At 43.9% G+C, this 44,354-nt stretch carries 45 protein-coding genes; 21 read left to right on the top strand and 24 right to left on the bottom strand.

Going from position 1 to position 44,354, the window contains the following annotated elements:
- Positions 1-91: 91 nt before the first annotated feature.
- Both bcp and AB4507_RS16600 read right to left on the bottom strand, forming a co-directional pair.
- Positions 92-562 carry a thioredoxin-dependent thiol peroxidase gene (gene bcp / locus AB4507_RS16605; RefSeq protein ID WP_372137938.1) on the bottom strand — a complete coding sequence of 157 codons (471 nt, stop codon included), beginning with the start codon at positions 560-562 and terminating at the stop codon, positions 92-94.
- 12 nt (positions 563-574) lie between these two features.
- Complete coding sequence (locus AB4507_RS16600) at positions 575-1,117, bottom strand: glycine cleavage system protein R (RefSeq protein WP_017060705.1); 543 nt, start codon at positions 1,115-1,117, stop codon at positions 575-577.
- 374 nt (positions 1,118-1,491) lie between these two features.
- Here AB4507_RS16600 and dapA point away from each other — a divergent pair, with 374 nt between their 5' ends.
- Both dapA and bamC read left to right on the top strand, forming a co-directional pair.
- On the top strand, positions 1,492-2,370 hold the full coding sequence (gene dapA, locus AB4507_RS16595) for a 4-hydroxy-tetrahydrodipicolinate synthase (RefSeq protein WP_017060704.1): 879 nt from the start codon (positions 1,492-1,494) through the stop codon (positions 2,368-2,370).
- 48 nt (positions 2,371-2,418) lie between these two features.
- Complete coding sequence (gene bamC, locus AB4507_RS16590; RefSeq protein ID WP_017060703.1) at positions 2,419-3,465, top strand: outer membrane protein assembly factor BamC; 1,047 nt, start codon at positions 2,419-2,421, stop codon at positions 3,463-3,465.
- Positions 3,466-3,626: 161 nt separating this feature from the next.
- Here bamC and AB4507_RS16585 read toward each other — a convergent pair whose 3' ends face one another.
- The 4 genes from AB4507_RS16585 to AB4507_RS16570 form a co-directional block, all read right to left on the bottom strand.
- Positions 3,627-3,836: a DUF2897 family protein gene (locus tag AB4507_RS16585; protein ID WP_017060702.1), complete on the bottom strand. Its 210-nt coding sequence runs from the start codon at positions 3,834-3,836 to the stop codon at positions 3,627-3,629.
- Positions 3,837-3,844: 8 nt separating this feature from the next.
- Positions 3,845-4,519 (bottom strand): M15 family metallopeptidase, encoded by a 675-nt coding sequence (locus AB4507_RS16580; RefSeq protein ID WP_017063385.1) that lies wholly within the window; start codon positions 4,517-4,519, stop codon positions 3,845-3,847.
- Positions 4,520-4,564: 45 nt separating this feature from the next.
- On the bottom strand, positions 4,565-5,701 hold the full coding sequence (dapE, locus tag AB4507_RS16575) for a succinyl-diaminopimelate desuccinylase (protein WP_017060700.1): 1,137 nt from the start codon (positions 5,699-5,701) through the stop codon (positions 4,565-4,567).
- A 98-nt stretch (positions 5,702-5,799) separates the two neighbouring features.
- Positions 5,800-6,147, bottom strand: a complete 348-nt coding sequence (locus tag AB4507_RS16570; protein WP_017060699.1) for an ArsC family reductase — start codon at positions 6,145-6,147, stop codon at positions 5,800-5,802.
- Positions 6,148-6,352: 205 nt separating this feature from the next.
- Here AB4507_RS16570 and AB4507_RS16565 point away from each other — a divergent pair, with 205 nt between their 5' ends.
- Positions 6,353-6,640 (top strand): helix-turn-helix domain-containing protein, encoded by a 288-nt coding sequence (locus AB4507_RS16565; protein WP_004734273.1) that lies wholly within the window; start codon positions 6,353-6,355, stop codon positions 6,638-6,640.
- Positions 6,641-6,708: 68 nt separating this feature from the next.
- Here AB4507_RS16565 and AB4507_RS16560 read toward each other — a convergent pair whose 3' ends face one another.
- Together AB4507_RS16560 and AB4507_RS16555 are read right to left on the bottom strand one after the other, a co-directional pair.
- On the bottom strand, positions 6,709-7,041 hold the full coding sequence (locus AB4507_RS16560; protein WP_017063387.1) for a DUF4156 domain-containing protein: 333 nt from the start codon (positions 7,039-7,041) through the stop codon (positions 6,709-6,711).
- 12 nt (positions 7,042-7,053) lie between these two features.
- On the bottom strand, positions 7,054-7,398 hold the full coding sequence (locus AB4507_RS16555; protein WP_017060697.1) for a DUF2956 domain-containing protein: 345 nt from the start codon (positions 7,396-7,398) through the stop codon (positions 7,054-7,056).
- Between the two features lie 109 nt (positions 7,399-7,507).
- On the opposite strand from AB4507_RS16555, the gene AB4507_RS16550 reads away from it, so the two are divergent.
- The 4 genes from AB4507_RS16550 (at position 7,508) to AB4507_RS16535 (ending at position 11,644) form a co-directional block, all read left to right on the top strand.
- Complete coding sequence (locus AB4507_RS16550) at positions 7,508-7,969, top strand: DUF2919 domain-containing protein (RefSeq protein ID WP_017060696.1); 462 nt, start codon at positions 7,508-7,510, stop codon at positions 7,967-7,969.
- Between the two features lie 65 nt (positions 7,970-8,034).
- Positions 8,035-8,958: a Dyp-type peroxidase gene (locus tag AB4507_RS16545; RefSeq protein WP_102394434.1), complete on the top strand. Its 924-nt coding sequence runs from the start codon at positions 8,035-8,037 to the stop codon at positions 8,956-8,958.
- A 121-nt stretch (positions 8,959-9,079) separates the two neighbouring features.
- The gene (locus tag AB4507_RS16540) at positions 9,080-10,213 is read left to right on the top strand and encodes a flagellin (RefSeq protein ID WP_372148835.1); all 1,134 of its coding nucleotides are present in this window, start codon (positions 9,080-9,082) and stop codon (positions 10,211-10,213) included.
- A 297-nt stretch (positions 10,214-10,510) separates the two neighbouring features.
- Positions 10,511-11,644, top strand: a complete 1,134-nt coding sequence (locus AB4507_RS16535) for a flagellin (RefSeq protein WP_372129876.1) — start codon at positions 10,511-10,513, stop codon at positions 11,642-11,644.
- 485 nt (positions 11,645-12,129) lie between these two features.
- Here the strand turns inward: AB4507_RS16535 and crr are convergent, their stop codons facing one another.
- From crr to cysZ, 5 genes are all read right to left on the bottom strand, one after another.
- A complete protein-coding gene (gene crr / locus AB4507_RS16530) occupies positions 12,130-12,639 on the bottom strand; it encodes a PTS glucose transporter subunit IIA (RefSeq protein WP_004737851.1) in 510 nt (169 codons plus the stop codon).
- 106 nt (positions 12,640-12,745) lie between these two features.
- A complete protein-coding gene (ptsI, locus tag AB4507_RS16525; RefSeq protein WP_048660880.1) occupies positions 12,746-14,470 on the bottom strand; it encodes a phosphoenolpyruvate-protein phosphotransferase PtsI in 1,725 nt (574 codons plus the stop codon).
- A 136-nt stretch (positions 14,471-14,606) separates the two neighbouring features.
- Positions 14,607-14,864, bottom strand: coding sequence for an HPr family phosphocarrier protein (locus AB4507_RS16520; RefSeq protein WP_004734263.1), 258 nt, complete (start codon positions 14,862-14,864; stop codon positions 14,607-14,609).
- Positions 14,865-15,166: 302 nt separating this feature from the next.
- The gene (gene cysK / locus AB4507_RS16515; protein WP_017061934.1) at positions 15,167-16,135 is read right to left on the bottom strand and encodes a cysteine synthase A; all 969 of its coding nucleotides are present in this window, start codon (positions 16,133-16,135) and stop codon (positions 15,167-15,169) included.
- Between the two features lie 237 nt (positions 16,136-16,372).
- A complete protein-coding gene (gene cysZ / locus AB4507_RS16510; protein WP_372083391.1) occupies positions 16,373-17,131 on the bottom strand; it encodes a sulfate transporter CysZ in 759 nt (252 codons plus the stop codon).
- 229 nt (positions 17,132-17,360) lie between these two features.
- On the opposite strand from cysZ, the gene zipA reads away from it, so the two are divergent.
- The 5 genes from zipA (at position 17,361) to cueR (ending at position 23,560) form a co-directional block, all read left to right on the top strand.
- Positions 17,361-18,404, top strand: coding sequence for a cell division protein ZipA (gene zipA / locus AB4507_RS16505; RefSeq protein WP_017061932.1), 1,044 nt, complete (start codon positions 17,361-17,363; stop codon positions 18,402-18,404).
- A 92-nt stretch (positions 18,405-18,496) separates the two neighbouring features.
- Positions 18,497-20,509, top strand: coding sequence for an NAD-dependent DNA ligase LigA (gene ligA, locus AB4507_RS16500; RefSeq protein ID WP_372182973.1), 2,013 nt, complete (start codon positions 18,497-18,499; stop codon positions 20,507-20,509).
- A 525-nt stretch (positions 20,510-21,034) separates the two neighbouring features.
- The gene (locus tag AB4507_RS16495; RefSeq protein ID WP_048660875.1) at positions 21,035-22,174 is read left to right on the top strand and encodes a porin; all 1,140 of its coding nucleotides are present in this window, start codon (positions 21,035-21,037) and stop codon (positions 22,172-22,174) included.
- Between the two features lie 96 nt (positions 22,175-22,270).
- Positions 22,271-23,074, top strand: a complete 804-nt coding sequence (locus tag AB4507_RS16490; protein WP_137001208.1) for a DUF2057 domain-containing protein — start codon at positions 22,271-22,273, stop codon at positions 23,072-23,074.
- Positions 23,075-23,167: 93 nt separating this feature from the next.
- On the top strand, positions 23,168-23,560 hold the full coding sequence (gene cueR, locus AB4507_RS16485) for a Cu(I)-responsive transcriptional regulator (RefSeq protein ID WP_017061928.1): 393 nt from the start codon (positions 23,168-23,170) through the stop codon (positions 23,558-23,560).
- Between the two features lie 575 nt (positions 23,561-24,135).
- Here cueR and AB4507_RS16480 read toward each other — a convergent pair.
- The 5 genes from AB4507_RS16480 to AB4507_RS16460 all read right to left on the bottom strand — a co-directional run bounded on the left by AB4507_RS16480 (position 24,136) and on the right by AB4507_RS16460 (position 28,752).
- The gene (locus AB4507_RS16480) at positions 24,136-24,585 is read right to left on the bottom strand and encodes an NfeD family protein (RefSeq protein ID WP_048660872.1); all 450 of its coding nucleotides are present in this window, start codon (positions 24,583-24,585) and stop codon (positions 24,136-24,138) included.
- A gap of 3 nt (positions 24,586-24,588) precedes the next feature.
- Positions 24,589-25,518, bottom strand: coding sequence for an SPFH domain-containing protein (locus AB4507_RS16475; protein WP_017063395.1), 930 nt, complete (start codon positions 25,516-25,518; stop codon positions 24,589-24,591).
- Positions 25,519-25,715: 197 nt separating this feature from the next.
- The gene (locus AB4507_RS16470) at positions 25,716-26,570 is read right to left on the bottom strand and encodes a co-chaperone YbbN (RefSeq protein WP_372182972.1); all 855 of its coding nucleotides are present in this window, start codon (positions 26,568-26,570) and stop codon (positions 25,716-25,718) included.
- Between the two features lie 396 nt (positions 26,571-26,966).
- Entirely contained in the window at positions 26,967-27,794 is an 828-nt protein-coding gene (locus AB4507_RS16465) for an SDR family oxidoreductase (RefSeq protein WP_017061923.1), read from the bottom strand.
- 43 nt (positions 27,795-27,837) lie between these two features.
- Positions 27,838-28,752, bottom strand: coding sequence for a TIGR01777 family oxidoreductase (locus AB4507_RS16460; protein ID WP_372182971.1), 915 nt, complete (start codon positions 28,750-28,752; stop codon positions 27,838-27,840).
- A gap of 289 nt (positions 28,753-29,041) precedes the next feature.
- On the opposite strand from AB4507_RS16460, the gene AB4507_RS16455 reads away from it, so the two are divergent.
- From AB4507_RS16455 to yfcE, 5 genes are read left to right on the top strand one after another with little or no spacing between them, the layout of a single operon-like run.
- A complete protein-coding gene (locus AB4507_RS16455) occupies positions 29,042-29,776 on the top strand; it encodes a DUF1538 domain-containing protein (RefSeq protein ID WP_017072437.1) in 735 nt (244 codons plus the stop codon).
- Complete coding sequence (locus AB4507_RS16450; protein WP_017062208.1) at positions 29,773-30,567, top strand: DUF1538 domain-containing protein; 795 nt, start codon at positions 29,773-29,775, stop codon at positions 30,565-30,567. The genes AB4507_RS16455 and AB4507_RS16450 overlap by 4 nt, the downstream gene beginning before the upstream one ends.
- Complete coding sequence (locus tag AB4507_RS16445) at positions 30,557-30,907, top strand: P-II family nitrogen regulator (protein ID WP_017062207.1); 351 nt, start codon at positions 30,557-30,559, stop codon at positions 30,905-30,907. Before AB4507_RS16450 ends, AB4507_RS16445 begins: the two co-directional genes overlap by 11 nt.
- Entirely contained in the window at positions 30,904-31,311 is a 408-nt protein-coding gene (locus AB4507_RS16440; protein ID WP_017062206.1) for a CBS domain-containing protein, read from the top strand. Before AB4507_RS16445 ends, AB4507_RS16440 begins: the two co-directional genes overlap by 4 nt.
- Positions 31,312-31,358: 47 nt before the next feature.
- Positions 31,359-31,904, top strand: coding sequence for a phosphodiesterase (gene yfcE, locus AB4507_RS16435; RefSeq protein ID WP_017068995.1), 546 nt, complete (start codon positions 31,359-31,361; stop codon positions 31,902-31,904).
- A 24-nt stretch (positions 31,905-31,928) separates the two neighbouring features.
- On the opposite strand, the gene AB4507_RS16430 is transcribed toward yfcE, so the two are convergent.
- The 3 genes from AB4507_RS16430 to AB4507_RS16420 all read right to left on the bottom strand — a co-directional run bounded on the left by AB4507_RS16430 (position 31,929) and on the right by AB4507_RS16420 (position 33,810).
- Complete coding sequence (locus AB4507_RS16430; RefSeq protein WP_372182970.1) at positions 31,929-32,249, bottom strand: SelT/SelW/SelH family protein; 321 nt, start codon at positions 32,247-32,249, stop codon at positions 31,929-31,931.
- 132 nt (positions 32,250-32,381) lie between these two features.
- Complete coding sequence (locus tag AB4507_RS16425) at positions 32,382-32,897, bottom strand: regulatory protein ToxS (protein WP_137001205.1); 516 nt, start codon at positions 32,895-32,897, stop codon at positions 32,382-32,384.
- A 1-nt stretch (position 32,898) separates the two neighbouring features.
- Complete coding sequence (locus AB4507_RS16420; protein WP_372182969.1) at positions 32,899-33,810, bottom strand: transcriptional regulator; 912 nt, start codon at positions 33,808-33,810, stop codon at positions 32,899-32,901.
- A 271-nt stretch (positions 33,811-34,081) separates the two neighbouring features.
- On the opposite strand from AB4507_RS16420, the gene htpG reads away from it, so the two are divergent.
- The 3 genes from htpG (at position 34,082) to hemH (ending at position 38,259) form a co-directional block, all read left to right on the top strand.
- Positions 34,082-35,986 (top strand): molecular chaperone HtpG, encoded by a 1,905-nt coding sequence (gene htpG / locus AB4507_RS16415; RefSeq protein ID WP_017062201.1) that lies wholly within the window; start codon positions 34,082-34,084, stop codon positions 35,984-35,986.
- 388 nt (positions 35,987-36,374) lie between these two features.
- Positions 36,375-37,019, top strand: coding sequence for an adenylate kinase (gene adk / locus AB4507_RS16410; RefSeq protein ID WP_017062200.1), 645 nt, complete (start codon positions 36,375-36,377; stop codon positions 37,017-37,019).
- Between the two features lie 277 nt (positions 37,020-37,296).
- The gene (gene hemH, locus AB4507_RS16405; protein WP_372051541.1) at positions 37,297-38,259 is read left to right on the top strand and encodes a ferrochelatase; all 963 of its coding nucleotides are present in this window, start codon (positions 37,297-37,299) and stop codon (positions 38,257-38,259) included.
- A 90-nt stretch (positions 38,260-38,349) separates the two neighbouring features.
- Here hemH and AB4507_RS16400 read toward each other — a convergent pair whose 3' ends face one another.
- Entirely contained in the window at positions 38,350-39,735 is a 1,386-nt protein-coding gene (locus tag AB4507_RS16400; protein ID WP_102393253.1) for a peptide MFS transporter, read from the bottom strand.
- A gap of 501 nt (positions 39,736-40,236) precedes the next feature.
- Here AB4507_RS16400 and rfaH point away from each other — a divergent pair.
- Positions 40,237-40,743: a transcription/translation regulatory transformer protein RfaH gene (rfaH, locus tag AB4507_RS16395; RefSeq protein WP_017068990.1), complete on the top strand. Its 507-nt coding sequence runs from the start codon at positions 40,237-40,239 to the stop codon at positions 40,741-40,743.
- 78 nt (positions 40,744-40,821) lie between these two features.
- Here the strand turns inward: rfaH and asnB are convergent, their stop codons facing one another.
- Positions 40,822-42,492, bottom strand: coding sequence for an asparagine synthase B (asnB, locus tag AB4507_RS16390; RefSeq protein WP_102320162.1), 1,671 nt, complete (start codon positions 42,490-42,492; stop codon positions 40,822-40,824).
- Between the two features lie 235 nt (positions 42,493-42,727).
- Positions 42,728-44,314: a cation:proton antiporter family protein gene (locus AB4507_RS16385; RefSeq protein WP_017062195.1), complete on the bottom strand. Its 1,587-nt coding sequence runs from the start codon at positions 44,312-44,314 to the stop codon at positions 42,728-42,730.
- Between the last annotated feature and the right edge of the window lie 40 nt (positions 44,315-44,354).

Below are 44,354 nucleotides of genomic sequence, written 5' to 3'. Positions count from 1 at the left end.
GCTTAATAATTAGCTTAATCATTAGCTTAATGAGTGTTGCTATTGCCTTAGAGAGTGGTGAATCTAAGTCATTAACTCACTCAAATCGCCCTTAAGCTTCTTGATTGAAGTAATCTAGAACCACTTCGTGGTGAGTCTTAGTCTTGAACTTGTTGAAGACATGTTCAATCTGACCTTCTTCATCAATTAGGAAGCTAATACGGTGCAGACCATCGTATACCTTACCCATGAATTTCTTCTCGCCCCAAACGCCAAACTGTTCAGCAACGCTGTGGTCTTCATCTGATAGCAGAGTGAAGTTTAGAGATTTCTTCTCAACGAAGTTTGGTAGACGTTTTACTGGGTCAACACTCACACCTAGAACAACCACGTTTAGGTCATCAAGCTGTGTTTTGATATCACGCAGGCCTTCCGCTTGCACAATACAACCTGGAGTCATTGCTTTAGGGTAAAAATAGAAAAGTACTTTTTTACCTTTGAAGTCACCAAGAGATACGATATTGCCATCTTGATCTGGAAGAGAAAAAGCAGGTGCTGGAACACCAGCCGTTAGCGTATTCATGACATTTCCTTTTTAAAGACTGTTTTTGATAAAGTTGAGCGAGCCTTGGACTGATAGGCTCTGACACAGCGAATCGAATTCTTCTTGTAGCTGCATCAAGTTACATTCTGATTGCACAGAAGCGGTAATAGAGATATGGAATTGGTCGTTGTCGAGTTGAACCTTAGATTTATTGATGGTTCGTGCACTTAACGAATCGAGGCCGATGTTTCGGTCTGCGAAGAACTGGGTAAACTGCTCAGTAAGTCCGATTTTATCGTCTGACTCAACGAACACCTCTACTGTGTAAGAGTTCTCAATAACATCATGAGTTGAGGTTCGCTTCATAATCGTAATCAAGTCGTGCTCTTGTCCAAGCAAGGGCAAGGTGGTTTCAACGCGGGTAATGTTGTTTGCCTTTCCAGACAGCAGCATGATAAGCGTAAATTCTTCGCCAAACAGGGCGATACGGCTATCAATAATGTTACAGCCTGATTGGGTGACTAAATGAACCACTTGGTTGCATACACCTGGGCGATCAGTGCCCACAGCTGTGATTACTAGATGTTGAGTCATAAAATCACGTCTCTTTATATTCCATTGATTCATGCATGTTAGCACAGTTAGCTCGTGGAATAAGCGTGCGTGCGGGGCTTTTTATGTGCGACCTTGCTTCGAACATGCAACCAATGATAAGAATATCGAGCGCGTTAAAAAATGAGATAGAGCGATGAGAGCACAGCTTACTTGTTACTGACATCCAGTGATGTGCTATCCGCTAGATTGAGTGCAGGTTACCCAAATTCTAGGTAGAACGCCGTTAGAAGTCGTTTTACCTCAAACATACGACAATATTTAATGCAGATGTTGCCGGTAAGCCACTTTAATGTCTTGTGTTTATTGATTGGCTTACAGTAACATGCAAAAAGAATAAATTAAGGGAGATAGACATGTTTTCAGGAAGTATCGTTGCGCTAGTTACGCCATTTAATACAGATGGTGAAGTGGATTTCGACAGCCTTAAAAAGTTAGTTGAGCACCATATTGCTGCAGGTAGTGATGGTCTGGTTGCGGTTGGCACAACAGGTGAGTCTTCAACACTCACTATTGAAGAGCATGTCAAAGTCGTCAACAAGATCGTTGAATTTGCTGATGGTCGTATTCCCGTTATCGCTGGTACAGGTGCAAATGCAACTCATGAATCTGTTCTATTCAGCCGTTTGTTGAATGGTTCTGGTATTGCTGGTTGCCTGAGCGTAACGCCTTACTACAACAAACCGACTCAAGAAGGTTTGTACCAACACTACAAAGCGATTGCTGAAGTCAGTGACGTTCCACAAATTCTATACAATGTTCCAGGTCGTACTGCGGTAGACTTGTTGCCAGAAACGGTTGCTCGTCTTGCTGAGATCGAAAATATCGTTGCACTGAAAGATGCGACGGGTGATCTCGACAGAATTGCAATTCACCGTGAACTTTGTGGCGAAGACTTTATCTTACTAAGTGGTGATGATTTAACAGGCCTAGAATTTGTTAAGCGTGGTGGCGATGGCGTGATCTCTGTAACGAACAATGTTGCAGCCGCTGATATGGCAACCATGTTCAAGCTAGCAAAAGAAGGTAAGTTTGAAGAAGCGGAAGCGATCAATGAGCGTTTGATGCCTCTACATAAGAATTTGTTCGTTGAGTCTAACCCTATTCCCGTAAAATGGGCGGTTCATAAAATGGGTCTGATTGCTGAAGGTGGCTTACGTCTACCGCTGACTGAACTGTCAGAGCCAGCTCAACCTGTTGTTGCTCAAGCAATGACTGAAGCGTGCATTTACTAAAACGTATGAAGTGATGCCGAAGCGAACCTTCGGCATTTAGGAGTATAAATGAAGTATTCTCACCAGCTAGTGATTGGGTCACTGGCTGTTTTCGTTCTTACAGCATGTTCTGGCAACCCGACTCAACGTCGCCAAGCCAAAGATGATTTCGAATACTTAGAAACACCTGAGTTTTCACAATGGCAATTGCCTGTAGATGCTCAGCCTCAGTTCTACCCAAATTTTGACATCCCAAGCGGTGAATTCAGTGGTGGTACTGGTCGTGAAGTGGATATTCGTCCACCGCAACAGGTTCTTGAACTGATCCCGGGTGCTCGTGCTGAGCGTCAAAACGGTGAAGTGACACTATGGCTTCTTCGCGCAGAAGAGGCAGACCGCGTGTGGCAAACGGCTGTAGATATGCTGGCTCAACGTGGTATTGGTATTCGTGAGCAATCAGAGAATGAGATTGAGACCGATTGGGTAACTTGGGTTTCTGAAGATGAAGACGTAGAGATTGGTAGTCGTTACTCTATCTCTCGCTTCCAAGCAAACAACCGTCATGGCTTCAAGATTAATCTGATTGATTGGCGTGAAGGTACTGAAGAGAAAACAGTAACGGCAACCAATAAAGAGCGTTACAACGCGTTCCTGACCAACCTAGTTATGGCTAAGTACGATGAAAACCTTCGTGCTGAAGCGGCGCTGAAAGCGCAAGAGTTGGTGAAGCGTATTCCAATTTCAATGGGTGCTGACCGTAGTGGTTTCCCTGTGATTATTGCTCGTACGCCATACAATGTATTCTGGCAGCGTCTGCCTAACTTGTTGCCTGAAATGGGCTTTGAGCTTGAAGAACGCAATCAATCTCAGGGTACGGTGAAGGCGAAGTACGCAGCACCAGATGATGAGTTCTGGGAAGAAATTGGCCTACAGCCTATCGACTTAGCGCCAGGCACTTACAACTTCCTATTTGGTGACCTTGGCAACCGTACGTCAATCAACGTAACGGATGCATCAGGTAAGCCAGTAGAAGAAGAGCTGCTTAAGTCTATGGTTCCGGTATTAGCGCATATTGCTGACCAAACCAAAGATGACAAAGAAGCGAAAGCTGAGTAGTCATTCAAGCCGTCACAAGCTGAGTTAAATCAGCCTTGTGATTAGCAAAAGCAAATAAAAAAGAGGACACACTGTGTCCTCTTTTTTATTGTATTCGTTGTCATCAGGCTACATTGGTCAATCAAAATTGGTCAATCAAGCTGATTAGCCAAAGCAAAAGGCTATGCGTCTTTATTGTCTTTGGATTCTTCTTTTTCAGCTTTCTCTTGGTTAAGTTTATCCGAGCGATTGAGCTTATCTAAATCTCGCTCAGTTTTACCACGCCCCGTCAGATCCATATTGGCTGTCTGTTTGAGCGCTGCGATGTTACCCACAACAACGCTAACTACGATGATGATGATAACCCAAGGGTTTGTAAGCCACTCCAACATAAGCGCTCCTAATGACTGATATTCGCTACGAAGCGTGCATAGATCTCGTCTAGCTGCTCCATAATAATCTCATACCCTAATACTGGCTTAGATTGGAGTTGCTTGCCAAGTAAAGTCGGAGATAACTGTGATAAACACGACTCCGATACTTTGCGATGGCTGATATGCCATGGTTCGATCGCCACACCACCCAAATCTTGGCTGTAAGGAAAGAAGAAACCAAATTGTGCAGCATGAACTGATAGCCATTGGTAAAACGATTGCTGGTGGCCAGTAAGGTATTCCCATGGTTCTAATTGCAGATGTATGCCTTCAGGTAAGTGGTTACGAGCAAAGACATCGAAGTCACAACCCCAATGATGACGACTCGCGCCGGGAAGCGCAGACCATCTCAGGATAGCCGATAGCTTTTGTTGTTCGGTCAGTTTTGAAGCATCAAGAGGTTGGCTTTCTGAATCTAATATCGGAGCTTCGCCAGAAAACTTACGGTTCCAAATCAGAGATTGCCTTTCATAGTCGCGAAAGCCACTGGCAATCTCCATTTTAAAACCAGCGAGCTGAGCAGCTTCAATCAAATTATTCAGGTCATTCTTAACCTCACTGTGGACCAAGAAGGTCTTGGTGCCGATCAGGCTAGGCTCTAGATGAGAATCTGATTGTCCGGTAAGCTGCTCTGGTGTCATAACGAGTCTCTCAATAATTGGATGCTATGAATCGCTGATGAAAGACTATTTAGCGAATAGGTTCACTAATGTTCTTTCGTACATGTCAGTTAGCTTTTCTAAATCGGCTACCTTCACGCATTCGTTAACCTTGTGAATCGTTGCATTCACAGGGCCTAGTTCAACCACTTGTCCGCCCATACGTGCAATAAAGCGACCATCAGATGTACCGCCAGTCGTTAGCAGTGCTGGTTTCACATCATTGACGTGACCCACTGCATCAACAATAGCATCAAGCAGTGAACCTGCGTCTGTTAAGAACGGGTCGCCATTGAATGTCCATCTTAGGTCGTATTCGAAATCATACTTGTCGAGTGTCGTTGTGATGCGCTCAACGATGATGTCGTTGCTTAACTCTGTACTAAAGCGTAGGTTAAACTGAACATTAAACTCACCAGGGATCACGTTTGAAGCACCAGTACCCGCACTCACATTTGGAATTTGGAAACTGGTTGGCGGGAAGTAATCATTACCTTTATCCCACTCAGTTGTTGCTAGCTCATTAATAGCAAGCAGAGAGCTGTGTACTGGGTTGTTTGCTAGGTGAGGGTAGGCAACATGACCTTGTGTGCCTTTAATCGTTAGGTCGCCAGTGATAGAGCCACGACGGCCGTTCTTCACGACATCACCCACGAACTCAGTGCTCGATGGTTCACCAACGATACACATATCGATGTTTTCACCGCGCGCCATTAATGCTTCAACAACACGTACAGTACCGTTGATGAAAGGACCTTCCTCATCTGAAGTGATCAGGAAACCAATTGAGCCTGTGTGGTCTGGGTGTTTGGCAATGAACTGCTCGACGGCAACAATCATTGAAGCCAGAGAGCCTTTCATATCAGCAGCGCCACGGCCATGTAGGAAACCGTCTACGATAGTCGGTTCGAATGGCTTAGTGTTCCACTGTTCGATTGGGCCTGCAGGTACCACATCAGTGTGACCAGCAAAAGCAAACAGAGGCGCTTCAGTACCACGACGAGCCCAGAAGTTGGTCGTATCTTCAAATACCATCACTTCGATTTCAAAACCGAGTGCTTTTAAGCGTTCAATCATCAGGTCTTGGCAGCCTGCATCTTCTGGTGTTACCGATTGACGGCTGATTAGGTCTTTTGCCAGAGCCAAAGTTGGGCTATCTGTCATCCTTGAATTCCTTGTTTAAATAAAACGTCTAGTCATTAATTTTTAGGCGCTGATTCACTGATCAACGTCCTGTTGTCTGTCTATGTAAATACAACGATCTAAGCAAAAATAGCCGCGTATTGGTCGGCTTTAAATCCGATGTGAAGCTTACCCTCAACTTTTAAGATTGGGCGCTTGATCATGGCAGGTTGTTCAACAAGCAAAGTCACCGCTTTTTCTTCTGTTAGGGTGTCTTTCTGTTCTTGAGAAAGTTGGCGATAAGTCGTACCACGTTTGTTTAGCACAAGCTCCCAACCTAGCTCAGAGCAGAAGCTTGTTACTAGCTCTTCTGTGATGCCTTGTTTGCGATAATCGTGAAATTCGAACTCGATACCTTCAGCTTCGAGCCATTTCTTTGCTTTTTTAATGGTGTCGCAATTTGGGATACCAAACATGGTGATAGTCATTATTCTTCCTTTGAGTGATTTTATTTCATTGTTATGAGTTGAATCCTATCAGGAAGCAGCAACTCAGACAAAATAGAGTGATGAATATTTCATAGAGTGAAAAAAAAGCGTAAGAAAATGTCACTATTGGAGACTTATTGATCAGCCTCAACATGTTGTCAGCGAAAAAAGAAATAATTGAGCTGCACATATATAGGAGGTGTCAATGGAGTTGAGTCCTGTTTTTGCAAGGCGGCTATATTTAGCATTGTTAGTGGAAAGCCTTGATAGGCCAAATGTGCCTAAACTCATCGAAAAAACGGGGTGGCCTCGTCGTACTATTCAAGATGTACTCAAGGCGTTACCGGGGATCGGTATCGAACTTATGTTTGTTCAAGATGGGCGACGTCATAATGATGGCTATTACCAGTTATCCGACTGGGGGCCATTTGACAGTCAATGGGTTATCCAGCGTAAAGGCGATATAGCAACAAGCCTTGGATTTAGTGCATAAGCCAGCGAAAGCTGGCTTTCTTTTGGGTGTCATAAAATCAAAGCATATCGATATGCCGCTTTAGTTGCTTACTCGCACAGGTAGGCGGTACCAAGCATAGTCACGGAAGTGCTGAAATCTTGGGGTAGGGTAAAGATGACGGTGTCTGCGCCTAGCTCAATGGCATTCGATTTAAGCTCATTCATCGCACCTTGAATCAGGGCGTCATTGGGAAAGAACAAGTAGCTGTACCAATGACCTTCGCTGCCAGTGATTTCCCCTTTATACTCACACTGCTCGATGTTAATCAGGCCGTGGTAATCCATTTGTACCTTGTCCGCTTTACTATGAGGCGTTGATGTGGGTTTGGTACACCCGAGTAACATGCCACTCATAGCCAAAGCGACTAATTCCTTTTTCATACGTTTACCCTGCTATTGCATCAAATAAATCGCGAAGCCTACCCAGCTTGCGAACAGTAGTAACCACGGCAGTTTAGTGGCGTGATTTGATGGTGTTTCAACACTTGTTTCGATCGTGTCTTCTTGGTGTTGATTAGCTTGTTGAGTCTGTTTTTCTTTCTGTACGCGCTTCTTCGCTTTATCGGCTTGGCGGCTGCGTTCTTTTTGCTGTTTCTTGTACAGTGCGATGCCTTTCTCGATACCCTGAGCAATCAGTTTAGTTTGTTCTTTGGTTTGAGCTGGCTTTTGAGTCGCTTTGGCTATCTTCAGTGCTTCCTGTTGAGATTCAACAGAGGGCGTATTAGTTTTGTTTTTCATACTGAGTTCGACAATTAAAACGGATTGGCTACTAAGATAACGCAAAGCTAGTTAAGTATGAATGATTTGCGTTAAAGTGTTGGTTTGAAAATAAGTGAAAGTGAGATTTGTGCGGTACTCCATAGAACAATACGACAAGCACGGCTTTTTGAAAGCTCCAATCTTGCTCTGGCTAGGTTGGTTGTTTCTTGCGAAAGCCTTGGTCGTTTTCATTGTTGCAGGCGCAAGCCGAGAATCGGGAACCGATATTCTTGAGATAATCTACCCAGACCATCAGATGTTTTATGTCGGGATCGCGTTGAGTGTGCCTAGTTTGCTGCTGATGTGGTTATTTGGGCTAAGATCGCCAGATAGAAAGCGCCTTAACAAAGTCGTGTCATGGGGACGTTGGGTTACCATGATGGCTATCTTGGCACAGGGCTCCCATACGATTTATTTAATCTATTTGGATAACGGATGGTTCCGTTGGTCAAATGGCATCACCCTATTGTTGCTGCTGTGGTTAGCGCTTTATCTAACCAATAGCCATGCTGCAAGGGATTGCTTTAAAGTGGTTGAGCTCGAAGACTGATTCTCATCAAAACATTTGTCCCATTCACAATTATACTTAGAAGCTAAAACTGGAAGGAATAATCTATGCTTAATGTTTCAAATGAGCAGCCTAACGTTCAAAGTGCTATTTTGCCTGAAGCTGGGCCTTTCGCGCTTTACGTTCAACTTAAAGTGAACGCTAATACTGCTAATGTACTAGCAGAAATTCAAAAGCTTCCGACTCTAATCGACGAACTAAACCAAACTCAGCCTGATGCGAACTTAACGGCATCGGTTGCGTTCTCAAAAGCTTTTTGGGATAGGTTCGAGCAAGCAGCGCCCGCTGATTTGATCGACTTCCCTGTGCTGGGTGAAGGTGATATCACAGCACCGAGCACACTGTCTGACGTTCTGATTCACTGTCATTCAAACCGACATGATCTGCACTTCTTTATCTTGCGTAAATTGCTATCTGAAGTAGCAGCTGATGTTGAAGTGGTTGATGAAACTTATGGTTATCGCTTCCTAGACTCTCGTGACATGACAGACTTTGTTGATGGCACTGAAAACCCGAAAGACGCACAACGTGCTGAAGTCGCTATTGTGCCTGAGGGTGAATTCGCTGGTGGTAGTTATGTAATGGTGCAGCGTTTTGTGCACAATCTGCCAGCTTGGAATCGCTTGAATGTGTCGGCACAAGAGAAAGTGATTGGCCGAACTAAACCTGATTCAATTGAGTTAGATGATGTTCCTGCGGCGTCTCACGTTGGCCGTGTGGATATCAAAGAAGAAGGCAAGGGGCTTAAGATTGTTCGCCACAGTCTACCTTACGGTACTGCTACGGGCGACCACGGCTTATTGTTCATTGCTTACTGTAACGTTCGTCATAACTTCGATGCGATGTTAGAGAGCATGTACGGCGCAACAGATGGCAAAACAGACCAACTGCTTCGCTTTACCAAAGCAGTGACTGGCGCTTACTACTTTGCACCTTCAACTGACATGTTGAGTGTATTAACGATTAAGTAAATCACCTCATCTGCAGCAAAGAAAGGGAGCCTCAGGGCTCCTTTTTTATTAAAGCTTTATATGAACTGGTCGATATAAGAGCAATCGTGAGTTTTATTCATCTTTTTGTAAGCGAAGGTCTATGGCTATAACTGTTAATACCAATGTCTCAGCGCTGGTGGCCCAGAGAAACCTCTCTAATGCCAATAACATGCTGAACCAATCTTTGGAGCGCTTGGCTTCAGGGAGTCGTATTAACAGCGCTAAAGACGATGCTGCAGGGCTACAAATTTCGAACCGCTTGGAAGCGCAGATGAGTGGCATTGATGTCGCTGTGCGTAATGCGAATGATGGTATATCTATCATGCAAACCGCTGAAGGCGCGATGAATGAAACCACCAATATCATGCAGCGCATGCGCGACTTGTCTCTACAAGCAAGCAACGGTTCAAATAGCCAGTCGGAAAGAACGGCGATTCAAGAAGAGATTACCGCCTTAAACGATGAGCTGAATCGTATTGCAGAGACCACTTCTTTTGGTGGCAAAAAACTTCTCAATGGTAATTTTGGTAGTACGTCATTTCAGATTGGTGGCAGTTCGGGCGAAGCCGTGCAGATTGGTTTGAAAAGTATGCGTACTGATGACATCAACATGGGAGGCTTTAGCTACGTTGCTAATGGCATGGCCAGTGATTCATGGGCAGTGAAATCAAACCAGAATGATATGACGATGTCGTTTACCGATCGTTTTGGCCAGCCTCAAGAGATCATCATTAATGCGAAAGTCGGCGATGACATTGAAGAGTTGGCGACCTACATCAATGGTCAAACGGATCTGGTCTCAGCTTCGGTTAATGATGATGGGCAGCTTCAAATCTACATGTCTGGTGAAGATACCTCTGGCACTACCTCTTTCTCTGGTTCACTCGCGAGTGAACTGTCGATGTCAGCGGGTTACTATGAGTCGGTGAATGACATCAATGTGACGGATGTAGGTGGCGCGCAGCGTGCTGTTTCTATTTTAGATACCGCGATGAAGTACGTGGATAGCCATCGCTCTGAATTAGGCGCAATGCAAAACCGCTTCGACCACGCCATTAACAACCTTGAAAATGTTCATGAAAACTTGGCGACCTCAAACAGTCGAATCAAAGATACCGACTACGCCAAAGAAACCACTCAAATGCTCAAGCAACAAATACTGCAGCAAGTGAGCACAACGATACTCGCTCAAGCCAAGCAAGCGCCGAATCTAGCTTTAACGTTATTAGGTTAATGAATTACCTACAATCTTATAAAAGCATTTCAGCTTGGCCGGTGCTTTTTGGCGAATAAAAATACAATTTCTCACTCGACTGACTTCCCGGCAACTTTAGCGATTTTCTCATCTTTTTTCGATAATTTTACGACCAGTCACGCTTTCTTCTGTTTTACCGCTATTTCTTTAAATTTGTTGTTTTTTTCCTAAAGGTTTCGCCAATCACGCCGTTATTAAAAGTAACTTAGAGATAACTACTTGGTTTTCCGAGACGTCGGAAACCGCTATACCGGAAAATCAATTGGAGAAGTCACCATGGCAGTGAATGTAAATACAAACGTTTCAGCGATGACAGCGCAACGTTACCTAAACAATGCAAACAGCGCACAACAAACATCAATGGAGCGTCTAGCTTCTGGCTCAAAAATCAACAGCGCAAAAGATGACGCTGCGGGTCTACAAATCTCGAACCGTTTGAACGTTCAAAGTCGTGGCCTTGATGTTGCTGTACGTAACGCGAACGACGGTATCTCAATTGCACAAACTGCTGAAGGTGCAATGAACGAGACGACTAACATCCTGCAACGTATGCGTGATTTGTCTCTACAATCTTCAAACGGCTCAAACTCAAAATCTGAGCGTGTAGCGATTCAAGAAGAAGTAACTGCGCTTAACAATGAACTTAACCGTATCGCAGAAACCACATCTTTCGGTGGTAACAAACTCATTAATGGCACTTACGGAACTCAGTCATTCCAAATCGGTGCGGATAACGGTGAAGCTGTAATGCTTCAACTGAAAGACATGCGCTCTGATAACGCTCAGATGGGTGGTAAGAGCTACCAAACTGAGAACGCGAAAGACAAAGACTGGAACGTTCAAGCGGGCTCTAACGACCTAAAACTGTCGTTCACTGACAACTTCGGCCAAGCACAAGAAATCGACATCAGCGCAAAAGCGGGTGATGACATCGAAGAGCTAGCGACTTACATCAACGGTCAACAAGATTCTGTTAAAGCGTCTGTTACTGAAGACGGCAAGCTACAAATGTTCACAGGCAACAACAAAGTGAGCGGCGATGTGTCTTTCTCTGGCGGTCTTGCGGGCGAGCTAGGTATTCAAGCAGCTAAAGACGTAACGGTTGATACTATCGACGTAACATCTGTTGGCGGCGCACAAGAGTCTGTAGCAGTAATCGATGCGGCCCTTAAGTATGTAGACAGTCACCGTGCTGAGCTAGGTGCTTTCCAAAACCGTTTCGACCACGCTATCAGCAACTTAGACAACATTAACGAGAACGTTAACGCATCTAAGAGCCGTATTAAAGATACCGACTTCGCGAAAGAAACGACTCAGATGACTAAGTCTCAGATCCTTTCTCAAGCTTCAAGCTCGATTCTTGCTCAAGCGAAGCAAGCACCGAACTCGGCACTTAGCCTACTAGGTTAATCGATTGAAAAGCCACGTTGACCGATAGTGTTGACGTTAGGCTTCCACAAATTAGCTCGTGGTGAGAGATGAGCGCTAAACAGACCCAGCTTCGGCTGGGTTTTTTATTGCCTGAAATTTGGAGAAGAGAGGGGAGTTGTGGTGTTGGTAGTTGATTGGAAAGCGAGATTCCCTATCACGTTCGTGCCTCACTGTAGGGAATGACGGGAGTTGGGTATTGGTGACTCTATAGCTAACTGTATAGAAGAGGTCGGTTTGAGTAACAATCACTCAGGCTTAAACCATAGTGTTTAATCGTCATCCCAGAATCGAACCGAGCGAGATGTCAGGGATCTCTGTTCGTGAGAGGCCCAAAGAAGAAGGGGATTTGTAGTTGTTAGGTATAAGGCCAAAGCGGCTGGTAATCTGGCATTAGAACTATATAGCAGGCACAAAAAACGCCACCCTTAGGTAGCGTTTTAATTAAAGCAGATAAGTAATCGAGATTACTTAGTTACTTTAAGAACTGGAGTTTCGCCAACAGTTACAGAACCAGAAAGCTTGTTCAGCTCTTTGATTTCGTCCATGTTAGAGATAACAACTGGAGTAAGCGTAGATTTTGCTTTCTCTTCTAGAAGCGCTAGGTCGAAAGTGATGATAGTGTCACCAGCTTTAACAGATTGACCTTCTTCAGCTACACGAGTGAAGCCTTCGCCTTTAAGTTCAACAGTATCGATACCGAAGTGAACGAAAAGCTCAACACCGTCGTCAGACTCGATAGAGAATGCGTGGTTAGTTTCGAAGATCTTACCGATAGTACCGTTAACTGGAGCTACCATTTTGTCGCCAGCTGGTTTGATCGCGATGCCGTCACCAACGATTTTTTCAGCGAAAACTACATCTGGCACATCTTCGATGTTTACGATTTCACCAGAAAGAGGTGCGATGATTTCGATTGCACCAGCATCAGCGCTGTCATCAGATACAAGCTTTTTCAGTTTGTCAAACAGACCCATTGTGTCATGCTCCTAACGTTTAGTTTTATTCTGTAGAATATACTATACCAATCTAACAAATTAGACGACTATTTTTAGCCGTCTAACGTTATTAAGCGATTGGCGATTACTGAGTTTTCTCAGCGATGAACTTTTCTACGCAAGCTTCAATTTCAGCAGCTGTTGGTAGAGATAGTGCTTCGTCAGCCATAGCTTTAACTTCAGCGAAGTTAGAGTTACGGATTACTTTCTTAACTTTAGGGATAGAGATACCGCTCATAGAGAACTCATCTAGACCCATACCAAGAAGAAGTAGCGTTGCACGCTCATCACCAGCAAGCTCACCACACATACCAGTCCACTTACCTTCAGCGTGTGATGCGTCGATCACTTGCTTGATTACTGTAAGAACAGCAGGAGATAGTGGGTTGTATAGGTGAGAAATCATTTCGTTACCACGGTCTACCGCAAGAGTGTATTGCGTTAGGTCGTTAGTACCGATAGAGAAGAAAGATACTTCTTTCGCTAGGTGGTGTGCGATTGCAGCAGCTGCTGGAGTCTCAACCATTACGCCGATTTCGATTTCTTCATCGAAAGCTAGGCCTTCAGCGCGAAGTTCAACTTTGTACTCTTCGATTGCTTTTTTCAGTTCACGGATCTCTTCAACAGAAATGATCATTGGGAACATGATACGTAGTTTACCGTGTGCAGATGCACGTAGGATGCCACGTAGTTGGTCACGTAGGATTTCACGACGATCCAAGCTGATACGTACTGCACGCCAGCCTAGGAACGGGTTCATCTCTTGTGGAAGGTCCATGTATGGTAGGTCTTTGTCGCCACCGATATCCATAGTACGGATAATCACTGATTCGCCTTCCATTGCTTCTGCTACTTCTTTGTAAGCAACGTATTGCTCTTCTTCAGTAGGAAGCGCGTCACGGTCCATAAATAGGAATTCAGTACGGTACAGACCAACGCCTTCACCGCCGTTACGCAGGATACCGTCACAGTCTTTTACTGTACCGATGTTGCCACAAACTTCTACACGGTGACCGTCTAGAGTTTCAGCGTGTAAATCTTTTAGTTTTGCTAGTTCAGCCGCTTCTGCTTCGAAATCTGCTTTGATTTTCTTAGCTTCTGCTAGTTCAGCTTCAGAAGGGTTGATGATGATCTTGTTGTTCATCGCGTCTAGCACAAGCATGTCGCCGTTCTTAACTTGCTTAGTGATATCGTTAGTACCAACGATAGCTGGAAGCTCAAGAGAACGTGCCATGATTGAAGTATGAGATGTACGACCGCCGATGTCACAAGCGAAACCAAGAACGTAGTCTAGGTTGATTTGTGCAGTTTCAGATGGCGTTAGGTCGTAAGCTACTAGGATAACTTCTTCATTGATATCTGCTAGAGATACAATGTTGATGCCTAGAGCATTTTTAACGAAACGAGTACCGATATCACGGATATCAGTTGCACGTTCTTTTAGGTACTCATCATCAAGAGACTCTAGTGCAACAGCTTGCTCTTCGATCACAGTGTGGATCGCGTTGTCTGCGTGCATCTTGTCTTTCTTGATGAGTGCTAAAATCTCTTCTTCTAGCTCTTCATCTTCAAGCAGCATGATGTGGCCTTCAAAGATTGCTTCTTTTTCTTCGCCAAAAGTTTCAAGTGCTTTTTGCTTAACAACTTCAAGCTGTTGAGAAGATTTGTTACGAGCGTCAAAGAAACGCTGTACTTCTGCTTCAACTTGGTCGTCAGAGATAGATTGAGTGTTTAGGACAATTTCATCTTCTTGAAGTAGTAGTGCTTTACCGAAAGCAATACCGGGAGATGCTAGGATGCCTGAAATCATAGCCTTACCTTAGTTGTTCAACTGTAAACGGGAGAGTGTGTGACTTTAAGTCGTCGACTAATGTCGCGCTTATTCCTATCTATTTCGAACAAAGCCACTTTGCTATGCAAAATGGCTTTGAAAGAAGGAGACCGTATTAGTGTAGTTGATCCATAAGAGCAACTAGGTGGTCTACTGCTTGCTGAGCTTGAGGACCTTCAGCTGAAATAGTAACGTTAGTACCTTTTACTAGGCCTAAAGTTTGTAGTTTGAACAGGCTTTTCGCGCTAGCGCTTTTGCCGTTAGAAGTCACTGTGATGTCAGCGTCGAAAGATTTTGCTTCTTTAACGAACTGTGCAGCTGGACGAGTGTGAAGACCGTTTTCTGCTGTGATTTCTACTTGCTTCTCGTACATTTTATATACCCCAATTAATTTATTTTTTGTAAGTTTGTAACCAGATTAGCTTAACTGCTTTAGCCCAAATGCGCTAGAGGCTAGTACGCCATGTTCGTGTTAGAACTTAGACTGGTTATAAATTTTTATCCAGCCATGGTCGTCTTTTGCTGAGTACTCATGACTTTCAGAATTTGTTTATTGCTTCTTTTATTTTGAAGCGAAAAATAAAACAGACCTGATATTACCAAAGGTGGGGCAGGGATCAACAAAAAAGCCCCTAAACGGGGCTTTTTTGGACGAAAAATTGATTTGACCACATATTATTGTTGGTTCTCTTTTTCCGTAAAGATGCCAGCAAATAGGGCTGTGCTTAGGTAACGCTCACCAGAGCTTGGTAGTACAGTAACGATAGTTTTTCCTGCAAATTCAGGTAGTTCGGCGATTCTGTTTGCTGCTACAACTGCCGCGCCAGATGAGATGCCTGCAAGAATACCTTCTTCTTTCATTAGGCGTTGAGCCATCTCAATCGCTTCTTCAGAAGTTACCGATTCAACACGGTCAATAATCTCTAAATCTAGGTTTCCAGGGATGAAACCTGCACCGATACCTTGAATTTTGTGTGGAGCTGGTTTGATTTCTTCACCTGCAAGTGCCTGTGCAATCACTGGAGACTCTGCTGGTTCAACCGCTACTGAAGTGATCGCTTTGCCTTTTTCACCTTTAATGTAACGACTTGTACCTGTGATAGTACCGCCCGTACCAACACCCGCTACAAACACGTCGATTTCGCCGTCTGTTGCTTCCCAAATTTCAGGACCAGTCGTTTGCTCGTGAATTTGTGGGTTGGCTGGGTTATTGAACTGTTGAAGTAGTAGGTACTTGTCTGGGTCTGAAGCAACAATCTCTTCTGCTTTAGCAATCGCACCGTTCATACCTTTTGGTGCTTCAGTCAGCACTAGGTTTGCGCCAAGCGCTTTAAGCAGCTTACGACGTTCTAGGCTCATTGATTCAGGCATAGTTAGCGTTAGTTTGTAACCGCGTGCTGCTGCTACGAATGCAAGTGCAACACCTGTGTTACCACTGGTAGGTTCAACAAGCTCGATACCTGGCTTAAGCGTACCCGCTTTTTCTGCTTCCCAGATCATGTTTGAACCGATACGACATTTAACACTGAAGCTTGGGTTACGAGCTTCGATCTTAGCTAGGACGTTACCTTTGCTTACTTTGTTAAGGCGGACTAGAGGTGTGTTACCAATCGTTAGGGTGTTGTCTTCGTAGATCTTGCTCATGCGATATTCCTTCATTTAATGACAGAACTAAACGTAGTATATCAATCACTTTACCGTCTAGTGTCTTACGATGTTTATTCAGCTTGAATTTAGATTAAACAAGTTGAAAAAAAGGTAAAAGGATTAAAAAGTTATATCATATAGATATGTAGCAGAATTCACGCCTATCTTTATTGAAATCAGAACTTCAAAAAGATAGGCGAAACTAGGAAGTATAGGCGGGGTAATAGACGAGAATTATAGACGAGAACGCAGAGCTTGGTCTTTAAACTCAGCAACCCACATTGCCGTCGCGCCGCAAACGGCAACGGGCATTACGATCAGGTTTAGAATTGGAATTGTGGTGAACAAAGAAACAAGCGCGCCAAAGCTGTAGCTCTTGCCTTGTTTTTGTTTCAAATTGTTTCTCATGTCATCAAATTTGATTTTATGGTTATCGAACGGGTAGTCGGCGTATTGAATCGCTAACATCCATGCTGTGAAAATGAACCATAAAAACGGAGCAACGGTTTGCCCTAGTGCTGGAATTAACAAAAGTAGGAATAAACCGATCGCTTTTGGCAGAATGTAGACAAGCTTGCGCCATTCTCTCGCTAATATACGTGGGGTATCTTTGAGGACATCAAGTAAACCATCGTCATTAACTTTTTTACCGCTCAACAACTCTTCAACTTTTTCCGCGAGTAAACCGTTGAACGGTGCGGCAATGAAGTTAGCGAGCGTGCTAAAGAAATACGAGAATGTGGCCAAGACGGTTAACACAAGTAATGGCCATAAAATGTATGACAACCACGACAAGAAACTTGGCAATGCACCAATCCAACCTTCAATCCAAGTGTTTAGGTTGGAGAAGATATAAAACAAGGCACCACCAACGAGTAACACGTTCGCGATAAGTGGCATTAGTACAAACTTACGAATGCTCGGTGATAAAGCGATTTTTATTCCGAAAATAAAATAGCCAAAGCCGGAGCGGGGAACAGATTCAATAGTCATATTTAAATTAGGTCACATGTGAATTTGGTTAAATAGCAAACATGTCTAGTGTACTCGACCGAAATTAAGAAAAAAAGCGTGGTGAAAATCACACCATGTAAGGAACTAATTGTATTAAGTTGTTCTAAAACAGTGGCTACTTTTGATAGAGTAGTGAGATTAGCCAAATTAACCCAACTTAGTGACAGCGTGTTTATAGCTAGTTGACTAAGAAAGCTGAGAGCGAAAAATGCAGGAATTGCGATTTGTACTCATTATTGTTGGCGCATTAGCTATCGCCGCATTATTGTTCCATGGTCTATGGACGAGTAAAAAAGAAGGGAAAGCAAAGTTTGGAGATAAGCCTCTCGGTAAGCTTGATAACGACAGCTTAGATGAAGCAGAAACTATTCCAAACCGTTCATTCGCCCCAGAAGATGATTTTGAGATAATCCGAAAAGAACGTAAAGAGCCGGATTTTGCTGTTTCACCCTCTGATACTGATCCGCTGATCGACTCAGATCCGCTAACAGCGCCACAAGCGAAAGAAGCTTACGAAGATGATATCGAATTAAATGATCTTCCTTCTTTCAGCGTAGAAGACCCAATTAAGGTTGAAAGTGAACCTGAAGTGATTGAGGAAGAGAAGGACGTTGAGCCTGAAGTTCCAAGCTTTGAGTTGACTGACGAGCAAAAAGAAAACCATGCCGGCTTTAAAGTGCAGTACGGTTCGTTTGAAGAGCCTTCTGAAACAGTTGATGAGCCAGTCGTTCCAAACGAAACGCTTACTCAAAGAGAGCCCGTTGTTGCGAAAGAAGTCGTGACTCCGCAAAGTGCGACTGTTGAAGAAGCAAAACCAGATGAAGAACTTGGTTTAGAAGTGATCGTTCTTAATGTTCACTGTGCTGGAGAGATCCCATTCGTTGGGACTGAACTTTTCCGCAGCATGGAGAACAACGGTTTAACTTATGGTGAGATGTCTATTTACCACTGCTTTGCACAATCTACAGATGCACCAAAGGTTATTTTCAGCGTTGCAAACATGATGCAGCCAGGAACGCTAGAACATGATGATCCTGCTGACTTCACGACTAAAGGTATTTCGTTCTTTATGACGTTGCCTTGTTATGGTCAAGCTGATCAAAACTTCAATGTGATGCTGAGTGCGGCGCAGAAAATTGCTGACGATATGGGCGGAAACGTGTTGGATGAGTCACGCAACTTAATGACACCAAACCGTTTATCTGACTACCGCAAGCAAATCAGAGACTTTATGACGGCATCGAATGCCTAGCCGTATTGTTTAGCCTTGTAAATAATCTATATTTATAGAAAAGGGCTCCTAAGGGAGCCCTTTTTGATATTTCAATCACGATAGAGAATGATATGAAAGAATCGATTCAAGTTACCTTAGAGCAGTTAAGAGAAACTCTGCATTATCACGCCGTTCGTTATTACGTAGAAGATAGCCCTGAGATCCCTGATGTCGAGTACGATCGATTAATGCAGCAATTGCTAAAGATCGAAGAAGAGAACCCGGAATTAGTGACGGTAGATTCTCCGAGCCAACGTGTTGGTGGTCAGCCTCTCGATGGTTTCACTCAAGTGACTCATGAGATCCCAATGCTTTCTCTGGACAATGCTTTCTCTGATGAAGATTTGGATGCGTTCAATAAGCGAATGTCTGATAGAGCGCCAACCGCTAACCTCAAGACTTTCTGTTGTGAACCTAAGCTTGATGGCCTTGCAGTTAGCCTACTCTATGTGAATGGTATTTTAGTTCAGGCTGCGACACGTGGTGACGGTGCGACGGGTGAAAACATCACTGAAAACGTGCGTACGATCAGCTCTATCCCACTTAAGTTACAAGGTGAAGGCTGGCCGCAGCGTATTGAAGTTCGTGGCGAAGTGTTTATGCCAAAAGCGGGTTTCGATAAGTTGAATGAGATGGCGTTGAAGAAAGGCGAGAAAGTATTTGTTAACCCACGTAATGCCGCCGCAGGTAGCCTGCGTCAGCTTGATTCTCGTATTACTGCGAAACGTCCGCTAGCTTTCTACGCATACAGTGTCGGTGTTGTACAAGGCGCTGAGCTATCAAATAGTCACTACCAACGCTTTTTACAGCTTAAAGGTTGGGGCTTACCTATGTGCCCCGAGACTAAGCAACTGAGCTCTCTCGAAGACGTGAAAGCCTATTACCAAGATATTATGACTCGTCGTGATGCTCTGGCTTACGAGATTGATGGCGTTGTTATCAAAGTCGACGATATCGCGGCTCAAGAAGTACTTGGCTTTGTTGCACGAGCGCCACGTTGGGCAATTGCTTATAAGTTCCCAGCTCAAGAAGAGATTACCCTGCTCAATGACGTTGAGTTTCAGGTGGGCCGTACTGGCGCGATTACGCCGGTTGCTAAACTAGAACCTATCTTCGTAGGCGGCGTGACGGTGAGTAATGCCACCCTTCACAATGCCGATGAGATTGCGCGTTTAGGCGTGAAGGTAGGCGACAGCGTTATTATTCGCCGTGCAGGTGATGTTATTCCGCAAATTGTGGCTGTTGTACTAGATCGTCGCCCTGAAACGGCTAGAGACATTGTTTTCCCTGATGCTTGCCCTGTATGTAGCTCTACGGTTGAGCGTGTCGAGGGGGAAGCTGTAGCGCGTTGTACTGGCGGTCTAGTGTGTCAGGCACAGCGTAAAGAAGCGCTTAAGCACTTTGTGTCGAGAAAGGCGTTGGATGTCGACGGCCTTGGCGTAAAAGTGATAGAGCAGCTTGTGGACCGTGAAATGGTAGAAACGCCTGCTGACTTATTTAAGCTTAGTGCTGGCGTGATTACTGTTCTTGATCGTATGGGGCCTAAATCAGCACAAAACGTGGTGAGTGCGCTGAATAAAGCTAAAGACACGACATTAGCGCGTTTCCTCTATTCACTCGGTATTCGTGAAGTCGGTGAAGCGACAGCGATGAACCTAGCGCAACACTTTAAGACGTTGGAACTGGTTCAGGCAGCCACTCATGAACAATTAGTTGAAGTGTCAGATATTGGTGACATCGTTGCTAGCCATATCACCAGTTTCTTCTCACAAGAGAAAAACAGAGCGGTCGTCGATCAGCTGATAGAGCTAGGTGTGAATTGGCCAATCATCGAAGAAGCTGCCGATGACCAAGAATTACCATTAGAAGGTAAAGTCGTTGTGTTAACAGGTTCATTGTCGCAATTAGGTCGAAGTGAAGCGAAAGCGGCGTTACAAGCATTAGGTGCGAAAGTGACGGGTAGCGTATCGAAGAAAACTGATATCTTATTTGCTGGTGAAGCTGCGGGTTCTAAACTAACTAAAGCACAAGATTTAGGAATCGAAATAAGAACCGAAGAAGATCTAATTGCCCTTATATCGTAAGTAAATTCAGATAAAAAAAGCTCAAAGGCACTCCTTTCAAGGGAGTGCCTTTTTTGTTTCTGATATAAAAATGAGGGCTTTTTAATTGTTGAGAATTTTGTTCCTATACGAACTCTAAAATCAGGACAGTGACGCTGCTCAACATTAATGAAATACCATTGTAGTTGTATCAAAAATGCGAGTCACTTCTATTTTTATAAGAGCGCGCTCCATTCAAGTGTTTGATATTTATTATTTTTATTGTTTTTGGTTGTGAGCTTTACGATTTATCGATCTGGATCACTAAGTGCCTACTAAATTTGCACCAACTCATATTTTTTTAGATGAAAATTAAGTTCTCATTGATCTTTTTGAGGGCGAAGTTAGTCTTAATGCCATGGATGCACACGATGTGTATAACCAGAAAGGAAATAGAGAATTCAGAGTTTAGGGTTCTCAAACAAGAAAAGGTATTTCTCTCTACGGCGGCCAACTTTAGGCGGGGAATATTCAAACAGCTATATCCATTTTTAGGAGTTTTATTCCATGGAAAACAAAATTTTCAAACGTACTCTACTAGGTGCATCTGTTGCACTTTTATCGACAGGCGTAATGGCGAAAGAAGTTGGTATCAACTCTGACTTCAACGTTGACGTTTACGGTGTTGCAGCTATCTCTCTAGTGAACTACAACACAACTGACAACAATGACTCTAGCTCTGGTTACGCAGTAGAGAACGAATCTCGTATCGGCTTCCGTGCTCACAAAGATATGTTTGAAGACGTTACTATCACAATGCAGATCGAATCTGGCTACGTAGATAGCACAGACTGGTCTCACGGTGGCGTTTCAGGTGGTGTTCTAGGTTTCCGTGATACGTTCGTTGGTGCTTCTGGCTCTTGGGGTAACCTTCGTGTGGGTCGTGTTCTTACACCACTATACGAAATCGTCGACTGGCCATTCTCTAACCCTGGTTTAGGTTCTGTATTCGATTGGGGCGGCATCAACGGTCACTACGATCGTCAATCTAACCAAGTACGTTACGATTCAGCTAAATTTGGTGGTTTCTCTTTTGCAGCTTCTGTTGGTCGTGATGATAACGACAACGGTGGCGGTGCAGCGACTCGTGATGCAAACTTTGTTGGTGCAAGTGCTAAGTACAGCTTCGAAAAAGTAACATTCATGGGTGCGGTTGAATCTGGTACTCGTGTAGTAGCGGAGACTGGTGGTGAGTATGTTGTAGCTCAAGAAGACATTAAAGATGCAAACGGCAACGTAACTACGCCTAAAGGTGAAATTTACCTAACTGATACTGTAGCTGGTTACGATGACGATACATTCGCATACATCGTAGGTTTTGAAGCTAGTCTACCAGCTGGTTTCGGTATCGCAGCAGCATATAAAGGCGAAGAGCTAGATAACGGAATCCGTAAAGTGACTCAAGATTCTTACTCAATCATTGGTCAATACTGGAATGGTCCAATCGGTTTCAAACTAGGTTACGCAGCTAACCTTGAGTCTGAAACAAATGGTTCTAAAGATGCTAACTCAGACAGCAACACTATTTCTGGTCAGCTAATGGCTGTTCATAACGGTTTCGTACCTTACCTACGTGTAGCGGGTCGTACTGTTGGTGACGCTGATACAGATATCGTAACTCGCGTTGGTCTTGAGTACGGTTTCTAAGCTAGAATTATCAGCTTAAACAGTTAGATAAAATCAAAACGCTGGTAAATTTTTTTGCCAGCGTTTTTCCATAGTGAACATAAGGAATTAGTCATAATGAATAAAGTTAGTGTAGTTGTATTATCATTATTTTTGGGAGCTTGTAGTTCACTCGATTCACAAAGTAATTTTGCAGACTCAGTTGCAGATGTACAGCCAAAAGGTGGTTACATTCAAGTGACTGGACAATCTTATGTAGCGGAAAGTAAAGCGAACGTCGGTGCTGATATCCTGAAATCGTCACTTTACTTTACATACAACAAAGAAGTAACACAGAACTCGGCTCCAGAATCTTCAATTATCATGGATGTGAGTTACTTCCAGAGCTATAAAGAATACGAAACCGTAAGCTTTTTTGGAAAGACGATAGACCTTGAAGAGAGACAGGTTCCAAGAGAGAGCTGCAGCGAACACTGCACAAAGACTCAATATATTGAATTTCCATTGAGCGAAGCTGACATTCAGCAAGCAAGAGAAAAGAACTTAGAATTTACACTTGATGGACAAAACTCAGTAATGAGTACAACTTTCATTGTGCCGAAAGCGTATATCGACACAATCTATAATGGCGCAAATAATCATACAGCTATCGCTGTTGCTCCAGTAGCGGTGCCTGTTGCGGCTGTAGTTGCTGAAGAACCAAAAGCATCACAAGCACAAGAGATGGTGAATTACTGGTATGGTGAAGCAACCAAAGAAGAGCAATCTGCAGTAACAGATTGGGCATTCAAGAACCGTAAGAACGCTAACCCAGCATTACTAGAAGGCTCAAAAGAGATCGAAATGGTTTCATACTGGTTCAATAAGCTAGACAGTGAAGAAAAATCTCAAACTATGATTTGGTTGTTAGAACAAGAGTAAGTTTCTAACGTTACACCCTAGCTATGTTTTTCAGCCGCAGTATTGTATAACAGCAGTACTGCGGTTTTTCATTTTAGGCTTACAGGTAAGATTGTGAATATTGGTGAAGTAGCGAAGCGTGTTGGTACAACAGCGAAATCCATTCGTTTTTACGAAAGTAAAGGCATGATGAGCCCACCGCACCGATCAGAAAATGGTTACAGGCAATATGGCGAGATTCATATCGAACAGTTAGAGTTCGTTTTGAGAGCTAAAATGGTTGGTTTCACTCTCGATGAGTGTAAGTCACTGGTTGAGTTGGCAATGAATCCCAACAGACAAAGCTACGAAGTAAAGAAGAAGGCTACTCAGAAGTTAGATGAAATAGAGTTGAAGCTTGCGGAGTTAAACAAGATGAAGGTGCAGCTACAATCTTGGGTACATGACTGCCCTGGAGATACTTCAACGGAATGTCCTATCTTGAATAATCTATCTGGCCGCAGTTAGGTTATTCCAGTTCTAAATGATCGTCAGGCAGCAATTTCATTACTAGCCTGACTTTAATCACCTATCACAGCACCTATCACAGCACCTTTCCGCCGTAATGTTTACAGATCAACAGTGGTACATGAGTGACTGCGTTACCATCTGAACACTTAACTATAGGCCCCATGTTTCCGTTACCAGGAGACTGACTGCTCGCTAGAGCGTTTCCAAATGACAAGCTGAAAATAGCCGTTAGAATTATTAAAAAATGTCTCATACAAACTCCATTAGGTTTATCTCTAATTGAGATAATTGAAAGTATGGACAAGGAAAAGAAAATTTCAAAAATTGGACGGACTTAACATTTTTAATAATTATAAATAAGCGAGAGTAAGGTTAACTATTCATATATATATTGGGTAAGAAATCTGGCTTTCTTATACCTTTTTAGCTCAATCAAACTTTTTAGCTTTACGAAATAAGAACTTATTTTTTTTTCAATTCAATCTATCGCAATGATAATTCGAATATTATTAAGGTTCAAAAATAGAAAAAGCCTGCATTTATTGAAAATGCAGGCTATATATAGCACTCGATTATAAAGGTTCTATTATTAGAACTATTCCGTCTAAAGCGACAATCTTAATTTCGGTGCCAGATGGAATATCTTGACTCGCCTTTGCAGACCAAGAAGAGTCACCGAACTTGATTCGACAGCTACCTTTCTTTACGTCTTCACTTAGAATAACGGTTTGACCTACCAGTTGCTTTTCTCTTTGGTTTAACTCTCGCCCTGCATCCGACTGCTTGTCATTAGACAGTTGTCTTCTCCACCACAACCAAGTGGTAATAAGAGAGAAGCTAGCAAAGGACAGCCATTGCATCTGCCAACCAATTGGTAGAGCACCCAAAAGTGCACCGACCAACATGGCAGATATGCCTATCCATAAAAAGTAACCAGCGGTTCCAACCAGTTCAAGTGCAAGCAGTGCTAGACCAAATGCTAGCCAGTGCCAGTGATTTACTTGTTCTAGTAATTCGACCATAAGTTAGTCCTTACTACCTTTGTCATTCTTATGCGCAAACATCTCTGCAATACCCGCGACAGAACCCATTAGGCCTGTTGCTTCAAGTGGTAGCATGATGATCTTGCCATTTTCAGCTTGGCCAATTGATTTCAGTGCGTCGGTGTAGCCTTGTGCTATAAAGTAGTTTACGGCTTGCATGTCACCTTGAGCAATCGCCGTTGATACCATTTCTGTTGCTTTCGCTTCTGCTTCTGCAGCACGTTCACGAGCTTCGGCTTGAAGTATCGCGGCCTGTTTTTCACCTTCAGCTTTCAGGATCTCAGACTGCTTGTGACCTTCCGCTTTTAGGATCTCTGCTTGTCTTACGCCTTCTGCCTCTAGAATATCAGCACGTTTGTTTCGTTCTGCCTTCATCTGAGCATTCATCGCAGCGGTAAGGTCGGCTGGTGGCTGTACGTCTTTAATTTCGATACGGGTGACTTTTACGCCCCAAGGGTTTGTCGCTTCATCAACGATGTTCAGTAGCTTGGTATTGATCATGTCACGCTGGCTCAGCATCTCATCCAGTTCCATCGAGCCAAGCACAGTACGGATATTGGTGAGGGTTAAGTTACGGATCGCATGTTCAAGGTCATTCACTTCATAAGCTGCCTTAGGCGCGTCGATAACTTGAACAAAACAAACCGCATCGATAACCACATTTGCATTATCTTTGGAGATGACTTCTTGTGCTGGGATGTCGAGAACACGCTCCATCATGCTGATGCGCTGTCCAACTTTATCAATAAATGGAATGATTAAGTTAAGGCCCGGTTTAAGGGTGTGTGTGTATCGCCCGAAGCGTTCAACGGTCCAGTTGTTGCCTTGTGGAACGGTTTTTACGCCAGCGAAGATAAATAACAGTGCGACGGCAGTAAAGACGCCGATAGTAATCAAGGTATCAATAGGCATACAAAATCCTTTGCAAGTTTGAGTTTTTGATAGTTCAGTATTGATACTGGCTCATATTTAAATTCTGAGCAAATTTATAAACGAGAAATGGGCCATAAAGCATTGATTTTATGGCCCATTTTACATTCTATTATGCGATAAACTAATTGATTGAATTGTCAATTTTCGATGTTTAATCTACGGCTTTTTAGGTTTAACTAGTAAAGCAGAGAGTACAGTTGTCGACGGTACTTACTGGCAACTGGGTTACCTTGTCCAATCGCACTCAAGATGTCCATGAACTCTTTCTTCATGTCACCATCGAGAGCATTAAGATCTTTGGCTAGGAAAGACCATAATAGATCCATAGCTTCTTCACTGCGGTTCACTTGGTGATATTGCAATGCTAATTCAGATGCTGTTTTAGCGTCGCTCGGATTTTGCTGAAGAGCGGCTTCTAATGCTTGTATTTCAGGGCTGTCTGCTGCTTGTTTATGAAGTTCAAGCTTTGCAACTAAGCCTTTGTAGTAGTTGTCTTGGTACTCAAGAGGGATAGTTGCTAGCTGAGTTTCAGCAAGGTCAAATTGTTGTGTTTCTAACAAACACTCTGCGATCGCCAGTTTTACTTCACCTTTATTCGTCAGCTCTGCTGGAAGTTGCTGCATTGCTGCTAGTGCCTGTGTGTGCTCGCCAGCTTGCATTTGCTCAAGAGCCTGACGCAAAGCAAGTTCATCTTGGCTAGGAAGGTGTTTGCTGAGCATATCGACAATAGCTTCTATGCTTTGAGGGCCACCGAGCCCATCGACTGGCTGACCATTAACAAACAGTGCAATAGTGGGCAGTGCTTGAACACCAAACTGGCTAGCAATAGCTTGCTCTTGTTCGCAATTGAGCAGGGCTAAGGTGAAGGCACCGTTGTATTGCTGAGTTAAAGTTTGCAGTTCAGGAATGACTTGGGCGCTCTCTTGGCTCATTGGTGCCCAAAAATGGATGAGTACAGGGGTCTGCATCGAACCTTCTAATACTTGACGAAAGTTCTGCTCATTAAGTTCAACAATATGCGGAGATTGCATTTACGTTCCTTGAGGTTTGTTTTGTGGATACGTTGCAAATATGGGGGGGGTAGTCGGTAACTTCAAGATCTAACTCGGTTATCTCGGATAAAAAGAACCAAAAATAGAAAAACGCTATGCTTCGATGTTGATAGAGTTGTTATCTCAACATGGAAGGCATAGCGTTATCATCGAGGTAGTCAGTGAGGCGTTGCGTGAGATACTCAAAACAGTATAAACAGCGTAATTGCCAGACCCACACCTACCCAATTAAGGCGGTTTAAAGTCATGAGATTTCCAGAGTAGAACCATCAATTGGGAATAACTGATGGGATAGGATAATCATGACATCTTATTGTTACGGAAAAATTACATCGTTACATTAAAGTTTGCGACTCTGCATTCAAAGTTAGTAATTTATGCAGCTTTTCTCAAAATAGGGTCTAGCAAGCGACTCGGTAGAATCCTTTTCAATACCGCGAACACTTTAGTCGGGGTCGTAACTCGGTATCTTAGCTTGGGTTTGTCGGCGGTGAGAGCATGGAATACCGGCTCAATACAACTTTCTGGAGGCAGGACAAAAGCGTTATTCGATGATTCTTTTTCGAGTCGATCTTTTTGTTGTTGGTAAGCGTCTTGGTGGGCGCTGCCAGAAATGTTGATCCATTTATTGAACGCTTTCAAGGCATTGGTTCTAAATTGAGTCTCAATTGGCCCTGGTTGCAGTAATGAGATCTGTATACCGCTGCCATGCAGTTCTAATCGTAAGGTATCTGTCCAACCCTCAATCGCGAATTTAGAAGCATTATAAGCACCACGATACTTCATGGCTGCAAAACCTAATACGGAACTGTTTTGTACGATTCGACCTTCGCCACGCTCGCGCATGTGCGGAAGGATCTGACAGACGAGATGATGCCAACCAAAGAAGTTGGTTTCGAATTGTTCTCTGAGTCCTTGGGTCGGTAAGTCTTCTAGTGCCCCTGCTTGACCGTAAGCACCGTTATTGAATAATCCATACAATCCATTAGGTGCGAGATCAATAGCAAGCTTGGCGCCATGCTCAATACTTTCTTGGTTGGAAAGATCTAATTGAATACAGGTGAGGCCTTCATCTTGAAGGCGTTGAACATCTTGTGGATCACGACAAGATGCAATGACATGAAAACCACGCTTTTGAAGTGCATGAGCACATGTATAGCCAATACCTGTTGAGCAACCGGTAATCAGAATCGACTTGTTCACACTTAATCCTTTATTAGAGTCTCTATCGCTCTAGGGTAAAGAATTAGTCTTGATGTTGTAACAAGTTTTTTAGTGCTGGCTCGATTCTTGAGTAACTAAAGATGAATCCCATCTCAGTGAGTTTCTTCGGCTTGGAGCGAATGCTGTCAAATAGCAAACAAGATGATTCCCCCATGAGAATCGACATTGCCCATTTCGGCGTGAATAAGAAATGCGGTCGGCCTAATTGTTTCGCTAACGTGCTGCTGAACAGTTTGTTGGTCACAGGGTGAGGGGCACACATATTGAATTCCCCTTGAGCGTGGGGGAGTGACAACAAGTGATTGATGGCTCTCACCATATCGAGAATGTGAATCCATGGCATGTACTGCTCACCTGAACCTATTGGACCACCGACGCCGAGTTTATAAGGCAATAGCATCTTCTTGAGTGCGCCGCCATTCTCGCCAAGTACAACCCCTGTTCGCAGTAGTATCACGCGTGTGCTTTCTGATTGTGCTCTCTTGGCTATCTCTTCCCAGTGGGCACAGACTTTATGAGGAAAGCTTTCATCTTCTACTTGCAGTGACTCGTCAAACGGGTGCTGCTGTTGATCGCCATAGTAACCCACGGCTGAACCGCTAATAAAAGCGTGTGGCGGGTTGCTACTGGCATGAATTAATTCGACCAGCTTTTCAGTGATGTGCCAGCGGCTGTTACAGATCCTCTCTTTTTGTTCTGCACTCCAACGCTTATCGGCAATCGGCTCACCCGCGAGGTTGACCACCACATCAAAGTCATTGAGATCACTGAGCTCATCAAGGGATTGAATGTAATGAAGGTTGTTCTGGTTGAGGTGATTTAGGTTTTGCTTCGCATTTTCAGGACTCCGCGTCAGCAATGTCACGTCGTCAGTGTTCCAACTCTTGACCAATTCAGAGCCAATAAATCCAGTACCACCCGTTAACAATATCTTCATACCAATCTCCCTATTAAACATAATTATAGACATGGCTTGTTTTTAGTCGCCAATCAATACGAAAAAATCACTATAACGATCATAAGGTTTCAATCGTGTGATGCCCAAATTACGCCTTTTCCAATTTACAAAGGAGTGAAATTAAATTCATCAAGTCAGGATGTGTACCGTCATCACACTTATGCACTTTACTCGGATATGTTACCAACTGCGTAATATTTGTCACATAAGCAATGATAAGGATTTGCCATGATTATTATTAATTCATAATCAGCGACAAGGAATTGCGATGACGGCGGTGCTTGCTTTGTTTCGATCCATGTTAGGTAGCCTGAGGGATCTATTGCCAATCGTGGCGGTAATCGCTTTCTTCCAGCTTGCTGTCTTACAAGAGCCACTTCCTCATCTTTTATCTATTCTGACTGGCTTAGTGCTCGTCGTTTTTGGACTCACTTTCTTTATCTTTGGCCTTGAAATGGGGTTGTTTCCAATTGGCGAATCGATGGCTCAAGCATTTGCCAGAAAGGGGAGTGTGTTCTGGTTATTGATCTTCGCTTTTTGTTTGGGTTTTGGTACCACCATAGCCGAGCCAGCGTTAACCGCAGTCGCTGCCGAAGCCGCAGAAGTGGCAGCTGAGGGAGGTGTAATCCCCAATACGTTAGATGAAATGGAGCAGTATGCCAATGGCCTGCGCTTTACTGTGGCACTGTCAGTCGGTATCGCTATTTTACTCGGTGTGCTGAGAATCTTAAAAGGTTGGCCAATCCAGTACATGATCATCGGTGGATATATTGGAGTGGTCGTGCTCACTGCATTTGCTCCGGAAAACATCATTGGAATTGCGTATGACTCTGGTGGAGTAACGACATCGACGATCACCGTCCCATTAGTAACTGCGTTAGGGGTGGGTTTAGCCTCGGCAATTAAAGGGCGTAATCCGATGATAGATGGTTTTGGGTTGATCGCGTTTGCTTCGTTGCTGCCGATGATGTTTGTCATGGTGTACGGGATGGTGGTGACATGATCAGTGTTCAACAATTTATCGACACCTTTCTCGGCACTGTGATGGATGTGATCCCGATTGCGATCATCATCTTCGGTTTTCAGTTGGCGGTATTACGAAAGCCAGTCAATAACCTAGCCAAAGTGCTGATCGGTTTCTTCTACGTCATTCTTGGCTTATCACTCTTTTTGATGGGATTGGAACTCGCGTTATTCCCTCTAGGGGAGACGATGGCAATGCAACTCACCGAGCCAAGTTTTTTGACTGAGTTTAAGATCAGTTCTGGTCTTGCTTTGGCTTGGTTTGATTATTACTGGGTCTATCTTTTCGCGTTTTGTATTGGTTTCAGCACCACGATAGCCGAGCCCTCTTTGATTGCTGTAGCGATTAAGGCGAACCAAGTTTCCGGTGGCAGTATCAGCGTCAATGGGCTGAGGATCGCCGTGGCATTGGGCGTTGCTATCGGTATCTCACTGGGCAGCTACCGTATCGTTGCGGGTGACCCGATCCACTACTACATCATTTTTGGTTATGTCGTCGTGGTCATTCAAACCTTTTACGCCCCAAAACTCATTATTCCATTGGCCTACGATTCGGGTGGCGTCACTACATCAACGGTGACAGTCCCTTTAGTGACGGCGCTCGGGCTTGGACTCGCTTCAACCGTACCAGGAAGAAACCCTGTTATTGATGGCTTTGGGTTGATCGCCTTTGCCAGCTTATTTCCCATCATTTCAGTGATGGGCTATGCCCAAATAACACAATGGTTAAACCGTTTACACACCTCTAAGGAGAGCAAAGATGCGCTTTAAACTTATCTTAGCGTTTGTAGAAGAGAGCAAGACCGACACTGTGCTCGATGCCGCGCGTGATGCGGGCGCGACTGGAGCAACGGTGATTAACAACGCCAGAGGGCAAGGCTTAAACCAAAAAACCACCTTCTTTGGCCTAACGCTAGAGGTACAAAAAGATGTGTTGCTGTTTGTGGTTGAGGAACACTTAGCGAGGCATATTCTTGAAACTATTGGCGAAGTCGGTGAGTTTGACCAGGAGTCAGGACAAGGTATAGCGGTGCAGATCGATATCGAAGACGCAGTCGGGGTTGCGCATCAAGTCGAGACGTTAACAAAGGTTGTGGAGGATGAGCTATGAGTACCAGTGAAAAGATCCGAGTAGGCGATGTCATGGCCAATACGTATGTGATTATCGATGGGCTAACCACGGTGTTAGAAGCGATAGAGATGGCTAAAAAGCACAAAGTGAAGGCAATCATTGTCGATAAACGCCACGAAGATGACGAATACGGCATCGTATTGATGAATGACATTGCCAAGAAAGTACTGGCTAAGAACCGATCTCCAAAGCGAACCAATGTTTATGAGATCATGACCAAGCCAGCGCTAAGCGTGTCTGCTGAGATGAACGTAAAGTATTGCGCTCGCCTGTTTGAACGCTTTGGTATCAGTCGTGCGCCAGTAGTTCGTGATAACAAGATAGTCGGTATGGTTAGTTACAATAATATCGTGATCAATGGTATGGCGAGAGATGACGTGTAGCATTTAGATACGTACAATAGGCTCATAAATTTTATGGAGAAGTACGTGTGAAATTATTTTTTGCTTCAGACCTACACGGTTCGCTGCCAGCAACAGAAAAGGTATTAGAACTCTACCAAGCATCTGGTGCGCAATATTTAGTTCTATTGGGTGACATTCTGAATCATGGACCAAGAAATCCGATTCCAGAAGGATACAACCCGCCGGCGGTTGCAGATAAGTTGAATGCGTTTTCTCAAGAGATCATTGCCGTTCGTGGTAACTGCGATAGCGAAGTGGATCAGATGTTGTTGTCTTTTCCAATGATGATGGATTACTCGTGGGTGCTATTAGAATCAGGCCAGCGTATCTTCCTAACGCATGGCCATTTGTACAACACCAATAAACGCCCTGCGTTGAAGGCGGGCGATATCATTGCACACGGTCATACCCATATTCCTGTCGCCGAATACCAAGATGACATCTTTATCTTTAACCCTAGCTCGGTGACATTCCCACGAGAGGGACACGCGGCAAGCTATGGCATCTATGAAAACAATACCTTCAAAGTCATTAGCCTTGAAGGTGATGTTCTCGTGAGTGGTCAGCTTTAAATCATTGGATCGGCTGTGAAAGGCTTATTTTGAGTCCACGTGGCCGAGATCTCTGTCTGGAGCAATGATGTTTCGTACTCTTTGCTTCAGAACTTTCGCCTCTGGAAAACCGTCATCTGCTTTTCTTTCCCAAATCTGCACACCATTACAAAAGATTTCGAACCTGCCTCCTGTGTCTGGGTGTAAGCTCACTTGTTCAATTTCTTCGCTGAAGGTATGCAGTAGCTCTTGGCATAACCAACTAGAGCGAAGCATCCAATTGCATTGACGGCAATAGTGTATAGCGATTGTCGCTTTTGTTGCTGTCTCTTTAGCTGGAGTCAGATTTGGTTGATCCGTATTCATAGTTAATCCTTAAAATGCTAAATCCGTAATTTGATACCAACGGCTAACAAAAAAGGGGCATCATGCCCCTTTTCTATTGGTTTACCGTTTAATGGTATTCAGCTATTGATATACATAAATAACTGCAGAGTTTTAGTTTGAGAACAAAACGGTAGAACCGTGATTTAAGCTAGTGAGCAGCAGTGCTTTCTGATTAATTATATCAATGCGTCGGCTTTGCTCTGCATCCATCTTAATCACTTGAGTGATAAGTTCGAGTTGCTCTTCCGAAAAGTCTTGGCGCTCAGCCGAAGTTACATCTTTAAACTCCGTTGGCGAAATCAGTAAATAGTTATCGTTAATATCCCACTGACCTGTTTCAGAGATGTTGATGACATTCGCAGGCTCAGTTTGATTACCGTAAAGTCTAACCACTGACATTCTTAAATATGTACCATTTGGTAGGTATTTCGCATTCGATGATAGTTCAACTCTACGAAGTGGGCCGATTGAGTCAGCTTGCTTGTTATCGCTAATCAGCGTCACCATTCTCGACTGCCATTCATGCTGAGTGAGCAAGCGCTCTACTTTTGCATTGCTGCTCCAATATAGCCAACCACTCAAAAATGCCGATAGAACCAGTAAGATAATCGATACTTTTAATTTCATGTTACTTACCACCGTTACAAATGTCGTTTACATCCGACTGGTTTGCGTAAATTCTTAGGGTTACATTTTCGCTCGAGTAATCTTGCGGGTGAATGTAATTGAGGGCAAGGTTATTGGTTTGTCCTCCTGTAGCGATCACTTCAGCCGGCTTTAACACACCAGTGTGACTCGTGTTGTAACTTAATACACACTTTTCTATTGCTGGCAGCCAACTGCTGAGGTCTGGGTGGTTAACCGGTGATTGAACCTTTACACCATCCACTTCAGTCAAAACCGTGAACTCGGACTCCACCGGGGTAGTAAACGTTAAAACGAGAATCGGCATGATGAAAGCGGCAAGCAGTAACCAAAATGTTAACCATTTATTGGTGCTTTTAGCCGGAGCTACAACAGGAGCGGTTGCTGGTTCTACTGCCACTTTAGTTTGTTGAACTTTTGTAATTGGATCAGGTTCAAATGTGTCAGTGATTGCTTGTTCAGTCGCTGCAGGCGTTGCAAACGTTAGGATAGGTTCAACGTCATTTTCTGCAATTTCAGCGGCTACTGGCTGATCATTTGATGACAGTGGCGCAGAGCGCTCAACGGTCGCAATAAATTGGTAACCGCGCTTCGGTACTGTCTTTACGAATTCAGGAGATTTAGTCGAGTCTTTGAGCATCTTTCTCAGAGTCGATACGGCTTGCGTTAAGCTTGAGTCATCCACCTCAAAGCCTTGGTCTCGCCAAACATACTCATGCAATTCATTACGAGTGATAACTTCATTAGGCCTTTCTGACAGCATCAAGAGAATACGGCTTTCATTGCTACCAAGACGTACGACTTCACCGTCGCTCATTTGATCGACAAGTGAATTGCTGTTTGGGTCGAATACGAACCGTTGTGCGAGAATAAACTTTGTGCCGATATTACTCATTGAATTCTTCTATTTTGGATTGTTTTGGGGGGCGAAATAGACAAATCTCAGGTGAAGTTCCGTTAATTCTTCACCAAATCATGGCTTATTTTATGTTCTTTTATATTTATCAGGCTCAAGGATAATAAAAACAGATAAAAAAAACAGTGTTTTTATGATTTTTGACCTTGAATTTACATTTGTCATCCTCATGTTAATGAACAGAAGAGTGGCATCAAGTGTTACGCCCCTATGATTATTCAACATAAAGTATAGATGTTTTGGAGTAAAAATGAGCGAAACGGCAACGCAAAATAAAGAGACTCGTGGCTTTCAATCTGAAGTAAAACAACTACTTCATCTAATGATTCACTCACTGTATTCAAATAAAGAAATCTTTCTACGTGAGCTGATCTCTAACGCATCTGACGCGGCTGATAAGCTTCGTTTTCAAGCTCTATCGAACGGTGACCTTTACCAAGGTGATGCAGATCTAGGTGTAAAACTTTCTTTCAACGCGGAAGCAAACACGTTAACCATTTCTGATAACGGTATCGGTATGAGCCGCGACAACGTTATTGAGCATTTAGGTACGATTGCTAAGTCAGGCACTGCAGACTTTTTCTCAAAGCTGTCTGAAGACCAAAGCAAAGACTCTCAACTGATTGGTCAATTTGGTGTGGGTTTCTATTCTGCATTCATCGTCGCAGACGCGGTAACGGTTCGCACACGTGCAGCTGGCCTGCCGAACAATGAAGCTGTTCAGTGGCACTCTGCAGGTGAAGGCGATTACACAATCGAAGACATCACTAAAGAGTCTCGTGGTACTGACATCGTTCTGCACATGCGTGAAGACGGTAAAGAGTTCTTAAATGAGTGGCGTCTGCGTGAAGTGATTGGTAAATATTCTGACCACATCGGTATTCCTGTTTCTATCTTCACAGCAGTGAAAGATGACGAAGGTAAAGACACCGAAGAGAAACATTGGGAACAGATCAATAAGGCGCAAGCGCTTTGGACTCGCAACAAATCTGATATCGAGAAAGAAGAGTACCAAGAGTTTTACAAGCACGTATCTCACGACTTTGCTGATCCACTAACCTGGAGCCACAACAAGGTTGAAGGTAAGAACGATTACACAAGCCTGCTTTACATCCCAGCGAAAGCACCTTGGGACATGATGAACCGTGACCACAAGAGTGGCTTGAAACTTTACGTGCAGCGTGTATTCATCATGGATGACGCAGAGCAGTTCATGCCATCTTACATGCGTTTCGTTCGTGGCTTGATTGACTCAAACGATCTGCCATTGAACGTGTCTCGTGAAATCCTGCAAGACAACAAGGTAACTCAGTCTCTTCGTGGCGCATGTACCAAGCGTGTACTGACTATGCTTGAGCGCATGGCGAAGAATGACAATGATAAGTACCTAGAGTTTTGGAAAGAGTTCGGCCTAGTATTGAAAGAAGGCCCGGCTGAAGATATGGCGAACAAAGAGAAGATCGCTGGTCTACTTCGTTTCTCGTCAACGGAAGTGGATTCTGCTGAACAAACCATCAGCCTAGAATCTTACGTTGAGCGCATGAAAGAAGGCCAAGATAAGATTTACTACCTGACAGCAGATAGCTACGCTGCCGCTAAGAACAGCCCACACTTGGAGCAGTTCAAAGCTAAAGGTATTGAAGTGGTTCTAATGTACGATCGTATTGATGAGTACGTAATGAACTACCTGACTGACTTCGACGGTAAACAGTTCCAATCGATCACTAAAGCAGGCTTAGACCTAAGCAAGTTTGAAGGTGAAGAAGAGAAAGAGAAGCAAAAAGAGACAGAAGAAGAGTTCAAATCTGTTGTTGAGCGTACTCAATCTTACCTAGGTGGTCGTGTTAAAGAAGTTCGTACGACCTTCAAGCTAGCAACGACACCTGCGGTTGTTGTGACTGACGACTTCGAAATGGGCACGCAAATGGCGAAGCTTCTTGAAGCTGCGGGTCAAGCGGCACCGGAAGTGAAGTACATCTTCGAGATTAACCCTGAGCACGCACTGGTTAAACAGATGGCTGACGAAGCAGACGAGCAAGCGTTTGGTCGTTGGGTTGAGTTGCTACTTGGTCAAGCGATGCTGGCTGAAAAGGGCTCAATGGAAGATCCGTCACAATTCTTGGGTGCAATCAACGAGCTACTAACAAAGCGTTAGTCTTTCGACTTTAGGTTAAGCCAACAATTACAATAAAAAGCTCGCAAATGCGGGCTTTTTTTATGAACGTCGTTGAAAATTGACCTAACGTGGTCAACGTCACCGTTATCGTCACAACAAATGTTGTCGATGCATTCTTTAGTCGTAAATTCAGCCAAATTGAATATTAATGTGATAGAATGCTCGACCTAATCAGCTGGGGCTAAGAAGCGACTATCTCCAGTTGTATGATTTTTAAACGTTATACCGAAACTTACCGTTTTGCTTCTGTTCACAGTTTTGCTTAGCCTCAATGGTTACTTAACGCTTTCTGTTCATCCTAAAAATGAGCAAGAATGGAGGGATAGTGAGCTTCGGTATAAATCATAATTTTATAAGAGGATTAAACATGCGCATCATTCTTCTAGGTGCTCCTGGCGCGGGTAAAGGTACTCAAGCTAACTTCATCATGAACAAATTTGGTATCCCTCAAATTTCAACTGGTGACATGCTACGTGCTGCTATCAAAGCGGGTACTGAGCTTGGTAAGCAAGCAAAATCAGTAATCGACGCTGGTCAGCTAGTTTCTGATGAAATTATCCTTGGTCTTATCAAAGAGCGTATCGCTCAAGATGACTGTGAGAAAGGTTTCCTACTAGACGGTTTCCCACGCACAATCCCACAAGCTGATGGCCTAAAAGAAATGGGCATCGCTGTTGATTACGTTGTTGAATTTGACGTAGCTGACGATGTGATTGTTGAGCGTATGGCTGGTCGTCGTGCTCACCTTCCTTCTGGTCGTACATACCACACTGTGTACAATCCGCCTAAAGAAGAAGGTAAAGATGACGTAACGGGTGAAGACCTAGTGGTACGTGATGACGACAAAGAAGAAACAGTTCGTGCACGTCTAGGTGTATACCACGATCAAACAGCTCCGCTAATCTCTTACTACGGTAAAGAAGCTGAAGCAGGTAACACTCAGTACCTTAAGTTTGACGGTACTAAGCAAGTTGCTGAAGTTAGTGCAGAACTTGAGAAAGCACTAGCATAATTGGCTAACAGCCAGTTTTAGAATTTGATATATTGGAAGCGACCTTAAGGGTCGCTTTTTTTGTTTCAATTTTTAGTACGATACCAATCTATATAACTTGATTGCACATGATTCAGAACGGTTCAGACCCGATGGCAGTGGCTAGCAATTGAGAGTGGATGTTGTGTATCTCATATGAAGAATGATTATTCAGACTTTCATTGAGGCGCAATGATCTTAAACTTATGCAGATTAGTATATTACTTTCCAGAAAATCACATATTGGTCTCAGGTATCTATGGAAAATAATAAAAAGCAGGGCGTTTTACTGGTGAACTTAGGAACGCCAGATGCGGCGACCCCCGCTGGCATTCGTCGATTTTTGAGTGAATTCTTACACGACAAGCGAGTTGTAAACCTAACGCGTTGGCTTTGGTGTCCTATATTACATGGCGTGATTTTACCAATTCGCTCGCCTAAAGTTGCTAAGCTGTATCAGTCTGTCTGGATGGATGAGGGCTCACCACTGCTTGTGTACTCTCAAAGACAAGCTGAAAAGCTCCAGAAAAAACTAGAGATGCCTGTTGCACTGGGTATGACCTATGGCAACCCAAGCCTAAAGGCTGGTGTTGAGCAACTGATGGAGCAGGGCGTTGAGGACATCATCGTACTGCCTTTATATCCGCAGTACTCTGGCACAACCACAGCGGCGGTTTCTGATGGTTTAACCAAAGCCTTTAAGCAGATGCCAGTTATCCCGAGCTATCGCTTTATTCGCGACTACTACGCGCACCCAAGCTATGCAAAAGCATTGGCTGAAAGCGTCCGCAGTCATTGGGATAAAAATGGCAGAGCCGATCATTTAGTTTGTTCTTTCCACGGTATTCCGAAGCGACTGGCTGATGAAGGCGATATCTACCCTCAGCATTGTGAAGCGACAACAAAGCTGCTTGCGGCAGAGTTAGGTTTGTTAGCGGACGATATCACCATGACATACCAATCGCGATTTGGTCGAGAAGAGTGGTTGAAGCCATACACTGACGAGACACTTGAGTCACTGCCGAGTAAAGGCATCAAGAAGATCGACATCATGGCACCTGCCTTTTCGGTTGACTGTTTGGAAACGTTGGAAGAGATTTCAGACCAGTGTAAAGAGACGTTCATTGACGCTGGTGGTTCGGACTTTAGCTACATTATGTGTCTGAACGACAGAGACTCACACATCGACATGATGGCTGAACTAGTGGCGCTTCATCGCTAACTGATATGGCGATTGAATAGATAACAAAAGGGCTGCTCATTGAGCAGCCCTTTTTGATCTTGATGTTTCTTCTTGAAATCGATCTAGCTATTAAGCGACCGAAGTTTCTGCTTTTGGTTCTGCTTCAAGCGTCATGTTGGTTTCTACACCATGCATCCATGATACAAGCTTACCAGCACAAAGCAGCAGTAATATGGCACTCACCGTTGCTGTGATAGCAATACCACTGAAGATTGACATAGCACCAAGCTCACCAACGTGAGAACCGACCAGGCCTGCCACGTAGTTTGCCACCGCATTGAAGCCAAACCATGCACCCATCATCAATGATGCTAGGCGAAGCGGAGCTAACTTAGTGACCAACGACAGGCCAATAGGCGATAGACAAAGCTCACCAAGGGTATGGAAGAAGAAAGCACCGACTAGCCATAGCATTGATGTTTTCACGGTTAGGTCACCGCCTTGCTCCATTACCGCGCCCATCATGCACACAAAGCCCAGTGCTAAGAAGAACAATGCCATTGCAAACTTAACAGGAGAGTTGGGTTCACGCTTACCCAGTTTCACCCAGAACGCAGCAATGATTGGAGCAAGTGTAATGATGAAGAATGGGTTCAAAGATTGGAACCACGCAGCAGGAACTTCAAAGCCACCAATCATACGGTCAGTATATTGTTGAGTGTAGATGTTCATTAGGCCGCCAGCTTGTTCAAAGCCCGCCCAGAAAACAATCACGAACAGACCCATGATAAGAATCACTTTTAGTCTGTCGAACTCTTCTTTGGTCAGTGGCGCTTTTTCTTTAGATTTGTTTAGTGCTTTCGCTCTTGCAGCAGCAGGTACAGAACCGATGTTGCCCAACCAAGACTGAGCCATTGTCACTTGCATGATCAAGCTAATAACCATACCAATACCAGCGGCTAGGAAACCTGCTTTCCAACCGAATGAATCGACAGCAGCACCTGAAATTAAGCCACCAAGCAGCGCACCTAAGTTGATGCCCATGTAGAAAATGGTGAAAGCACCGTCACGGCGGTTATCGCCTTCTTGGTACAGATCGCCAACCATGGTTGAGATGTTCGGCTTAAACATACCGTTACCACTGATTAGCAGAGCTAAACCAAGGTACAGCGCGTTCACTTGGTCTAAACCGATGAAGCCGTTAGGTAGAGCCATTGTAAATTGGCCAAGTGCCATCAATACACCGCCAATCATAATTGATTTACGCTGACCTAGGTAGTTATCGGCAATCCAGCCACCAATTAATGGTGTGATGTAGACTAAGCCGGTGTAAATACCGTAGAGATCGAGTGCGTCTTTCGTTGACCAACCCAGTCCACCGTTGAGGGTAGTGTCAGTCAAAAATAAGACAAGGATGGCACGCATCGCATAGTAAGAGAAACGTTCCCATAGCTCTGTGCTAAAAAGTAGAAATAGGCCTCTAGGGTGGCCAAAGATGTTGTGGTTGCTTGGCATAAGTTTTACTAATTTTAGGTATTAAAAGATTTTATAGTCATTCATGTATACACAGTGGGATAAAAGTCTGCAATAGACTTATTTTATGGTCACGACAACTTGTTTTAACTAAGATGTTGATATTAAATATCTTTATTTTTAATGTTGCCCATTTTAGATGTGCTGCAAACTAATTTTCCAGATTTGAGTTGGTTGGTTAATAACCTTCATTAAAGTTGTGTTGAATTAAAATCTTTAGATATATTGCTCTGGTGTATCATTTTGAGTTTGAAGGGAGTGGCATGCGCATTAGGTGGGGCATACATATGCTTACAACAATGAGTCTTTTGATCTCTAAATGATCTCTGTACAATGCTTAACCACTCCGACACCTATAACTTTTTGTTGATAAATTGGTCTGCTACGCATTATTTTTCGTTAGCAACGATTCATTTTATTAATGGTGATTTAACCGTTTTAGGCATGTGGTAAAATATCTAAAAATATAAAATGGCTAGTCAAATGAAACGTTGGTATTTGCTTTACTGTAAGCGTGGTGATCAAAAACGCGCTCAGCAGCACTTAGAGAATCAGGGGGTAGAGTGCTTTTACCCTCAAATAGAAGTCGAAAAGGTGGTGAGAGGGAAAGAAAAGCAGGTCAAAGAACCGCTGTTTCCGTCTTACATCTTTGTTCGCTTCGACTATGAGCAAGGTCCTAGCTTCACGACCGTTCGTTCAACACGTGGCGTTGTGGACTTTATTAAGTTCGGTTCACTGCCGCACGAGGTCCAAGGAGACTTGGTGTTTGAACTTAAAGAGTTTGAGAAGTGCTGCAGTAACGAAGTGGAAGATTGTTGTGTTGAGTTTGAATCTGGACAGGTAGTTAAGATTCAGAGTGGCCAATTTGCTGGGGTTGAAGCTATTTTCGATCAGAAAGACGGTGAGGCTCGATCGATTATGCTGGTGAAAATGATCAGCCAAGTCGTTCCAATCAGTATTGAGAACGAAGCACTACAAGCTCGTGCATAACTGCAGTAATAAAAATAGGCTTAAAACAAAAGGCGCATAATGCGCCTTTTTTAGTCTTTAGGATTTGTTCAAAACGCTCTAAGCGTTGTAAGCATCGTTGTGAACGGCTTGTACTGCACGGCCTGATGGGTCGACACAGTTTTTGAATGACTCATCCCACTCAATCGCTTTCGCTGATGAACAAGCAACTGAAGGACCACCAGGTACACACTCTGCCGCAGATTCTAGAGGGAATAGCTCCTCAAAGATTTCACGGTAAGCATAACCTTCTTTGGTTGTTGGCGTGTTGTAAGGGAAACGGAACTTAGCAGCTTCCATTTGTTGATCCGTTACTTTTGCTTCAGCCGTTGCTTTCAATGTATCAATCCAATCGTAGCCAACACCATCAGAGAACTGCTCTTTTTGACGCCATGCGATTGAATCTGGTAGGTAGTCTTCAAAACACTCACGCAGGATGTGTTTCTCCATCTTACCGTTACCGCACATCTTATCTTCAGGGTTCAGACGCATTGCGACATCGATGAACTCTTTATCCAAGAATGGTACACGGCCTTCAACACCCCATGCCGCTAGCGATTTGTTTGCACGAGCACAGTCGAACATGCTTAGAGCAAGCAGTTTACGTACTGTCTCTTCGTGGAACTCTTTCGCGTTTGGCGCTTTATGGAAGTACAGGTAACCACCAAAGATTTCATCAGCACCTTCACCTGAAAGTACCATCTTGATGCCCATCGCTTTGATCTTACGAGCCAGCAAGTACATTGGCGTTGATGCACGAATCGTCGTTACATCGTAAGTTTCGATATGGTAGATAACGTCACGGATTGCGTCTAGGCCTTCCTGAATAGTGTAAGTCATCTCATGGTGCACAGTTCCGATCTTGTCCGCAACTTCACGAGCAGCGATAAGGTCTGGTGCGCCTTCAAGACCAACAGCGAACGAGTGCAGTTGTGGCCACCAAGCTTCAGATTGCTCATCATCTTCGATACGCATTGCCGCAAAGCGTTTTGCAACTGCTGAAGTAATTGATGAATCCAGGCCACCAGATAGAAGTACACCGTAAGGAACGTCAGTCATTAGTTGACGTTTAACGGCTGCTTCTAGCGCTTCAGTCAGTTCTTCTTTGCTTGTGCTGTTGCCTTGTACCGCAGCGTACTCGTTCCAATCGCGGATGTAGTAGCGTTGAGGTTCAGCATCTTTCGAAGAGTAGAAGCTACCTGGAGGGAATTCACTGATCGTCTTACATACTTCAACCAATGCTTTCATCTCTGAAGCCACGTAGTAGTTGCCGTGCTCATCGTAACCTTGGTAAAGCGGGATGATACCAATATGGTCGCGGCCCACTAGGTACTCGTCTTTCTCTTCGTCGTATAAAACGAATGCGAAAATACCGTTAAGCTCTTCTAGAAGGTCTGCACCCATCTCTTGGTATAGCGCTAGGATAACTTCACAGTCAGAATCAGTCTGGAACTGGTACTTATCTTCATAGCGTGCACGAAGTTCTTTGTGGTTATAAATTTCACCGTTTACTGCAAGAATGTGCTTTTTGTCTTGACTGTATAGTGGTTGAGCACCACTGTTCAAGCCAACAATAGCAAGACGTTCATGAGCAAGGATTGCTTTTTCACCAGCATAGATACCAGACCAGTCTGGACCACGGTGACGAAGCTTCTTAGACATTTCTAAAGCAATAGGGCGAAGTGTTGCGGCATCACTTTTAATGTCGAGAATGCCAAATACTGAACACATAGAACTTCCTTTTAAATAATTTCCAAATCAACTGCATTCAATTTGCCATTCTGGCTAAAAAAAGCAACCGGATGTGAGCAAAAAAATAATATAAAGGGTGTTCTGTTAGAAATTATCTAATTTTTATGTGCTTTTGGTGTGTGATGTTTAATTGCGGTTGGTTTTTTAAACAAAAACCTCTCAAAAGTGCGAAAAATAGGCAGTTTTGAGAGGTTTAGTTGAACACTGTCTAATACTAGATTTTATTGATATTTGGATTTAACTGTTCGCAAACGTGGCGAGCAAAACCACTACCAGCCTCGCTGTAAATGTTAAATGCCGCATCAACGCCATTCTCTTTCAGTGTTTCGAGTTGATCGGGATATTCAGCAATAGCCGCAATTTGGCCTTTAAAGTTACGTGACTTTAATTGTTCTAAAGCGGTTTGATTACCTTGGTGGTGAGGCATTGCCAAAATCACCAGCTTTACGTTTGCTGTATCTAGAATTCGCTCCCAAAAATCTGGGTCAGTCGCGTCGCCAGAAATCACGTTTCTGCCTTGGCTTCTGTGGTTGTGCGCGGCTTCTTCACGCACTTCTACACCTAGGCTGACCTTGCCATAGCGAGTACGTAATTCGTCATAAGCACCGGTACCAATTCGGCCCATACCTAGAATAAGCACTTGGGCACGACCAGGGTCAATTCGCTTATCACGTCGGTGAAGCTTTTCTGACGCATGCTCTTTTAGCCATTTACCTGACTGCTGATAAAGCTTATGACCAGCTCGGTTTAAAGGAGCAGCGATTAGAAAAGACAGTGAAACTGCAATGGCAACGGCAACTAAGATATCACCCGACATCCAACCCATCTTGAAGGCGAGACCACCAACGATGAGGCCAAACTCGCTATAGTTAAACAGTGATAGCGAGGCAAGTAGAGACGTTCGAACACGGAACTTGAAGCGGTTGAGTACCAAGAAGTAGAGAACACCTTTCACAGGCAGCATCAGCAAGAACAAGATTGCGAGCATAAAGCCTTGAATGGTTGGTTGCTCTGACAGACCAATATTCAAGAAGAAACAGACAAGGAAAAGTTCTTTAAGGTTAAACAGCGACTTTGATAATTCTGAGGCTTTTGGGTGACCAGCAAGTAACATACCTAGAACAAGAGCCCCCAAATCTGGTTTCACACCAACCAAATGGAATAAACCAGCACCGACGACTAATGCGAAGAAGATGCCGGAAAGAACCAGCATCTCACCGTGACCAACCCAATCGAGCACTTTGTAGAACAGTGGGCGTAATAAGGGTAGGGCAAACAGAGCAATTGCATACCACTCAGGTATTTTGCCCGTAGAAGCCGTTAAGAATACTACGGCGAAGATATCCTGCATGACCAAGATACCAATCGCTAACGTTCCGTAGGTCGCATTCATTTCGCCTTTCTCTTGCAGAGTCTTAACCGCAAATACAGTACTAGAGAATGAAAGAGCAAAACCGAGCAGAACGATCTGTTCTACCGACATGGCAGCTAGCGATGAAATACCTAAGAACTTAAAGCCAAACAGGGCGACGGCGAAAAACAGAGTGGACAAAAGGTTGTGGATTGTCGCGCCAGCCCAGATCTCTTTAGAGAGTAGGGTTTTGATATCGAGCTTTAAGCCGATAGTAAATAGAAGCAGCGTGACACCAAGGTCAGCTAAAGTAATGATGGTGTCATTGGTTTCAAAGCCAAAGGCAAAAAGCCCAAAGCCTGCAACCAAAAAACCAACTAATGGGGGAAGGTGACACTTTAAAGCAATAAATCCTGCGATAAACGCAGTGGATATTAATATAAGTTCCATAACTTGTTGTTGTAGTTCCCTAGCTTAAAAAAACGGGCCG

The sequence above is a fragment of the Vibrio sp. 10N.222.54.A3 genome, from assembly GCF_041474095.1.
Lineage (GTDB): Bacteria > Pseudomonadota > Gammaproteobacteria > Enterobacterales > Vibrionaceae > Vibrio > Vibrio crassostreae_C.
The sequence above is the reverse complement of the archived record's forward strand: the minus strand, read 5'-3'. Positions and strand labels throughout refer to the sequence as shown.

What these genes read in the sequence shown, in the direction of transcription:
- AB4507_RS16455 (WP_017072437.1), top strand. Translation starts at nt 29,042, where the DNA reads ATGACGGCGGTGCTTGCTTTGTTTCGATCCATGTTAGGTAGCCTGAGG.
- rfaH (WP_017068990.1), top strand. Translation starts at nt 40,237, where the DNA reads ATGAAACGTTGGTATTTGCTTTACTGTAAGCGTGGTGATCAAAAACGC.
- AB4507_RS16540 (WP_372148835.1), top strand. Translation starts at nt 9,080, where the DNA reads ATGGCTATAACTGTTAATACCAATGTCTCAGCGCTGGTGGCCCAGAGA.
- zipA (WP_017061932.1), top strand. Translation starts at nt 17,361, where the DNA reads ATGCAGGAATTGCGATTTGTACTCATTATTGTTGGCGCATTAGCTATC.
- adk (WP_017062200.1), top strand. Translation starts at nt 36,375, where the DNA reads ATGCGCATCATTCTTCTAGGTGCTCCTGGCGCGGGTAAAGGTACTCAA.
- AB4507_RS16430 (WP_372182970.1), bottom strand. Translation starts at nt 32,249, where the DNA reads ATGAATACGGATCAACCAAATCTGACTCCAGCTAAAGAGACAGCAACA.
- AB4507_RS16450 (WP_017062208.1), top strand. Translation starts at nt 29,773, where the DNA reads ATGATCAGTGTTCAACAATTTATCGACACCTTTCTCGGCACTGTGATG.
- AB4507_RS16570 (WP_017060699.1), bottom strand. Translation starts at nt 6,147, where the DNA reads ATGACTATCACCATGTTTGGTATCCCAAATTGCGACACCATTAAAAAA.
- AB4507_RS16585 (WP_017060702.1), bottom strand. Translation starts at nt 3,836, where the DNA reads ATGTTGGAGTGGCTTACAAACCCTTGGGTTATCATCATCATCGTAGTT.
- AB4507_RS16535 (WP_372129876.1), top strand. Translation starts at nt 10,511, where the DNA reads ATGGCAGTGAATGTAAATACAAACGTTTCAGCGATGACAGCGCAACGT.
- AB4507_RS16445 (WP_017062207.1), top strand. Translation starts at nt 30,557, where the DNA reads ATGCGCTTTAAACTTATCTTAGCGTTTGTAGAAGAGAGCAAGACCGAC.
- hemH (WP_372051541.1), top strand. Translation starts at nt 37,297, where the DNA reads ATGGAAAATAATAAAAAGCAGGGCGTTTTACTGGTGAACTTAGGAACG.
- ligA (WP_372182973.1), top strand. Translation starts at nt 18,497, where the DNA reads ATGAAAGAATCGATTCAAGTTACCTTAGAGCAGTTAAGAGAAACTCTG.
- dapE (WP_017060700.1), bottom strand. Translation starts at nt 5,701, where the DNA reads ATGACAGATAGCCCAACTTTGGCTCTGGCAAAAGACCTAATCAGCCGT.
- bcp (WP_372137938.1), bottom strand. Translation starts at nt 562, where the DNA reads ATGAATACGCTAACGGCTGGTGTTCCAGCACCTGCTTTTTCTCTTCCA.
- AB4507_RS16470 (WP_372182972.1), bottom strand. Translation starts at nt 26,570, where the DNA reads ATGCAATCTCCGCATATTGTTGAACTTAATGAGCAGAACTTTCGTCAA.
- AB4507_RS16580 (WP_017063385.1), bottom strand. Translation starts at nt 4,519, where the DNA reads ATGACACCAGAGCAGCTTACCGGACAATCAGATTCTCATCTAGAGCCT.
- AB4507_RS16600 (WP_017060705.1), bottom strand. Translation starts at nt 1,117, where the DNA reads ATGACTCAACATCTAGTAATCACAGCTGTGGGCACTGATCGCCCAGGT.
- AB4507_RS16460 (WP_372182971.1), bottom strand. Translation starts at nt 28,752, where the DNA reads ATGAAGATATTGTTAACGGGTGGTACTGGATTTATTGGCTCTGAATTG.
- AB4507_RS16385 (WP_017062195.1), bottom strand. Translation starts at nt 44,314, where the DNA reads ATGGAACTTATATTAATATCCACTGCGTTTATCGCAGGATTTATTGCT.
- AB4507_RS16495 (WP_048660875.1), top strand. Translation starts at nt 21,035, where the DNA reads ATGGAAAACAAAATTTTCAAACGTACTCTACTAGGTGCATCTGTTGCA.
- ptsI (WP_048660880.1), bottom strand. Translation starts at nt 14,470, where the DNA reads ATGATTTCAGGCATCCTAGCATCTCCCGGTATTGCTTTCGGTAAAGCA.
- bamC (WP_017060703.1), top strand. Translation starts at nt 2,419, where the DNA reads ATGAAGTATTCTCACCAGCTAGTGATTGGGTCACTGGCTGTTTTCGTT.
- AB4507_RS16440 (WP_017062206.1), top strand. Translation starts at nt 30,904, where the DNA reads ATGAGTACCAGTGAAAAGATCCGAGTAGGCGATGTCATGGCCAATACG.
- dapA (WP_017060704.1), top strand. Translation starts at nt 1,492, where the DNA reads ATGTTTTCAGGAAGTATCGTTGCGCTAGTTACGCCATTTAATACAGAT.
- AB4507_RS16560 (WP_017063387.1), bottom strand. Translation starts at nt 7,041, where the DNA reads ATGAAAAAGGAATTAGTCGCTTTGGCTATGAGTGGCATGTTACTCGGG.
- AB4507_RS16555 (WP_017060697.1), bottom strand. Translation starts at nt 7,398, where the DNA reads ATGAAAAACAAAACTAATACGCCCTCTGTTGAATCTCAACAGGAAGCA.
- crr (WP_004737851.1), bottom strand. Translation starts at nt 12,639, where the DNA reads ATGGGTCTGTTTGACAAACTGAAAAAGCTTGTATCTGATGACAGCGCT.
- cysZ (WP_372083391.1), bottom strand. Translation starts at nt 17,131, where the DNA reads ATGACTATTGAATCTGTTCCCCGCTCCGGCTTTGGCTATTTTATTTTC.
- AB4507_RS16400 (WP_102393253.1), bottom strand. Translation starts at nt 39,735, where the DNA reads ATGCCAAGCAACCACAACATCTTTGGCCACCCTAGAGGCCTATTTCTA.
- AB4507_RS16490 (WP_137001208.1), top strand. Translation starts at nt 22,271, where the DNA reads ATGAATAAAGTTAGTGTAGTTGTATTATCATTATTTTTGGGAGCTTGT.
- asnB (WP_102320162.1), bottom strand. Translation starts at nt 42,492, where the DNA reads ATGTGTTCAGTATTTGGCATTCTCGACATTAAAAGTGATGCCGCAACA.
- AB4507_RS16425 (WP_137001205.1), bottom strand. Translation starts at nt 32,897, where the DNA reads ATGAAATTAAAAGTATCGATTATCTTACTGGTTCTATCGGCATTTTTG.
- cysK (WP_017061934.1), bottom strand. Translation starts at nt 16,135, where the DNA reads ATGAGCAAGATCTACGAAGACAACACCCTAACGATTGGTAACACACCT.
- AB4507_RS16545 (WP_102394434.1), top strand. Translation starts at nt 8,035, where the DNA reads ATGCTTAATGTTTCAAATGAGCAGCCTAACGTTCAAAGTGCTATTTTG.
- htpG (WP_017062201.1), top strand. Translation starts at nt 34,082, where the DNA reads ATGAGCGAAACGGCAACGCAAAATAAAGAGACTCGTGGCTTTCAATCT.
- AB4507_RS16480 (WP_048660872.1), bottom strand. Translation starts at nt 24,585, where the DNA reads ATGGTCGAATTACTAGAACAAGTAAATCACTGGCACTGGCTAGCATTT.
- AB4507_RS16565 (WP_004734273.1), top strand. Translation starts at nt 6,353, where the DNA reads ATGGAGTTGAGTCCTGTTTTTGCAAGGCGGCTATATTTAGCATTGTTA.
- AB4507_RS16475 (WP_017063395.1), bottom strand. Translation starts at nt 25,518, where the DNA reads ATGCCTATTGATACCTTGATTACTATCGGCGTCTTTACTGCCGTCGCA.
- AB4507_RS16420 (WP_372182969.1), bottom strand. Translation starts at nt 33,810, where the DNA reads ATGAGTAATATCGGCACAAAGTTTATTCTCGCACAACGGTTCGTATTC.
- AB4507_RS16520 (WP_004734263.1), bottom strand. Translation starts at nt 14,864, where the DNA reads ATGTACGAGAAGCAAGTAGAAATCACAGCAGAAAACGGTCTTCACACT.